At 64.9% G+C, this 56,834-nt stretch carries 55 protein-coding genes and 4 pseudogenes; 31 read left to right on the plus strand and 28 right to left on the minus strand.

Annotation, left to right across the window (positions count from 1 at the left end; genetic code table 11):
* Positions 1–87: 87 nt before the first annotated feature.
* The 3 genes from AB0M74_RS21890 to AB0M74_RS21900 are packed head-to-tail and all read right to left on the minus strand — an operon-like array spanning position 88 to position 2,235.
* The gene (locus AB0M74_RS21890) at positions 88–870 is read right to left on the minus strand and encodes a crotonase/enoyl-CoA hydratase family protein (protein ID WP_366528111.1); all 783 of its coding nucleotides are present in this window, start codon (positions 868–870) and stop codon (positions 88–90) included.
* A 44-nt stretch (positions 871–914) separates the two neighbouring features.
* Positions 915–1,595: an enoyl-CoA hydratase-related protein gene (locus tag AB0M74_RS21895; RefSeq protein WP_366528112.1), complete on the minus strand. Its 681-nt coding sequence runs from the start codon at positions 1,593–1,595 to the stop codon at positions 915–917.
* Between the two features lie 34 nt (positions 1,596–1,629).
* Positions 1,630–2,235 carry a helix-turn-helix domain-containing protein gene (locus tag AB0M74_RS21900; RefSeq protein ID WP_366528113.1) on the minus strand — a complete coding sequence of 202 codons (606 nt, stop codon included), beginning with the start codon at positions 2,233–2,235 and terminating at the stop codon, positions 1,630–1,632.
* 237 nt (positions 2,236–2,472) lie between these two features.
* On the opposite strand from AB0M74_RS21900, the gene AB0M74_RS21905 reads away from it, so the two are divergent.
* Entirely contained in the window at positions 2,473–3,021 is a 549-nt protein-coding gene (locus AB0M74_RS21905) for a TetR/AcrR family transcriptional regulator (protein ID WP_366528114.1), read from the plus strand.
* A gap of 4 nt (positions 3,022–3,025) precedes the next feature.
* On the opposite strand, the gene AB0M74_RS21910 is transcribed toward AB0M74_RS21905, so the two are convergent.
* Positions 3,026–4,888, minus strand: a complete 1,863-nt coding sequence (locus AB0M74_RS21910; RefSeq protein ID WP_366528115.1) for a Na+/H+ antiporter — start codon at positions 4,886–4,888, stop codon at positions 3,026–3,028.
* A gap of 141 nt (positions 4,889–5,029) precedes the next feature.
* Here AB0M74_RS21910 and AB0M74_RS21915 point away from each other — a divergent pair, with 141 nt between their 5' ends.
* From AB0M74_RS21915 to AB0M74_RS21925, 3 genes are all read left to right on the plus strand, one after another.
* Positions 5,030–5,920 (plus strand): alpha/beta hydrolase, encoded by an 891-nt coding sequence (locus AB0M74_RS21915; protein WP_366528116.1) that lies wholly within the window; start codon positions 5,030–5,032, stop codon positions 5,918–5,920.
* 1,305 nt (positions 5,921–7,225) lie between these two features.
* Complete coding sequence (locus AB0M74_RS21920) at positions 7,226–7,582, plus strand: VOC family protein (protein WP_366528117.1); 357 nt, start codon at positions 7,226–7,228, stop codon at positions 7,580–7,582.
* An 85-nt stretch (positions 7,583–7,667) separates the two neighbouring features.
* Positions 7,668–8,276, plus strand: a complete 609-nt coding sequence (locus AB0M74_RS21925; RefSeq protein WP_366528118.1) for a glyoxalase — start codon at positions 7,668–7,670, stop codon at positions 8,274–8,276.
* Between the two features lie 146 nt (positions 8,277–8,422).
* Here AB0M74_RS21925 and AB0M74_RS21930 read toward each other — a convergent pair whose 3' ends face one another.
* The 3 genes from AB0M74_RS21930 to AB0M74_RS21940 all read right to left on the minus strand — a co-directional run bounded on the left by AB0M74_RS21930 (position 8,423) and on the right by AB0M74_RS21940 (position 12,435).
* On the minus strand, positions 8,423–10,120 hold the full coding sequence (locus tag AB0M74_RS21930; RefSeq protein ID WP_366528119.1) for a GMC family oxidoreductase: 1,698 nt from the start codon (positions 10,118–10,120) through the stop codon (positions 8,423–8,425).
* Between the two features lie 194 nt (positions 10,121–10,314).
* On the minus strand, positions 10,315–11,196 hold the full coding sequence (locus AB0M74_RS21935; RefSeq protein WP_366528120.1) for an SGNH/GDSL hydrolase family protein: 882 nt from the start codon (positions 11,194–11,196) through the stop codon (positions 10,315–10,317).
* 243 nt (positions 11,197–11,439) lie between these two features.
* Positions 11,440–12,435 (minus strand): YafY family protein, encoded by a 996-nt coding sequence (locus tag AB0M74_RS21940; protein WP_366528121.1) that lies wholly within the window; start codon positions 12,433–12,435, stop codon positions 11,440–11,442.
* A gap of 62 nt (positions 12,436–12,497) precedes the next feature.
* Here AB0M74_RS21940 and AB0M74_RS21945 point away from each other — a divergent pair.
* Positions 12,498–13,055 (plus strand): annotated as a pseudogene (locus AB0M74_RS21945) (DinB family protein); the annotation flags it as partial.
* A gap of 24 nt (positions 13,056–13,079) precedes the next feature.
* On the plus strand, positions 13,080–13,472 hold the full coding sequence (locus AB0M74_RS21950) for a RidA family protein (protein WP_366528198.1): 393 nt from the start codon (positions 13,080–13,082) through the stop codon (positions 13,470–13,472).
* 214 nt (positions 13,473–13,686) lie between these two features.
* Here the strand turns inward: AB0M74_RS21950 and AB0M74_RS21955 are convergent, their stop codons facing one another.
* On the minus strand, positions 13,687–14,319 hold the full coding sequence (locus AB0M74_RS21955) for a hypothetical protein (protein WP_366528122.1): 633 nt from the start codon (positions 14,317–14,319) through the stop codon (positions 13,687–13,689).
* Positions 14,320–15,008: 689 nt separating this feature from the next.
* Here AB0M74_RS21955 and AB0M74_RS21960 point away from each other — a divergent pair.
* The 3 genes from AB0M74_RS21960 to AB0M74_RS21970 all read left to right on the plus strand — a co-directional run bounded on the left by AB0M74_RS21960 (position 15,009) and on the right by AB0M74_RS21970 (position 17,106).
* Positions 15,009–15,536, plus strand: a complete 528-nt coding sequence (locus tag AB0M74_RS21960; RefSeq protein ID WP_366528123.1) for a GNAT family N-acetyltransferase — start codon at positions 15,009–15,011, stop codon at positions 15,534–15,536.
* A 406-nt stretch (positions 15,537–15,942) separates the two neighbouring features.
* On the plus strand, positions 15,943–16,317 hold the full coding sequence (locus AB0M74_RS21965) for a DUF4913 domain-containing protein (protein ID WP_366528124.1): 375 nt from the start codon (positions 15,943–15,945) through the stop codon (positions 16,315–16,317).
* Positions 16,318–16,389: 72 nt separating this feature from the next.
* The gene (locus tag AB0M74_RS21970; protein WP_366528125.1) at positions 16,390–17,106 is read left to right on the plus strand and encodes a metal-dependent hydrolase; all 717 of its coding nucleotides are present in this window, start codon (positions 16,390–16,392) and stop codon (positions 17,104–17,106) included.
* Between the two features lie 476 nt (positions 17,107–17,582).
* Here the strand turns inward: AB0M74_RS21970 and AB0M74_RS21975 are convergent, their stop codons facing one another.
* Complete coding sequence (locus AB0M74_RS21975) at positions 17,583–17,969, minus strand: MerR family transcriptional regulator (RefSeq protein ID WP_366528126.1); 387 nt, start codon at positions 17,967–17,969, stop codon at positions 17,583–17,585.
* A gap of 50 nt (positions 17,970–18,019) precedes the next feature.
* On the opposite strand from AB0M74_RS21975, the gene AB0M74_RS21980 reads away from it, so the two are divergent.
* Together AB0M74_RS21980 and AB0M74_RS21985 are read left to right on the plus strand one after the other, a co-directional pair.
* Positions 18,020–18,925, plus strand: a complete 906-nt coding sequence (locus AB0M74_RS21980) for an NAD(P)-binding domain-containing protein (RefSeq protein WP_366528127.1) — start codon at positions 18,020–18,022, stop codon at positions 18,923–18,925.
* A 272-nt stretch (positions 18,926–19,197) separates the two neighbouring features.
* Positions 19,198–20,184 carry an SMP-30/gluconolactonase/LRE family protein gene (locus AB0M74_RS21985; RefSeq protein ID WP_366528128.1) on the plus strand — a complete coding sequence of 329 codons (987 nt, stop codon included), beginning with the start codon at positions 19,198–19,200 and terminating at the stop codon, positions 20,182–20,184.
* A 111-nt stretch (positions 20,185–20,295) separates the two neighbouring features.
* Here AB0M74_RS21985 and AB0M74_RS21990 read toward each other — a convergent pair whose 3' ends face one another.
* Complete coding sequence (locus AB0M74_RS21990; protein WP_366528129.1) at positions 20,296–21,390, minus strand: hypothetical protein; 1,095 nt, start codon at positions 21,388–21,390, stop codon at positions 20,296–20,298.
* A 95-nt stretch (positions 21,391–21,485) separates the two neighbouring features.
* On the opposite strand from AB0M74_RS21990, the gene AB0M74_RS21995 reads away from it, so the two are divergent.
* Positions 21,486–22,283 carry a DUF2470 domain-containing protein gene (locus AB0M74_RS21995; protein ID WP_366528130.1) on the plus strand — a complete coding sequence of 266 codons (798 nt, stop codon included), beginning with the start codon at positions 21,486–21,488 and terminating at the stop codon, positions 22,281–22,283.
* Between the two features lie 55 nt (positions 22,284–22,338).
* On the opposite strand, the gene AB0M74_RS22000 is transcribed toward AB0M74_RS21995, so the two are convergent.
* Positions 22,339–22,710 carry an MmcQ/YjbR family DNA-binding protein gene (locus AB0M74_RS22000; protein WP_366528131.1) on the minus strand — a complete coding sequence of 124 codons (372 nt, stop codon included), beginning with the start codon at positions 22,708–22,710 and terminating at the stop codon, positions 22,339–22,341.
* A gap of 271 nt (positions 22,711–22,981) precedes the next feature.
* Between AB0M74_RS22000 and AB0M74_RS22005 the strand changes: the two genes are divergently transcribed.
* Together AB0M74_RS22005 and AB0M74_RS22010 are read left to right on the plus strand one after the other, a co-directional pair.
* Positions 22,982–23,983, plus strand: a complete 1,002-nt coding sequence (locus tag AB0M74_RS22005; RefSeq protein WP_366528132.1) for a hypothetical protein — start codon at positions 22,982–22,984, stop codon at positions 23,981–23,983.
* Between the two features lie 338 nt (positions 23,984–24,321).
* Entirely contained in the window at positions 24,322–24,966 is a 645-nt protein-coding gene (locus AB0M74_RS22010) for an SRPBCC family protein (RefSeq protein ID WP_366528133.1), read from the plus strand.
* Positions 24,967–25,271: 305 nt separating this feature from the next.
* On the opposite strand, the pseudogene AB0M74_RS22015 reads toward AB0M74_RS22010, so the two are convergent.
* A pseudogene (locus AB0M74_RS22015) lies at positions 25,272–25,367 on the minus strand (pyridoxamine 5'-phosphate oxidase family protein); the annotation flags it as partial.
* A gap of 2 nt (positions 25,368–25,369) precedes the next feature.
* On the opposite strand from AB0M74_RS22015, the gene AB0M74_RS22020 reads away from it, so the two are divergent.
* The 4 genes and pseudogenes from AB0M74_RS22020 (at position 25,370) to AB0M74_RS22035 (ending at position 27,816) form a co-directional block, all read left to right on the plus strand.
* A complete protein-coding gene (locus AB0M74_RS22020) occupies positions 25,370–25,528 on the plus strand; it encodes a hypothetical protein (RefSeq protein WP_366528134.1) in 159 nt (52 codons plus the stop codon).
* Positions 25,529–25,634: 106 nt separating this feature from the next.
* Positions 25,635–26,504 carry a universal stress protein gene (locus AB0M74_RS22025; protein ID WP_366528135.1) on the plus strand — a complete coding sequence of 290 codons (870 nt, stop codon included), beginning with the start codon at positions 25,635–25,637 and terminating at the stop codon, positions 26,502–26,504.
* Positions 26,396–26,677 (plus strand): annotated as a pseudogene (locus tag AB0M74_RS22030) (universal stress protein); the annotation flags it as partial. The gene AB0M74_RS22025 and the pseudogene AB0M74_RS22030, both read left to right, overlap by 109 nt.
* Positions 26,678–27,165: 488 nt before the next feature.
* Positions 27,166–27,816, plus strand: coding sequence for a hypothetical protein (locus AB0M74_RS22035; protein WP_366528136.1), 651 nt, complete (start codon positions 27,166–27,168; stop codon positions 27,814–27,816).
* Between the two features lie 248 nt (positions 27,817–28,064).
* Here the strand turns inward: AB0M74_RS22035 and AB0M74_RS22040 are convergent, their stop codons facing one another.
* Entirely contained in the window at positions 28,065–28,571 is a 507-nt protein-coding gene (locus AB0M74_RS22040; protein ID WP_366528137.1) for a DoxX family protein, read from the minus strand.
* A 199-nt stretch (positions 28,572–28,770) separates the two neighbouring features.
* Here AB0M74_RS22040 and AB0M74_RS22045 point away from each other — a divergent pair.
* A pseudogene (locus AB0M74_RS22045) lies at positions 28,771–29,187 on the plus strand (CBS domain-containing protein); the annotation flags it as partial.
* Between the two features lie 74 nt (positions 29,188–29,261).
* On the opposite strand, the gene AB0M74_RS22050 reads toward AB0M74_RS22045, so the two are convergent.
* Positions 29,262–30,752, minus strand: a complete 1,491-nt coding sequence (locus AB0M74_RS22050) for a glyceraldehyde-3-phosphate dehydrogenase (protein WP_366528138.1) — start codon at positions 30,750–30,752, stop codon at positions 29,262–29,264.
* Positions 30,753–31,391: 639 nt separating this feature from the next.
* Here AB0M74_RS22050 and AB0M74_RS22055 point away from each other — a divergent pair.
* Positions 31,392–31,874, plus strand: a complete 483-nt coding sequence (locus AB0M74_RS22055; protein WP_366528139.1) for a hypothetical protein — start codon at positions 31,392–31,394, stop codon at positions 31,872–31,874.
* A 327-nt stretch (positions 31,875–32,201) separates the two neighbouring features.
* Here AB0M74_RS22055 and AB0M74_RS22060 read toward each other — a convergent pair whose 3' ends face one another.
* Together AB0M74_RS22060 and AB0M74_RS22065 are read right to left on the minus strand one after the other, a co-directional pair.
* Positions 32,202–32,702 (minus strand): tetratricopeptide repeat protein, encoded by a 501-nt coding sequence (locus tag AB0M74_RS22060; protein ID WP_366528140.1) that lies wholly within the window; start codon positions 32,700–32,702, stop codon positions 32,202–32,204.
* A gap of 270 nt (positions 32,703–32,972) precedes the next feature.
* Positions 32,973–33,677 carry a TetR family transcriptional regulator gene (locus tag AB0M74_RS22065; protein ID WP_366528141.1) on the minus strand — a complete coding sequence of 235 codons (705 nt, stop codon included), beginning with the start codon at positions 33,675–33,677 and terminating at the stop codon, positions 32,973–32,975.
* Between the two features lie 60 nt (positions 33,678–33,737).
* On the opposite strand from AB0M74_RS22065, the gene AB0M74_RS22070 reads away from it, so the two are divergent.
* Entirely contained in the window at positions 33,738–34,259 is a 522-nt protein-coding gene (locus AB0M74_RS22070; protein WP_366528142.1) for a VOC family protein, read from the plus strand.
* Between the two features lie 201 nt (positions 34,260–34,460).
* Positions 34,461–35,336: a TIGR03619 family F420-dependent LLM class oxidoreductase gene (locus tag AB0M74_RS22075; protein WP_366528143.1), complete on the plus strand. Its 876-nt coding sequence runs from the start codon at positions 34,461–34,463 to the stop codon at positions 35,334–35,336.
* 340 nt (positions 35,337–35,676) lie between these two features.
* Here the strand turns inward: AB0M74_RS22075 and AB0M74_RS22080 are convergent, their stop codons facing one another.
* Positions 35,677–36,522 carry a fructosamine kinase family protein gene (locus tag AB0M74_RS22080; protein ID WP_366528144.1) on the minus strand — a complete coding sequence of 282 codons (846 nt, stop codon included), beginning with the start codon at positions 36,520–36,522 and terminating at the stop codon, positions 35,677–35,679.
* Positions 36,519–37,298: a helix-turn-helix transcriptional regulator gene (locus AB0M74_RS22085; protein WP_366528145.1), complete on the minus strand. Its 780-nt coding sequence runs from the start codon at positions 37,296–37,298 to the stop codon at positions 36,519–36,521. Before AB0M74_RS22085 ends, AB0M74_RS22080 begins: the two co-directional genes overlap by 4 nt.
* 325 nt (positions 37,299–37,623) lie before the next feature.
* Between AB0M74_RS22085 and AB0M74_RS22090 the strand changes: the two genes are divergently transcribed.
* Positions 37,624–37,941: a hypothetical protein gene (locus AB0M74_RS22090; RefSeq protein WP_366528146.1), complete on the plus strand. Its 318-nt coding sequence runs from the start codon at positions 37,624–37,626 to the stop codon at positions 37,939–37,941.
* A 330-nt stretch (positions 37,942–38,271) separates the two neighbouring features.
* On the opposite strand, the gene AB0M74_RS22095 is transcribed toward AB0M74_RS22090, so the two are convergent.
* Positions 38,272–38,835, minus strand: coding sequence for a type 1 glutamine amidotransferase domain-containing protein (locus AB0M74_RS22095; RefSeq protein ID WP_366528147.1), 564 nt, complete (start codon positions 38,833–38,835; stop codon positions 38,272–38,274).
* A 552-nt stretch (positions 38,836–39,387) separates the two neighbouring features.
* On the opposite strand from AB0M74_RS22095, the gene AB0M74_RS22100 reads away from it, so the two are divergent.
* A complete protein-coding gene (locus tag AB0M74_RS22100; protein ID WP_366528148.1) occupies positions 39,388–40,908 on the plus strand; it encodes a catalase in 1,521 nt (506 codons plus the stop codon).
* A 4-nt stretch (positions 40,909–40,912) separates the two neighbouring features.
* On the opposite strand, the gene AB0M74_RS22105 is transcribed toward AB0M74_RS22100, so the two are convergent.
* From AB0M74_RS22105 to AB0M74_RS22135, 7 genes are all read right to left on the minus strand, one after another.
* Positions 40,913–42,355 carry an AMP-binding protein gene (locus AB0M74_RS22105; RefSeq protein WP_366528149.1) on the minus strand — a complete coding sequence of 481 codons (1,443 nt, stop codon included), beginning with the start codon at positions 42,353–42,355 and terminating at the stop codon, positions 40,913–40,915.
* Positions 42,348–42,950 (minus strand): energy-coupling factor transporter transmembrane protein EcfT, encoded by a 603-nt coding sequence (locus AB0M74_RS22110; RefSeq protein ID WP_366528150.1) that lies wholly within the window; start codon positions 42,948–42,950, stop codon positions 42,348–42,350. The genes AB0M74_RS22105 and AB0M74_RS22110 overlap by 8 nt, the downstream gene beginning before the upstream one ends.
* Complete coding sequence (locus AB0M74_RS22115) at positions 42,947–43,627, minus strand: ABC transporter ATP-binding protein (protein WP_366528151.1); 681 nt, start codon at positions 43,625–43,627, stop codon at positions 42,947–42,949. Before AB0M74_RS22115 ends, AB0M74_RS22110 begins: the two co-directional genes overlap by 4 nt.
* A 64-nt stretch (positions 43,628–43,691) precedes the next feature.
* Entirely contained in the window at positions 43,692–44,819 is a 1,128-nt protein-coding gene (locus AB0M74_RS22120) for a thiolase family protein (RefSeq protein ID WP_366528152.1), read from the minus strand.
* On the minus strand, positions 44,816–45,937 hold the full coding sequence (locus tag AB0M74_RS22125) for an AMP-binding protein (RefSeq protein ID WP_366528153.1): 1,122 nt from the start codon (positions 45,935–45,937) through the stop codon (positions 44,816–44,818). Before AB0M74_RS22125 ends, AB0M74_RS22120 begins: the two co-directional genes overlap by 4 nt.
* On the minus strand, positions 45,930–46,514 hold the full coding sequence (locus AB0M74_RS22130; protein ID WP_366528154.1) for a biotin transporter BioY: 585 nt from the start codon (positions 46,512–46,514) through the stop codon (positions 45,930–45,932). Before AB0M74_RS22130 ends, AB0M74_RS22125 begins: the two co-directional genes overlap by 8 nt.
* 1,018 nt (positions 46,515–47,532) lie before the next feature.
* Positions 47,533–47,670 carry a hypothetical protein gene (locus tag AB0M74_RS22135; protein ID WP_366528155.1) on the minus strand — a complete coding sequence of 46 codons (138 nt, stop codon included), beginning with the start codon at positions 47,668–47,670 and terminating at the stop codon, positions 47,533–47,535.
* 191 nt (positions 47,671–47,861) lie between these two features.
* On the opposite strand from AB0M74_RS22135, the gene AB0M74_RS22140 reads away from it, so the two are divergent.
* The 4 genes from AB0M74_RS22140 (at position 47,862) to AB0M74_RS22155 (ending at position 52,018) form a co-directional block, all read left to right on the plus strand.
* Entirely contained in the window at positions 47,862–48,344 is a 483-nt protein-coding gene (locus AB0M74_RS22140) for a TrkA C-terminal domain-containing protein (protein WP_366528156.1), read from the plus strand.
* A 3-nt stretch (positions 48,345–48,347) separates the two neighbouring features.
* On the plus strand, positions 48,348–49,553 hold the full coding sequence (locus AB0M74_RS22145) for a cation:proton antiporter (RefSeq protein WP_366528157.1): 1,206 nt from the start codon (positions 48,348–48,350) through the stop codon (positions 49,551–49,553).
* Between the two features lie 616 nt (positions 49,554–50,169).
* Entirely contained in the window at positions 50,170–51,084 is a 915-nt protein-coding gene (locus AB0M74_RS22150) for an STAS domain-containing protein (protein WP_366528158.1), read from the plus strand.
* Between the two features lie 145 nt (positions 51,085–51,229).
* Complete coding sequence (locus AB0M74_RS22155) at positions 51,230–52,018, plus strand: M15 family metallopeptidase (protein ID WP_366528159.1); 789 nt, start codon at positions 51,230–51,232, stop codon at positions 52,016–52,018.
* A 468-nt stretch (positions 52,019–52,486) separates the two neighbouring features.
* Here the strand turns inward: AB0M74_RS22155 and AB0M74_RS22160 are convergent, their stop codons facing one another.
* Entirely contained in the window at positions 52,487–53,002 is a 516-nt protein-coding gene (locus tag AB0M74_RS22160; RefSeq protein WP_366528160.1) for a MarR family transcriptional regulator, read from the minus strand.
* A 230-nt stretch (positions 53,003–53,232) separates the two neighbouring features.
* Entirely contained in the window at positions 53,233–53,610 is a 378-nt protein-coding gene (locus AB0M74_RS22165) for a hypothetical protein (RefSeq protein ID WP_366528161.1), read from the minus strand.
* A gap of 378 nt (positions 53,611–53,988) precedes the next feature.
* On the opposite strand from AB0M74_RS22165, the gene AB0M74_RS22170 reads away from it, so the two are divergent.
* The 3 genes from AB0M74_RS22170 (at position 53,989) to AB0M74_RS22180 (ending at position 56,657) form a co-directional block, all read left to right on the plus strand.
* Positions 53,989–54,786 (plus strand): SAM-dependent methyltransferase, encoded by a 798-nt coding sequence (locus AB0M74_RS22170; RefSeq protein ID WP_366528162.1) that lies wholly within the window; start codon positions 53,989–53,991, stop codon positions 54,784–54,786.
* A gap of 113 nt (positions 54,787–54,899) precedes the next feature.
* Positions 54,900–55,304 (plus strand): BlaI/MecI/CopY family transcriptional regulator, encoded by a 405-nt coding sequence (locus AB0M74_RS22175; protein WP_366528163.1) that lies wholly within the window; start codon positions 54,900–54,902, stop codon positions 55,302–55,304.
* A gap of 390 nt (positions 55,305–55,694) precedes the next feature.
* A complete protein-coding gene (locus AB0M74_RS22180) occupies positions 55,695–56,657 on the plus strand; it encodes a M56 family metallopeptidase (protein WP_366528164.1) in 963 nt (320 codons plus the stop codon).
* Positions 56,658–56,834: the final 177 nt, after the last annotated feature.

Below are 56,834 nucleotides of genomic sequence, written 5' to 3' on the forward strand. Positions count from 1 at the left end.
TCGCCTGGGCTGCGGCCGACGCCGGACCACGGCCCCGACCTCAGCCGGCATGGTCGATCGGACAGGCCCCGCCCGCGGCGGGACGCGTCATTCGCCGCGCCACTGCGGCGGACGCTTCTCGACGAAGGCACGGGGGCCCTCCGTGGCATCTTTGCTGCGGGACACCCCCATCGCCTCCTGCATGCTCATCTCCCAGACGGGGGTATCCCACTCGGAGCCGAAGTCGTTGACGCGGTGAATGATTCGTTTCGAGGCACGTACCGCGAGCGGCGCGTTGGCGGCGATGGTCTCGGCGAGCGCGAGGGCGGTGGGCAGCACCTGTTCGGCGGGGACGACACGGTTGACCAGACCCCAGGTGGCGGCCGCGGCGGCGTCGACGGGGGTACCGGTCAGCGCCATTTCCAGCGCGATCTTGGGTGGGATCTGTCGCGGCAGCCGCAACAGTCCACCCGCGGCGGCGATGAGGCCACGCTTGACCTCGGGCAGTCCGAGAGTGGCGTCCCGGCTCATCACGGCCAGGTCGCTGGCCAGCACGATTTCGGTGCCGCCGCCCAGGGCGAAGCCGTTGACGGCGGCGATGAGAGGTTTGTCGATGAAATGCTGGACGAGTCCGGCGAATCCGTATTCGGGGTGCTCGGGGTCACCGATCCCGTTGCCGCGGGCGAGTTCTGTGAGATCCGCGCCCGCGCAGAACGCCCGGCCCGCGCCGGTGATGATGCCGACCCGCAACTGCGGGTCGGCGGCCAGTTCCTCGAGGGCCGCGCCGACGGCGACCGACAGTGCGGCGTTCACCGCGTTCATCGCCTCGGGCCTGTTCAGAGTGATGACGGCGATGTGGCCCTGGCGTTGCAGGGTGGCGGCCTCGCTCACGACGGTCTCCTCGAATGGTGCGCGCTGGATCAGCTGAGGGAAACCTACTCCGACAACGGAATCGTCGAGGGCGCCTCGGCGGTCAGTGCGGTGAGCGCACCGGCGAACATGGTGTTCTTGATGGCGCCGAGGGTCCCGGAGTCCTTGCCGCCCAAGGGGGCCAGCAGTTCCACTGCTGCGGCGGTCACCGCGCCCTCGGCCGCGGTCGCATCGACGATGTCGTGGGCTCGGGCGTCTACACCGCCGAAGCGGCGCCCGGTGGTCATCGAGGCGATGGCCGACTTCGGGGGGATTTTGGCCTGGATGAGTGCGGCCATGCCCGGGGTGAACGGGATGCGGATGTCGACCTCGGGGAAACAGAAGTAGCCGCGGTCGGCGCGCATCACGCGGTAGTCGTGGGCGATGGCCAGCATGGCACCCGCACCGAAGGCGTGTCCTGGCAGTGCGGCGGCGGTCGGGATGGGCAGGGTCAGCACGCGCGCGAACAGTGCCTGCACCCGCCCGATATACCACTGGGTGCGGGCACCGTTGGCGATCAGCCAGTCCAGATCGAGGCCGTTGGAATAGAACTTGCCGCCGGCGGTGGTCACCAGACCTTGTGCCCCCTCGGCCAGCGCGGTGTCGAGGTGTGCCTCGACGGCGTCGAGGAAGTCGGGGGAGAAGCGGTTCTCGTCGCTGCCGAGGTCGAGGACGGCGATCTTGTCGTGGTAGCCGAGAGTGGGCATCGTGATTCCTTTCGAGGGGACTTCGGGAAACGGGTCAGTGCGGGCCCACGTCCACGACCGCGCGCACTGCGGCGCGCAACTGCCGGCGGGCACGGGGATCGGTGAGCTGGTCACGGCGCAGCAGGATGGCAGTGGGCAGGTCGACCAGACAGGTGGTGATCACCTCGACCGCGCGGGCATCGCCGCGATCCCACAGGGCACGTGCCAGGCGGATCATCAACTCCACCAGGGTCCGGTCGGTGCCAGCCAGTTCGGCGGCGAGCGCTTCGGGTATCTGCTCGCCGAGTAGTTCGTCGCGAGATACCAGGTGCAGCAACCGCGCGGATTCGGGGAAGTGTTCGGCGAAGAGCACCGGGGTCTCGGCCGCGGCGAGCACCGCTTCGATCGCCGCAGACTGCGTTGCGGCGAGATGGGTGTCGACCAGTTCGGTCTGCATGGCCAGAAACCGGTGCGCGGCGCGTAACCAGCTGCGCCCGAGCAGGTCCACGCGCGAGCCGAAGGTGTGATAGATCGCGCCGTTGGACACTCCGGTCGCCGCGGCGACCGCGCGGATGGTGACCGCCGCCGGGCCCGATTGCACGGCCAGCGATTGTGCGGCATCGAGCACGAGGTCGGGGTCGTGGGTCCGCGGGCGAGGCATACCGGTCACTATAACAGAGCAATTGCTCTGTTATAGATCGCGCGGATCCTCCCCGACAGCGTCTCCGGCGACGAAGCCCCTGTTACGCACTGCCACTTCATGTTTCGGCCAGTCACGGACACTTTCCGGTGTTGAAAGTCCCGCATCGGAGATTTCGTTACGCTCGCACGAGCCGGCAATACAATGCGGTACTGTTCGGTCCTCCCCGCCTTGCCCGAACGACAGAACGGCACACCGATGTCACGCGTGGTCACCAAGGAGCAGTACTTCGACACCGCTCTGGAGGTGCTCGCCGAACTCGGGTTCAAAGGCCTCAACATCGGTGTGCTGTGCCGCCGTCTCGGAGTCACCAGTGGCTCGTTCTACCACCACTTCGGCAGCTGGCAAGGCTTCGTCGACGTGCTACTCGAGCACTGGGAGAACCGCCAAGTGCTCATCCTGCGCACATTGAGGTTCAACCAGGGCAACCCCGACGACGACATCCGCGCCATGTCCGACCTCGCCTCGGGCCTGCACCACGCCGCCGAGGCCGCGATCCGCGCCTGGGCCGCCAACGACGAATCGGTCAACCTCGCACTCAAGCGGGTCGACGAGTCCCGCCGCCGCACCGTGCACAAGGCCATCAAAGGCGTAGTAGGCGCCGACGACACCGCCGCAGTGGTCACCTCGCTGGGCATGGCCATGCTGATCGGCTACCAGCAGATCGCCGCGAGCGGCGAGGACGTGTCACTGGACAAGCTGCTCACCGAATACGCCCGGCTGATCTACTCCCACGCCCGCCGCTGACCACTCAGCCCAGTAGCTCGTCCACATAGCACCAACGCCACGCCTCACCCGGCTCCACACTGCGCATCACCGGATGCGCGGTCGCCGCGAAATGCTTGCTGGCGTGGTTTCCGACCGAGGAATCACAGCACGCGATGTGCCCACACGCCAGACACATCCGCAGATGCACCCACATCAGACCCTCGGCCAGACACTCCTGGCATTCGTCGGGTACACCCGGCTCGAGCACCAGCGGCGCGTCACGCAGATGCTCGCAATTGTCGGCCGCGCCGGGCAGGGCGAGAAGTTCGACGACGTTTTCTTCCTCGGTTTCGTCGTATCGGTCGATAATCGACTCTTCCAAATCGAGCCTGGCCAGCACATGCTGCAGGATCACGTAGTCCAGGGCGCCCGAATCCCGCACCCGCAGTACCGTTTCCCGTTCCGCACGCAACATCTCCAGGCGCAGCCGCCGGTACTCCGCGGTCGGGGTCGCCTGCTCGGATTCCGCGCGCCCCAGCCGCTCCCACGCCGCGTTGGTCTTCCACGCGACCCGATCACGCAACGACTCGACAACCCCGGGCGGAGTGTCGGGGGTGATCCGGCGTTCGAGCTCCGCCAAACCCGCGGCGGTGGCCTGCTGCAACAGATTCGCCTTCTGCAAGGCATCCTCCGCACGACTGGGTCCACGCAGATGCAGCCACCGCACCAGCAACGGCAGCGAGGTGCCCTGCACCAGCAGCGTGCCCGCGACGACGATGACCGCCAACAGTTTCAACACCGGCAGCTGCGGGGTCTCCTCGGGCAGCAACAACACCGCCGCGAGGGTGACCACACCGCGCATCCCCGCCCACGACACCACCGTCGCATGACTGAGCGGCACATCCGATCCGGCGCGTTTGATCCGATGGAACAGCAGCGCCCACGGATACATCCACAACGGTCGCGCCAGCATCACTGCCGCCAGCACCGCCGCCGCAGCGATGAGCAGCTGGCCGTGGTCGAGCCCACTGCTCCACGCCCCCTCGAGGATCGCCCGCATCTGCAGACCCACGATCAAGAACACCGAGCTCTCCAGAATGAACTGGATGGTCCGCCAATTGGTGCGCTCGGCGATGCGCGAGGCCGCGCTCTGCCACACCGGCGCGCCGTGCCCGAGGATCATCCCGCAGGTGACCACCGCGATCACCCCCGAGGCGTGGATGCCCTCGGCGGGCAGATAGGCGATGAACGGCGCGAGAAACGACAACGAGGTGTCCAGCACGGGGTCGGTGATCCGGCGACGCAGCATAGCCAGCACATACGCCACCGCGATCCCCACCGCGGCACCGCCGCCCGCGGCGAGCAAAAAGTCGCCGCCCGCCTTCCACACCGTCACCGTGCCCGCCGACGCCGCGATCGCGGTGCGCACCGCCACCAGCGCGGTCGCATCATTGAACATCGACTCGTCCTCGAGGACGGTCACGATCCGCCGCGGCATCCCGATCCGGCGCGCCACCGCGGTCGCCGCGACCGCATCCGGTGGCGCCACCACCGCACCCAGGGCCACCGCGACCGCGAAGGGCACCGGCAACAGCCACCACACCACCGCGGCCACAATGAAGGTGCTGAACAACACCAGACCCACCGACAGCGACGCTATAGTGCGCGCGTTGGCCCGGAAATCCACCAGTGAGGTCCGAATCGCCGCAGTGTACAGCAGCGGTGGCAGTAATCCCAACAAAATGATCTCCGGATCCGGATGGACCTCCGGGACGAACGGCAGATACGACGCCGCGACCCCGGCAAGCGTCAGTACCAGCGGTTCGGAGATTCCGAACCGCCGCGCCAAAGCCGCCAGCGACACCGCCGACGCGACGAGAACAACGAGGCCGAACGCGACATCCACTGTGGCATTCTCGCAGAGCAAACGACCGGCGCGAACCGACCGCACAGTACATGACATGAACTCTGATGGCGGTTCGGCGGAATCGCTGTGGCGCCCGCGTTCGCGCGCAATGCTTGTCGACACAAAATGGAGGAGGTTGATATGGAGGAGTTTGCGCTCTGGCGAGCCAGCGGACGGCGCCACACCCACCGCGGTCACCAGATCTTCTGGCGCGACGGCGGAGCAGGTGCGGACGGCACGCTGCTGTGTATCCACGGATTTCCCACCGCATCCTGGGACTGGCACGCGGTATGGCCGGGGCTGTCCGCGCGATTCGCGCGCGTGATCGCACCGGACATGATCGGATTCGGCTGGTCGGCGAAACCGCTCAACTACCGCTACGCAATCGCCGATCAGGCCGACCTGCACGAGAACCTGCTGCGCGAGCAGGGCATCGGGCGAGTCCACATCCTCGCCCACGACTACGGCGACACCGTCGCCCAGGAGTTGCTGGCCCGCGACAACCACCGCCGCGCCGAGGGCGACGACTCGCTGGTGATCGAATCGGTGTGCCTGCTCAACGGTGGACTGTTCCCGGAAACCCATCGAGCCCGCATGATCCAGCGGCTACTGGCCGGCCCGCTCGGCCCGCTGATCGGCATTCTCGGCAGCGAGCGCACCTTCGCGCGCAGCCTCGCGGCCGTCTTCGGCCCCCGCACCAAACCCAGCGAGGAGCAGATGCGCCAGTTCTGGCTGTTGTGGTGCAGCAAGCACGGCAAACGCAACGGCCACAAGCTCATTCGCTACATGAGCGAACGCAGAGCCAACCGGGCCCGCTGGGTCGGCGCCCTACAGCAGACCACGGTGCCACTTCGACTGATCGATGGCCTACGCGACCCGGTCTCCGGCGCGCACATGGTGGCACGCTACCGCGAACTCGTCCCCGACCCCGATGTCGTCGAACTTCCCGACGTCGGTCACTACCCGCAGCTGGAAGCCCCCGACGACACCCTCGCTGCCGTCCTCGACTTCCACAGCACGCGCGTGAAATAACGCCACCACCCGCCTGCGAGTGCGGCAGCGGCACGCCCGATAGACAGCGAACCCACCGCCCGCCCGCGCACCTCCAGTGCGCGGGCGGCCCATGATCGACGGGGCCATTGGCGAACCCTGTCGGCGATCAGTAGTGCGCTCGCGGCTGAACACACGTCGGCGGGTTGGTGTTCATGTTCAGCACGGTCCACGACGGGCACTTCATATGTTGTTGTGGTAGCCCGCCCGCGCACACGTAGTAGGCGTTGGAGTCGTTAGGGTCCCGAACGTATTGGACGCCGCCGAATGCGCCCCCGAGGTCGGGACAAGTGATGGCAATGAGGTCGATGCCGGTATGAGTTGAGGCCGCCTGCCGGGTTTCGGCTTCGGCCGGACCACTGGCGGCAACTGTGACCGCAACGTTGTCCGCTTGCGCGGAGTACCGAGCTGTCGCGGCTGCGGTTCCAGCTGCGAGGAGCACCGACAATGCCGCAGCTCCAACGCATGTCGCCGCAGCTCCATGGATACCTTTCATCATAAAAACCTACGATTCTGAGCGAGACCCGACCCGGGATATGTATCGCGTCGCGTCACAAGGACTCGGTTTCCGATCAGCTATGGAAGGTTGCCGGCGAAGCACCCGTACTGCCGAGGTTTCGCCGTCCGTGGGACTGCAAACCTTCGCCCCCGTGTACGACAACAGCGTCCATACATCACCTCCACTCAGCACTCTCCGCCCCGATGGGCACGCACTCGCGCGTACTGAACTACCTGTCTTGGTTCACACGACGTACCTGCAGAAGAATCGCGGCAGGCAGGCAGCGGTGCCACCGGGGCGCGGACAGCCGCGCTGAAACGCCAGCGTGCGTGCGAACCCGGTCGACAGCATCGAGGCTCTCGCTCCAACGAATCCAAGGCCGTACCGAGCTTGCCTCACCGCGGAGTCGACCGCACCGGATCGCCCCATAGGCGATCATCGCGCGGAGCTACCCGGCGCCCTCCCGACAGATCTCCTCGACCGGCACCGCCACCGGAAGCTTTGTGCGCAACGACTTGTGCACACCGGAGCGACGGTCCACGCCCCAGACCTGATCGCAAGGTACTTCGGGCCCATGTTCCGGTAATCGGAGTGCGGCCACACCGCCGGCGGCGTCGGTCACGGGTACAGATCCGCCCCAGCACGGGCACCTGCCGTAGGCGATCCGTGCCCCTATCAGTGGGCGGTTCCGTGGTCGCCACGGATGTGGGTCGGCCGCGCCGCACGAGAAGCTGTAAGCACGTCCGGTTCACCTCGACAGACCGACACCCACGACTTCAGGAGTGATCATGACCAGCTCGCCCACCCAGGGAATCAAGACCGTGCTGCATCCCGTGTCCGACCTGGCAACAGCCAAAGCGGTCTACGCCGCCCTGCTCGGCGTAGCGCCGCAGACCGACTCCTCCTACTACGTCGGCTTCGAGGCCGAGGGCCAGCACATCGGACTGGTGCCCAGCGGTGGACCGCAGAGTTCGACCGCACCGGTGTCCTACTGGCACGTGCCCGACATCGAGGCGAAGCTGACCGAGCTGACCGCCGCGGGAGCCACCGTGGAAGAGCCCGCGCACGACGTCGGTGGCGGCCGCCTGGTGGCCACGGTGACCGACACCGATGGCAATGTCCTCGGGCTGATTCAGGACCGATGAGTACCGACCCCACTGCCGTATTCGGCGTCATCACAACCCCGAGCATCGGCTCGGACAACCACACCACCTCACCGAAGGAACTGCCATGACCTCCCTCGCACCCGTCACCCTCGAAGTGTCCGACCCCGAGGCCGCCGAGGCCATTTACGCCGCCGCCTTCGGGTTGGGTGACAAGGTGAGGTTCCGCGCCTCGCAGACACCCACGACCGGCTTCCGTGGCTTCATCATGTCGCTCGTGGTATCCCAGCCGAGCACCGTCGACAGCCTCATCGGCACCGCGCTCGATGCCGGCTTCACCACACTGAAGCCGGCCAAGAAGAGCTTCTGGGGCTACGGCGGCGTCATCCAGGCCCCGGACGGCACGATCTGGAAGGTTACGACGTCGCAGAAGAAAGACACCGGCCCGGCCACCCGCGAGGTCGACGACGTCGTGCTGCTGCTGGGAGTCGAGGACGTCAAGGCGACCAAGCAGTTCTACGTCGACCGCGGCGTCGCCGTGGCCAAGAGCTTCGGCAGCAAGTACGTCGAGTTCGCGACCCCCGGGTCGTCGGTCAAGCTCGCACTCTACGGGCGCCGTGCCGCCGCCAAGGATGCCGGCGTCTCACCGGACGGCACCGGATCCCACCGGATCGTCATCGGCAGCAACGCCGGAACCTTCACCGACCCCAACGGATTCGCCTGGGAGATGGTCTGACACCTCGCCCGCCCGCCACGCCGAGAGATCCGTCTACCTCGGGTTCGACATCGAGCCGACACCACACGACGCCTGCCACGTCTGCCCACGCCGATACCACCGGTGCGGGCAGACGTGGGAGTGCACGCTCCACACTCGCACGCGCGCTAGATCGGGGTGATCGACAGACGCAACGCGCCGGGGGCGGCGGCGGGCACCACCGGGTTCTTCGGTGCGAGCGCATCGATCCGGCGGTACCGCGCACCCAACGGCGGACGCTGATCGGCCTCACCCTTGTTGGGCCACAACGACATTGCCCGCTCCGCCTGCGCGGTGATCGTCAGCGACGGATTCACCCCGAGATTCGCCGAGATCGTCGAACCATCCACGATGTGCAAACCCGCATATCCGTACAAGCGGTGGTACGGGTCCACGACACCGGTCTCGGGAGAGTCCCCTATCGCGCAGCCGCCGATAAAGTGACCGGTGATCGGGATATTCACCATTTCGGTCCAGGAACCCTGCGCGATGCCGCCGATCTTCTCCGCCACCCGACGGGCAACATCATTGCCTTCCGGAATCCACGCCGGGGGAGCCGCACCGGCCCCCGGTTTGGTGGTCATCCGCCTACCGAACAGGCCACGCTTGTTGTAGGTGATGATCGAGTTGTCCACATTCTGCATGACCAACAGACCGATCATCCGTTCCGACCACCGCCGCGGATTGTGCAGCGTCACCAGGTCACGTCGCCGGCGCACCAATTCACGCAAACCCAGCACCCAACGACGCTTACCGTCCTGGCCATCGACCAACACCGTGGTCAGCAACCCCATGAAATTGCTGCCCTTGCCGTACCGCACCGGCTCGATGTGGGTGTATTCGTTGGGATGGATCGAGGACGTGATCGCGACCCCCTTGGTGAAATCCGAATCCTTGTCGAGTGAACGTGCCGCCAGCACCGCCTCGGAATTGGTGCGCGCCAGATGCCCCAGTCGCGGTGAGACATTCGGTAACACCCCGCGATCCTTCAACCGGTGCAACAACTGTTGGGTGCCGAGCGCCGCCGCGGAGAACACCACCTCATCGGCGGTGAAGGTCTGCTTCGCCTTACGCACCCACCGCCCCGTCCGCACCGTGTCCACCGCATATCCGCCACCGGGCAACGGGCGCACCGTCACCGCCGTCGTCAACGGATGCACGGTGGCACCGGCCAGCTCCGCCAAATACAGGTAATTCTTGACCAGGGTGTTCTTCGCGCCGTGCCGACACCCGGTCATGCACTCACCGCAATGCGTGCACGTCCGCCGCTGCGGACCCACGCCACCGAAGAACGGATCGGCTACCGCCGCACCCGGGCGAGTGCCCTTGTCGGCGAACAACACTCCCACCGGCGTACGCCGATAGGTCTGCGCGATCCCCATATCCTCGGCGACCGCCTGAATCACCCGATCCGACGGTGTCGTCGCCGGATTCGTCGTCACCCCCAGCATCCGCTTCGCCTGGTCGTAATGCGGCGCCAACTCCGACTTCCAGTCGGTGATATGCGACCACTGCCTATCGCGATAGAACGTCTCCGGCGCCTCGTACAAGGTGTTCGCGTACACCAGCGACCCGCCTCCGACACCTGAACCGCTCATGACGAACGTGTCCTTCAGCAACGTCAACCGCTGAATACCGAAGCAGCCCAGCTTCGGAGCCCACAGATACTCCTTCACATGCCACGAGTTCTTCGCGAACTCCGCATCCGTGAAACGACGTCCGCTCTCCAGCACACCCACCCGGTAACCCTTCTCGGTCAACCGCAGCGCCGAGACACTGCCACCGAATCCCGAACCGATCACCAGTACGTCGTAGTGCGTCCCCATGTGCGCGCCTTACCTTCCGGCCCGAATCAACACCGAGATTCGTGTTCGGCCTGTACATGAGCGAGACGGTGTAGTCATACCGACAACGGTAGGCATCGGAAAACATCGGGAGAGAGAGCCGGACGGCCATTGAATCGATATTTTCGGCCATCCGCGGACGCGAGTTCCGCAGCGGCACGTGACCGCCGACCGCGCTACCGCCCAACCGCGGCAAGCACACTGCGCGCCTGATGGTCAGCGCCGAGTTGGTTCGGATGGAACGGCACCGCCGGACCCACCGGGTCGCTACTGAACGGCACCAAACCCTCCGCCCACCGCACACCCGCAGGCTGACACGCATCATGCCCGTCACTGGCGGCATAGGTATCGACCAACTCGACACCGGTCGCCGCGACCGCGCGCGCAACCATCGCATTCAGCTCGACCAGCTTGCGACCCACCCACCGCGCGTCACCATCGGAAATCGGGATCGCCGGAAAACACCCGCCCTCGGTGCCGACACCCTTGAAATAGTTCAACACCAACACCCGCGCATGCGGTGCCCGCGCCCGAATGCCCTCGATCGTCGCGACCACCTTCGGCTCCGCCGACGCGATATTCGCCGACATCCGATCCACCCCGTCGACGACAAAAGAATCCAGGCACGGCGTCGCACCGGCATCGAGAGTCGGACACCCCTGGACGGCCGCGGCCAAACCCGCGTCGTTGCCGCCGATCAACAGCGTCACCAAATCCGTCGAAGGGGTGAGCCGATCGAACTGCGGGGGATTGAGCCCCTTCTGACTTCCCGCCATATCGACTGTCTGCGCGCCACCACAGGACGCATCCCGGAACACCGCGACCGCCAACGCCGCAGCGACCTGCTTGGCGTAGCTGCCCCGGCTCTGCACACACCTCAGTGGGACGAACTCCTCGGTCACCAACCCCGGATTCAGGGTCGCATCCGCCGCCCACGAATCACCCAGCGCCACATACTCCTCGAATCGCGGCGGCGTCGCGGACGCAGATTCCGAAACGACGGGCAACGTCACGCAGACAGCCGCGCACGCGATCAACACCCGAGACACCTTCTTCATGAACCCTCCACAAGTGACCCGCCATTGCGAGTCGAATAAACTGGACGCACGTCCAATATAGGTGAAATACCACCCCAACAGCGACTTTACCGACCGACCCCACTGAACACAGCCCAGTAATCCCACAGCCGCGAACACCCTCCATGCCCCAAAGCAACTGCCGGTCACGCGAACATCAGTGCCACAGAGCAGATTCCAGGACACAGCGCTTCACAGCGCAAGCACTCCACCGCGCCGGCACGATCACGACTCCACATCCGGCACCGGTGAGACCGTCGCACCAGCCGCCAGCAGTCGCTGCGCCAGCACATGACAACGCCTTCCCAACTCCGGCGGATCGAGCACCTCGAAATCGTGCCCCAGCAGCAGCACGTGCATCAGCACGGCATCGAGTCTTTCAGCACCACTGAGCACCTCGCACACCTCACTCCCTCGCCGGCGCACGACGGCCGCCGACGCCGGAATCTGCGCGCGAACCGTCTCGGCCGACGCATGCACGAGAAAACGCGCCTGCTGTGCATAGACCCGACTCGTCACACCCTCCTGCACATACGACGCCGCGTCCGGCACCACACGCGGGCGGAAGCGCCAGGTCCGCGCAGACACATCGGTCATCCGATCGACACGGAAGCTGCGCCAGTCATCACGATCGAGGTCGTAGGCAAGCAGATACCAGCGCCGATCGGAAGCGACCAAGCGGTAGGGCTCCACCCGCCGACGTCGCACCTCACCCCCGGACGGATAGTCGAACCCGGCCTCGACCTCGTCACGGCACGATCTGGCCAGCGTCATGAGCATCTCAGGATCGACCGGCGTGCGGCCTCCACCGAAAGACTCCACCGAACCGGAGAGCGCACGCACCTCGTGCCGCAATCGGAGGGGCAACACCCGGTCGAGCTTCGTCAGCGCCCGCAGTGCCGCATCGCCGGCGCCGGCGACCGCACCACCCGCACCGACCAACAGGGAGACCGCGGTGACGATCGCCTCCTCATCATCGAGAAGCAGCGGCGGCAGATCCTGCCCCGGCCCCAGCCGGTAGCCGCCGCCGACACCCTGGCCGGCATGCACCGGAAACCCGAGCGCGCGCAACCGTTCGACATCGCGCCGTACCGTACGCGGCGTGACTCCGAGCCGATCGGCGAGCTCAGGGCCGGTCCACACCGGACGCTGCTGCAGCAACCCGAGCAGAGTGAGCACCCGCTCCGTCGTACCCCGCTCGGCACCGCTCGCCACATCCACATCACCCACCCTGCCAGAAATAGCGGACCGAATCTGTCCGCCAAGGGTGCCAGAGTGGTCCCATGGACACAGACGAACTCGACTGGAACCGGACACTACGCGAGCAATGGGAATTCCACTGGACCCATCAGCTCCGCGCCCGGCTCGACGGCCTCACCGACGACGAATACTTCTGGTCGCCGACGCCGGACGCCTGGAGTGTGCGGCCGCGCGGCACCTCGACCGCGCCCATGCAGGTCGGCGCCGGGGACTTCACCATCGACTACGCCTTTCCTCAGCCGGTCCCCGCACCGTTCACCACGATCGCCTGGCGACTCGGTCACGTCATCGTCGGCGTGCTCGCCGCACGCAACGCCGCGCACTTCGGTGCGCCCACAGCGTCGTACGAGACCTGGGACTACGCCGGCAACGCGGCCACCGCACTCGACCAACTCCAGGCCCAGCTCGACCTCTGGCTGGCAGGAGTGCGCGACCTCAGCGAAGCCGAACTCCGCGTCCCGGTCGGCGCGAAGGAACCCTTCCCCGAGGTGCCGATGGCCGATCTGGTGCTGCACATCCACCGCGAGCTGATCCACCACCTGTCCGAGGTCTGCCTGCTGCGCGACCTCTACCTGCATACGAAACCCAGCACCTCGGAGAAGAGCATGACCACACAGACGACACACCTCGACCCCGAAGAGCTCCACCACAACCCCGCGTTCACACAGGGGGTGATCGCACCCACCGCCCGAACGCTCTACGTCGGTGGCCAGCTCGGCACCGACAACACCGGAACACTGCTCGACGGTATCGAAGCGCAAACCACGCAGGCAATGCGAAACGTGTTGACGGTGCTCGCCGCTGCGGAAACCGGTCCCGAGCACGTCGTCAAACTCAACATTTACCTCGTCGACGGGGTCGACGCACAGGTGGGATACGCGGCATCGCAATCAGTCTGGGGCAATCACCGCACAGCCATCACGGTCGTATCCACCGCAGGACACGCTCGCCCGGGCGCGCTCGTGGAGATCGACGCAGTAGCGATCATCCCCGAATAGGGCGAACCCGCGGATCGAGGTTGCATTGGCGCGACGCGGCGCACGGCCGAGGCCATGCAATCGAACGTTGAGAGCAAAGTGTCACAGTGACGTTTTTCGGTAGGGTCAGCGCACCTGACGGGGGGAGGGGATGAGAAGCAAACCCTTGCCTTCCAAGACAATTCGAGCACGCTCCGCGGTGCGCATGCCTCCAGCAGGACACCGCGGAGCGCCGTCATGCCGCAGCGACAACCACCGCAGGCTCGCTCGCATGGTCCACGCGAAATCCCGGCAGGAACCGATCGACATACGGAATCATCACCTGAATCAGCGGCCCGATGCCGAACGCGTACACCAGCGTTCCGATGCCGAGACTGCCACCCAACACCCAACCGATGGCCAACGCCGACACCTCGATCCCGGTTCGCACCAATCGCACCGACCACCCGGTCCGCCGAACCAGGCCAGTCATCAGGCCATCCCGCGGACCCGGACCCATACCCGCACCGATGTACAGCACCGTCGCGACGGCATTCAACACCACAGCCGCAGCCATCGCCGCCACCCGCAGCGGAATCGAATCCCACTCCGGCAGCATCCACAGCCCGACATCCACCGAGACCCCGATGACCACAACATTGCTCACCGTCCCCACACCGGGCCACTGCCGCAACGGAATCCACGCCAGCAGCACAACCACCCCGGTGAGCGCCGTCACCGCCCCGAAGCTGATCGGCACATGCGCCGCAACGCCCTGATGGAACACATCCCACGGATCCAACCCGAGGCCGGCACGAATCATCACCGCCATCGACAGCCCGTATAACCACAACCCGACAGAGAGCGCTACCAAACGCCGAACCAACATGCTCCCAGCATCCCGTCAACTGGACTCTATAGACAGATCCACTTGACAATCACTGGACCTTCATCATGCCAGATACCCGCTTGCACGCAAGGCCACATTGGAGTCGCGAGCACAACTGGACTCCGCCACCACGCCCTAAAGCGTCACAGTGACGTTTTAGGACAAAGAGGGGCTCGTCGCCGAGAGTCGGTCACAGATCCGAATCATGAGCGATGCCAATATTTCTCCGCCAAAAGTCTGATTTGGCCGGAATATTTACATCAGCAGAAACAGAAGTAAGGGGACCAAACGGCACACGCCCAAGCGTAAAGAAGCCAGCAACGAGACAGGCCGAGAGCCGAACCTGACCGACAGACCCGCGAAACATACTGCGCAACAGTGACATCCAGCAAATCAGCCCACCTCCGCGCGCCCCGATTATAACGCCGATAATCAACATTATGTTAAGTCGATGGTGTGGCGGGACTCCCCTCGGTATCGCGGCGAGGTTCTCCCGTGGGCTCGACGAAGCGTGGCGCCAGCCAGGTTGCCACACGCCACACCCCACATCGGGTTTGCACAGCGCATCGGACGAATCAGCTGACACTTCCCGCTTGCGATCCCTGCGCCGAACTCGCAGCACAACCACGGGCTCGATACGCTGCCGGGAGCACGTCCACACAGTCAGACACCCTGGAGTTTCGATAGGCATGGTCGTCATAAGGCCGAGAACCATCCACGACCTGCCAGATTGCATCGTCGCCCTGCGCGAAGTCCACGAGATCGACGGCTATCCAGCTGTTTGGCCCGAGGACCCGGCCGGCTGGCTGGCCCCCTCCAAATTCGTAGCGACACTCGTCGCGGAAATCGATGGCGCCGTCGTCGGCCAAGTCGGCCTGGGCGACAGTGCAATTCCCGCCGCGGTTCAGCGCATGCTCCCGAACACGCAACTGATCTCGGTGATCCGCCTCTACGTCGCGCCTCCCAGCCGTGGGCACGGCGTCGGCATGCGGCTTCTCGATGCTGCCGCCGCGACAGCCGAAGCGCTGCAACGCAAACCGGTACTCAACGTCGAGACGGGCGCTGCCGCGGCGATTGCCCTCTATGAACGCACCGGATGGATGCGAGTCCACAGTCAACCGGACGGCTGGACGACCCCCGACGGACGAGCCGCGTTCCTGCACCACTATGTCGGTCCGTCACCAGACCGCCGGCCCCAACAAGCGCCGGGCAGTTAGCGCTCCTCCAAGACACACGGTCCCGGCCCCATCGCACATGGTCGCCGAGACAGCCGTTGCAGCCGTGGACTTCTGTCAAGCAAACGGGTTCACTGCGGCATCTTGGGGGTGAGATGGATCCAGGCGTTGAACACTTCACCTGCAGCTCGACCCCGAAGTGGCTGCCCACACTCCCCCATTCACCCCGCGCCGCGAACCCCAGCGGTCCGCAATGGCGATCGTTTGTTCTCTGAGCATGCCGAGATAACCACTCCGGTCGAGCGGGTCGTGAATTCGAACTCACAACCCTGACCGACATCAACAGAGATCGGCCGCTGTCCGACGTGGCCGGAACGGTATGAAAACAGCCGATTTTCGTCGCTACCCTCGTAGGTGGCTGGATCTAACCACAGGTTACGGGGGACGAATGAGTGCAGAGCAGAGGCCGGCCTTGTTCGGCTCCGTTGTCGAGTTCGTCGAGGGTTATTTGACGCTGGTCTATCGGCGTGACATCGACACTCACGCGTGGTGCCCGGAATGGTGGCAGCACGCCGAGGCCGTGGTACGCCTGGATGCGCTCTGGAGAGCATGGGAACACCACCGACTCAGGGAGAACACCGGACTCTCGATGTGGTTTCTCGACCATGCCGATCCTCACATGGGTGTCCTATTCAGCCTCGACGGTCCGTTCAGCGGCTGCTCGGTCCGCATCGGCCACTCCGCCAAGGTACCTCCCCTGTCACTAAAAGCACCGCCGCTCCCGGACTTGTTCCGATCCCCGACGCTCACCCGGGACGACTAGCAGCAGAACACATTTCACCGCCCCCCACCAGCGCTTATCTGAAACGCCCTGTGGTCAACTAACCTTCATGCGGTGCTAGGACATTCTCATGCGACCAGTGGCGCGTTCGCCTGGTCGATAGCGGCCGCGACGTTGCCCGTATCAGCGATGACGTACCCCGTATTGACAAGTGCGGACGTGCATCTCGGCCCCGTCGACATACTGTTGGGTGCCTTTCTGACGGCGGGCGCCGCGCTCCTTCCCGACGCAGACCACCCCAACGGCACCATCGCCCATGTGCTCGGACCGATTTCGTACTACCTGTGCCGGTTCATTTCGTGGATTTCGGGCGGGCACCGCCATGCCACGCATTCGTTCGCGTTCGTCATCGCTGTGGCATACGGGACTTGGGCAGGCGAACACTGGCTCGGGCGATATTTCACCCTCGCACTCGTCTTTTTCCTGTTGGCCCTCGCGGTACGCGCACTACATATCTGCCCCTCCGGCGACAGCGTCAAAGCATGGGGCACGGTGGTGATCCTCGCCGCCGCGGGCACCTTCGCCATGGACCACTGGATCACCGACAAACCGGTCTGGCTACCGTTCTCCGTCGGTCTGGGCGCACTCGCCCACCTCGTGGGCGACTGCCTCACAGACCGCGGCTGCCGTCTCTTCTGGCCCTTCCCGCTGCGCACCCGTGTGCCGATCATCGACCGCACCGGCAACAAGGTCGAAACCTGGGTCGTGTCGCCCTTGTTCACCCTCGGCGCTCTCGCACTGCTCTGGCACGTCTTCACCACCAGCCCCTAACCGCCACCGGTGTGGTGACTGTCTTGCGTGGGAGACCTGTTGGTGTCCCACGCAAGACAGCGCCTGCCGGCACAGCCTGCTCGTCTCCCGCAGGCTCCCCGGCCGTACCAACAACGCTGACCCTCGCTGGCTCTTTGCGAGTTTTGATGATGACGTTACGGGTATGAGTAACAACAGAATCGAGACTGTATGCAAAGATATGCATAGGCCGATATTGACATGTATCTCTCGACAAACCAGGGTCGGGTCGACGGGTGCTTCGCTACCAGGCACCCCTCCCATACAACGAACTTCGAACTCGGCAACGACCGCTCTCCCGCCAGTAGACGAGCCCCTCTCCATCGCCCCTCCCCCAATCGCTCCTCTAGCGGACGGCGTGCGGTAGAGCGGCGGAGGACTCATGCAGCGAAACCACTCGGCGTGATCAATCGATATGCCGTCCCCGCATTGGCTGATTGATTCATGACACCAGTCGATCACGGCGCCGAATCGCACACCGCGTAGGTCGCAGATGCCCGTTCGGTCGCGCTGAGGTAGCTGCGCAGCGCCTGACGGGATCGGGTGAGTGCGTCGATGCGCTCATCGAGTCCGCGAAGGCGTGCCCGGAGTACGTCGAGCAACTCGGTGCATGGCGCGATGTCAGGGCCGGTGCCGGTCGCACAGGGCAGCAGGAGACCGATGTCCTCGGTCGAGAGGCCCGCTTCGAGCAGCCCCCGGATCTGGGTGACGGTCAGAATGGCTTCCTCGGCATACTCGCGGTATCCGTTGGCGCCACGGTCGGGCTCGAGTAAACCTTGGGATTCGTAGTAGCGCAACAGATGTGTGCCGACTCCGGTGCGGCGGCTCAGTTCCCCGATCAACACCGTCGCTCCTCCTTGACCTTCATACGGATATGAAGGTTGATGATACCGACATGACCGATCAATCGACGCCCCACTCCGACGCCGGCCACGCGCCGGTCACTGTCATCGGCCTCGGGCTCATGGGCCGAGCCCTTGCTGAAGCGTTCCTGGCAGATGGACACCCGACCACTGTGTGGAATCGCTCGGCCACCAAGGCCGAACCGCTCGTCGCTCGCGGCGCGACCCTGGCAAGCTCGGTCCGCGAAGCCGTCGCGGCAAGCCCGCTTGTGGTCATCTGCGTCACCGACTACGAAGCGGCGCGCGATTTGCTCGACCCGTTGGGGGATGCGCTCACCGACCGGGTTCTGGTGAACCTGACCTCGGGCACCTCCACCCAGGCCCGGGAAACCGCCGAGTGGGCGACCGCGCGAGGCGCGTCCTACCTCGATGGCGTAATCCTGGCGATCCCCCCTGCCATCGGTACCGCAGACGCCGTTCTGCTCTACAGCGGTCCACAGTCGGCATTCGACCACCACGAGGCGACCCTACGGAGCCTCGGCGCGAACACCACCTACCTCGGCGGCGATCACGGTTTGTCCTCCCTGTACGACATGGCGATGCTGAGCATGATGTGGAGCGTTCTGAACGGATTCCTGCACGCTGCCGCTCTGCTCGGTACGGCACAGGTCGATGCGGCAACGGTCGCGCCGTTCCTGAACCAAGGGATCGACACCATGACCGAGTGGATCACCGCCTACGCGGACCAGATCGACGCAGGCAAGTTCCCTGCCGAGGACTCCACCATCGATACCCATCTGGCTTCGATGGAGCACCTCGTCCAAGAGAGCGAAACCCTCGGGGTCAATGCCGACCTACCCAGGTTCGTCAAGATGCTGGCCGACCGGGCGGTAGCCCAGGGTCGCGGCGGCGAAGGCTACGCAGCGATGATCGAACAGTTCAGAAAGCCATCGGCCTGAGAACCACATCGTTCGCCATGACGGTGGACCGCGGGTACGGCACCACGAGTGGTGAGAAGGGTCGCCGACCGAATCCCTATCGCGGACGTAGCAGGGCGGACCAGTCCCCTGTCCTTGCTACGTCCGGCGGAGCCGGACGGTCAGTGACTTTACAAGCGTCATTAACATGGTTAGATGCGCATATCTACGTATGGTGATGTGTTCGGAAGATTCGTTTCGGTCGGAATGAGGAGCCTCACGGGCTAACCTGGGGCATGTTTGCTGGTTCGACGATGCAACCCCACCGCTGGACGCCGCCGCAGGCGCTCCCCCGCGCTCGCGAAACGCGCAGCGCCACACCGCTCCCCCCGGTTTCCCGGCTGGAGGTGCCGAGCACAGGCCCCGAGGATGTGGTGCTCGCGCCGGATGGGCGGGTGCTCGCCGGTGTCGATGATGGGTCGATACTCAGCATCGACCCATCCGACGGAGACGTGCGACGGCTCGCGAACACCGGCGGCAGACCGTTGGGGCTGCATGCCGACGCCGACGGATCGATACTGATCTGCGATTCGACGCGGGGACTGCTGCGCCTGGATCCCGATGGTGGCCTCGAAGTTCTCGTCGACGAGGTCGGCGGCGAGCCACTCCTGTTTGCCAGCAACGTCGTTCGTGATGACGACGGTACGATCTATTTTTCGTCATCGTCGCGCCGCTATCGCCTCGATCAGTGGATGGGCGACATATTGGAGCATTCCGGCACCGGCAGGCTGCTGCGCCGCGATCGGTCGGGTGCGGTCGAAACGCTGCTGGATGGACTGCAATTCGCCAATGGGGTCGTCCTGTCCCCCGATCGTTCGTGTGTGGTGGTTGCCGAGACCGGCGCATACCGTGTGTCGCGCTATTGGCTCAACGGGCCGAAGGCCGGCACGCATGATTATCTCGTCGAGAACTTGCCGGGTTTTCCCGACAACATGGGTCTCGGTAGTGACGGACTCGTCTGGATCACTCTCCCTTCTCCTCGAGATCCCCTGCTCGACCGGCTACTTCCGCTGCCGGGCGTGCTGCGGCAGATCGTGTGGACACTGCCGGCATGGTTGCAGCCGAAACCGAAGAAGACCATCTGGGTGATGGCCGTGGACTTCGACGGCACTGTCGTTCACGATCTTCAGGTCGAAGGCACCAATTTCTCGATGGTCACCGGCGTTGTCGAGCACGAGGGGAATCTCTATCTGGGGAGTCTCACCGAGTCCGCGGTCGGCGTGACACGGGTTCCATCCTGACTGGGGCATGATCGGCATCGGACCGACCGGGTAGCTGTTGCTGTGCCCGGGCACTCTCAGGTTCATCGCACAGGGTGTGCGGATGTTCCGTGAGGGTGTCCGGGCCCGTAGTCAGAACAGTTGTTCGGGGTGGGCGTCGGCTTCGTTGCGGACGTCGGCGGCGAATCGGGCTTCGATATCGTCGGTGTCGCCGGAGCTGTGGGCTGTGTACAGCAGCAGGCAGCCGCGGATGCCGTCGAGGAGGTCTTCGAGGAGGTCGAGGGCGGGGCGGACCGGGTCCAGGCGGCTGATACGGAATTCGGCGAGCAGGGCTTCGCGGGTGTCGCTGTCGAGGTCGAATTTGCGGGCCTGTTCTTCGATTTCGGCCACTCGGCTGACGACGGCCCATGGTGCGGGCACGTGTCCTTCCGAGACGGACACCGCCTCGGCGATCAGATCGACGACGATGTCGGTGGGGGTCTCGCCTTCGCCGAGGCGTTCGAGCACCATGGTGGGGGTCTCTACCTGCAGCGCTTCGATGTCGTCGGCTTCGACGACGACATCGACGGTCGGTATGCCTGCCAGTTCGCCCGCGACTTCCGCGGCGGCATCGAGCCAGTGTGCGGCAGCGACTGCGGCGGAGGCGGGGTCGAGTTCGGTGAACAGTTCGATGGAGCCGAGTGGGTCGGCGCGCAGCAGTTCGTCGGCGGCTTGGACTTGGGCAGGTGAGACGTCGGGTCGCGACAGCTCGACTGCTTGACGTGCGCGTCCGGTGAGGTCGCCGAGTTCGGCGGATTCGATGGCGGCTTGTTCGGTGATGACTTCGGCGAGGATGGTGTTTCGGAGTTCGAGGTCGTCGATGCTGTGCAGGGTGCGGCCGACGCGGTGTGCGGATTCGACGACGCCGCTGTAGGAGACGAGCAGGCCGTGGTCGGTGGGCAGGTTCGGGGTGCGGATTGCCGCGTCAACTTCTTTGAAGTTTCTGCGTTCCTCGGCGCGGCGCCAGGCTTCGCTATTAGGGATGTCGGGATCGCCTGCGGCGCTGGCCGGGTGTGTGTAGGTGCGCCATTGGAACCGGGACAGGGTGGTCAGATTCGATGCCAAACTGGTTGCCTGGTCTGAGCTTATCGGGGGCAGTGCGGCCACCGTCGCCGCGAGATCGCCGCGTCCGGTCGCCCAGATGGCGACTAGTGCGTTGCGGTCTGCGTCGATTGCATATCGGGTCACATCAGCAAGTCTTGCTGATTCGGCGTGGTTGCGCGCGCGCAATCCTGTCCATCCCGCTGCGGTGACAGGTGTTTCTCCATGGCACGCTGGGGTGTATGACTCTCGATCACGGTGATCCCGGCGACGCGCCTTCGGTTCCGCAGCCGACCGCGCCGGTGGTGAATTCCGCGCGTCCGTCTGCGGCAGAGGAGGCCAGAACTGTTGCGGCGGTGACGAATACGGGGACGTTGGCGAGCCTGAGTGCGGATGGTTCGCCGTGGGCTTCGTTCATCACCTATGGCCTGTTGGATGGTCAGCCGGTGTTGTGTGTGTCGAGGATGGCGGAGCACGGCCGTAATCTGGCCGCGGATGCGCGGGCCAGCATTGCGGTGGTGGAGCCGAATCCGCCTGCCGATCCGTTGGCGGGGGCGCGGGTCACTCTCGCGGGGGTTGTCGAGCGGCCGGTGGGTGCGGAGGCCGAGGCGGCGCGGCAGGTGCATCTGGCAGCGGTGCCTGCGGCGAAGTATTACATCGACTACAGCGATTTTGCGGTGTGGGTGTTGCGGGTGCAGCGGATTCGGTGGGTCGGTGGGTATGGGCGGATGGATTCGGCGACGGCCGAGCAGTATGCCGCTGCGGCGCCGGATCCGGTGATACCGGTTGCCGCTGCGGCGATTACGCATCTCAACGATGATCATGCCGATGCGTTGCTGTCGATGGCCCGAGCACTGGGCGGGTATCCGGATTCGACGGCGGCCAGTTGTGAGCGTGCCGATCGGTACGGGTTGGATCTGCGGGTTGTGACGCCGCGTGGGGTGGCGCGTACGCGGGTGGGTTATGCGGCGCCGTTGGATTCCATCGGTGGGTTGCGGGCGGCGACGGTCGAGTTGGCGCGGCGGTCTCGCGAGGGTTGAGCGCGGCGGTCGACGCCTGTGGTGGGCTGCAATGCGAGGAGTGTCCGTGGTGGCTTCATCGGGTCTGCGGGTGGGGTGTCGACTGTGCCCAGTCGGGGACTTCGGCGACCAGCTCTTCGGGGGCGGATAGCCGCCAGGCTTCGAAGACCAGTTCGGACAGCTCGTCGGCTTCGATGCCTGCCAGGCAGACAACTACCCAGCCGAATCCGCCTGTGGTGAACTGTACTTCGAAGACTTCGGGCCTTTCGGACACCAATGCCAGCTGTTCGGACAGGGTCTGCTTCAGGCCGACGGTTTCGGTCCGTGGCCAGTAGTAGCCGAAGCGCTTGCCGCGGACACTGAAGGTGGTGTACTTCTCGCCTTTGGCGCGTTGCACGTCGACGAGCGCGTCGATGATTCGGAAGAATTCTTTGTTGTGTACCGCCACCGCGGACCCCCTTACCCAGAGTCCGCCGCAGCGGCCTTGACCGACGTCGCACCGATCGGGAGGCAGGCGATCGCGTAGGCGCGGCGCAGCACGGTGATCGGCATGTACCAACTCAACCACATCCTTTGGTACGGACGGACCGCTCGCTGCTGCTGAACCCGTGAAGGGCATCATCGGTGCCTGCAGTCACCCGGCACGAGTGACCATCGACCTGTCGCCACGGGCGAAAGGCCCATATTTCGTGGCGGCCTGCCGGACGACACTCGACATCATGACCACAAGCCACAGTTCTCCCGTAACCTCCGTGCCGGATCATCGGACGATCCTGGCGGCGATCCAGCTCGCCTGCCGAGCACCCTCGGTACACAACACACAGCCATGGCGGTGGCTGTTCGACGGCACACGACTGCATTTGTACGCCGATATCGATAGGTGCCTGACCTCGGCCGACCCGAACGCGCGGCAGTTGGTGATCAGTTGTGGCGCGGCACTCCATCATGCTCGGACTGCGTTCGCCGCGCACGGCTGGCACACCGATACCGACCGTATGCCCGACCCGGCTCAGCCCTGGTATCTAGCTACCATCGAATTCCGCCCGTGGCCGGACCCGCCCCCTGGTATCGCCGAGCGAGCACGCGCCATCGACCATCGACACACCGACCGGCTGCCGATGCTCGAGCCGCATGGTTTCGCGCGGATCCTGCCGGAATTGCGGATGCTGACTTCACCGCACGACGTCGAACTCGATGTGCTCGATGATGATGCCAGGCAACGGATTGCCGCCGCCTCGGATCATTCGGCGGCGACCCGTCGGTACGACATGATGTATCAAACAGAGTTGCACTGGTGGGCCGGTCATCGTGACATGCCGGAGGGTATTCCGCCGAACGCGCTGCCGTCGGATGCCGAATCCGCCCATGTCGACGTCGCGCGCGCGTTCCCCTCGATGGCGCATTCGACCCGCCGGGCCGCCCTCGACGACCGCTCGCGACTGGTGGTGCTCAGCTCGGCGAGCGAATCAACACTGGCGTGGCTGCACACCGGTGAGGCGTTGTCGGCCGTGCTGTTGGCCTGCACCGCAGCCGGACTGGCAACCTGCGCGCTCACCCACATCACCGAACTGCCGACCGGTCGGACAACGATCGCGGGCTTCCTCCCCCACCCGACACTGCCTCAGGTCGTGATCCGCGTGGGCTCGTCGCCCGACGACACCGAACCTCCGCCGACCCCGCGCCGCGCAGTCATCGAGGTCTACACCGAGCGTCGAACGTAGCGCGTCAGCCCGCTGGAGGACGAAGGACGCTCGGACCAGGGGCGACCGATACAGCCGGGCAATGTTCTGAGGCGCTGGACCGCGTAGCGAACGACTACGGCGTGGTGACCTTCGACAGGGACGGGGTGGTGACCGATACCGCCGCCGAACAGCTTCGCGTGGCTCGAGTGTCGACAGCGTTGCTCACTGTGAGTAGTCGAGTCCCTGCCGCTGTTGTCAAGTCCCTGCCGCTGTTGCGGAGGTCGCCCCGGTGCTTTCGCGACCATGCGACGAAGGTCGTTGCCCTTGCTGTCGAAGTGCCCTGGGCCTGAACCATGATTCGGCGGAACGTATCGAGCATGAAAACAACGACGGCGTGTGCGATCGGGCTCGCGACATATGTGGCGGGGCTCGTGGTCGGCTACCAGGGGGTCGCGCGCCGATGGTGCCTGAACTGGGGCGCGACCAGCGACGAGGTGGCGCGAACCATGCCAGGTGACGAATTGCTCACCGAACCGGATATCGTCGCTACTCGGGCGATCACCATTGGCGCCGAGCCAGAGCGGGTATGGCCGTGGCTGGTCCAACTCGGACCCGGTCGTGGCGGTGCGTATACCTATGACTGGATCGAGAACCTGCTCGGTCTCGACATGCACAGCGCGAACACTGTTCTCCCCGAGTTCCAGGGCCTCTCCGTTGGAGACGGTTTTGCACTCGGCGCAAAGGGGCCGCATATGCGTGTGGCGGTCCTCGATCCCGAACGGACATTGGTGTTCGCCTCCGATGACGGCCACTGGGTGTGGGCATTCGGGCTCTACGCCGGGACGAATGGTGTTCGGCTGGTCAGCCGCAACCGCATCGCGACCTCCGATGCCGCTGTGCCCACTCTTCTGTTCAACCGGCTGATCATGGAACCGGGCAGCTGGGTGATGGAACGGAAGATGCTGCTCGGTATCAAGGAGCGGGCCGAAGGTCTGGAGAAGTTCTCGGCGATGTCCCGGTGAGAGAACGGCGGGAGTGTCCTCAATCGGTGAGCCGGTTCGTGTCGGCGATCGCGCCGAGCCGGGATTGCTCGCGCTCCGGTCGCTGCGACTCGATGTGGCGAAGTTGCGGCGTGGATCTTTCGTAGTTGTGCGAATGCCAGTCTGGGTCAGCGACAGGTGTCGGTGCACGTAGTCCTCGGGTGATGAGCTCTCGCTCCAGCGTATTTCGCGTTGCGTCGGGTCCCGCCCTGATGCTTATGTCTGCCTGTCGTTCTCGATGAGTCCGGTGACGATGCTCGGCGCAAGTCGGACAGCCGATCCGAGCCGAGCCGAGTGTGAACGATGATGATCCAGTCGTCGACGACCGCATGGTTGACCGGACGTATTGCCGGTCGAGCATTGCGACTGAACACGATGCGGCCGAATGGTGACCGATGACCTCACGCAGTTGAGCGGGTCGGCGAACCTGGCGACACGAGCTGAGCTGTCCGGTGGCAGCTTCAGTGTGGCGAAGGGCGAAGAAGGCGGCACCGTGGTGCGCTGGTCGGCGCCGCTGCCCTGGTCGGCATCGCCGAGCACATGAGCGGTCTTTGAGCCCTGCGGTTCATGACCAACGACAGGCGTGCCGGACCGCCTCGAATTCCTAACCTACGGATAACCGAAACGGCGGAGCCTGAAGGGACGTTGCCATGACCGCACAGCACAACGACGATCCGCACCGACTGGCGCCGGCGGCGGTCGTGGTCGGCATCGACGGGTCGGAGGCCGCCGACCTCGCCGTCCGCTGGGCCGCCGAAACCGCATCGCAACGACACCGCCGACTGCGCATCGTGCGGGCCCTCGACCTCACCGCGGCCGCGGCGGTCTTCGGCGCATACGACGTCATCGAGCCGCCCGTACTGGATGCTATTCGCCGACTCGGCGCCGACCAGGTGTTCGCGGCCCGCAGGCTCGCCCTCGAGGTCGATCCGGATCTGGACGTGGAAACCGAAGTCTCCGAGGCGAATCCGGCGAGGCTGCTGATCGATCGGTCCAGGACGGCACATCTGCTCGTGATAGGCGCGGCCGGTGAGGGTGGCACACTCAGCCATCTCGGTTCTACTTTGCTTGCGGTAGCCGCACACGGCCACGGCGCCGTTGTGGTGGTCCGCGATACCGGGACCGAGCAGCAGACCCGACTAACCGGCCCGGTCATGGTCGGCGTCGATGGCAGCCAGGTGTCCGACGCAGCAGCCGCGGCCGCGTTCGCCGAAGCGAGCGAGCGCGGAACCCAGTTGGTCGCCGTCCACGCCTGGAACGATCTGTATGTCGACCGAATCACCGGGACCCACTACACCATTCCGGACCGCGATGCGCAGGCCGCCGGAGAGGCGATCATCGCAGAACAGCTCGCCGGCTGGCAGGAGAAATATCTGTCGCGGTGCGTGCGGTACTTACCTGGTCGGAATTCAACCGCTACATCCCGCGCGCCGACATGCAGAAAGAGGCCGAGGAGCTGCTGTCGGAATGCCTGGCGGGCCGCGCGGAGAACTACCCCGACGTGGAGGTGCAGCGGGTAGTCGCTGAGGACCGGCCCGCCAAGCGGCTGCTCACGGAAGCCGGAACGGCCCAACTCATCGTCGTGGGCAGCCACGGCCGTGGTGGCTTCGCCGGTATGACCCTCGGCTCGGTCAGCCAGGCCGTCTTGCACGGCGCGGACTGTGCGGTCATTGTCGTCCGACCACACGGCTGACGCGTTCGGTCGTGATCATCGCTGGTGCGGTGGTCACGACCGGCCGGTCCTTACTCAGGTCCGGTCTTCCGGCGACGCAACGACCGTCAGAGCGCCGGTCTCCCCCGCACGAGCGAAATGTCGTATGCGTGGCCGAATTCGGAAAGGGTGAAGCGGTGTGTGACAACCGCATCGGGAGGCAACCGGCAGCCTTGCACGAGTGCAATCAGCGTTGGTGTGGAGTAGAGGTATCCACCGATCCGGTCGTGAACGTGAGGTTTCTGATCCAGACGCGCGCGAGCTGCAGGGGCGCTGGCGCGCTGATGTCGGCGAACGACCACCGGGCCGATCGAGATCGACAGCGAGTTCGAATGTTTCGGGAATGCCGACGGGTTCTGTGGTCATGTCGTCGCCCAACTCATCGGTCATCGCGGCAAGCAGAGCGCGCACGTCCGAACTCGATCACGTTGGGCGAACGCCCGGCGAAAGACCGAGGCTAGGCTGCCGGCATGAGCACGGCGCAGCCCGACAACCGTCCCGGTCGACAGGAGAAGCGACGCCTCCTGTCACAACTCGCCTGGAACCTGTTGCTTGCCTGCACGGTTGCGTCTTGTCTGGGCGCACTCCTCCGGGCAAGCGTCCCGGACAGCACCGAGTCGTTGCTGTTGTGGTTTTTCCTGATCAGCGCGTCGTTCGGGTTGTTCTGCGTAATCATCGGCTATCTGACCCGGGTAGTCGTCACCAGGCGGCTTCGAGTACCCGAGCTCGGTCCCCTGCTGGCGCCTGCGCTGGTGGTGGCGTTCACGGTGGCTGCGTGGAGCACAGACCTCCCGATCACTGTGCGCTGGCACTTCTCGTCGCACAGCTTCGATGATGCCGCGCGGCAGGTGCGCGACGGTGTCGATCCGCGGACGTTCGAAGGGCACCGGCTCGGGCTCTACCGCATCGACAGTACGGACCGCTACGCCTGGGGGATCTACTTCAGGACCAGCCCCATGACGGGCAACTGCTCGAGCGGGGGCGGAGGATTTGCCGAGCTCACCGGCGCCTCTCGCGCGTCTGACGCGTTCCACCATCTGAATGGTGCCTGGTATTGGTTCTGCTTCGACAGTGCTGGGGAACTGACAGTGCCAGACCATCCCATAGGGGGAGGACGCTGACCGTTCTCCACGGCGCCTTGTTCCAGCCGCGGTCCCACCACGTCCAGTTCCTCGATGGTGAGAGCGGCTTCCCCGATCCGTCCGCAGCCACTCGATCCTCGGTCTTGGCTGTTCACAGTGCTTGGTTCACCGCCTACAGATTCACGCCTGGAGATTGCCTGGGCTCCGATGACCTACCACCAGCGGTGCGCAGCCCCAGAACTGCGGCGAAGATAACGGCCGTTGTTGCAGCGCGTCGGTGCGGATGGTCATCTCACGCCTCTTCGGTCTGCGCTGTGCGTTGTAGAGGGTGTGGGGTTGAGGCGGGCGTCGAGAGACCAGGCGCCCGCGCCGACGACGAGCAGGAACAGGCTTCCGCACAGCTGTGCGAGATCGGTTCGGGATTCGTGGATGAAGGCCCACCAGCCGGATTTTCCGGTGAACAAAGGGGCGTCACCCCAGAGGATCGGTAGTTTGGTGATCAGCAGCGCACCTACCATGTCGACGAACATCGGAACGGCGGCGAGGCGGGTGAACAAGCCGGCGAGTAGGAGTGCGCCGCACACGATTTCGAAGATCCCATCCAGTGGTCCGAAGACACCCGGGGCGGGGATACCGGCCTTGTCGAACCGTCCCGTGCCCAGAGCGTCCGGATAGAGGAACTTCTGGATCCCTTCGAACAAGAACACCGCACCGACATAGAGGCGGATCAGGATTACCGAGGCGGGGGCGGTGGTCGAGGTCAGTCGGGCCCACCAGGTGTCGAGCTGTGACACGTGAATACCCTTTCTGATCGTGTAGTGCCTGGTGCTCGTCGTTTGCAAGGCCCTCGCCGAACGAAATCATGATGTCCGCCCCGAGGCCCTGTCAACGGAGAAGATGCCCGTTCTGGGAGGACCTTCGCCTCTGGGCGCGCGGTGCGACTCGGACAAATGATGATCGTGCCAGCGAATGACCACGACAGGAAGGGTCATCATGACCACAGCGCAAACCATCATGCATCCCGATGTGGCATGCATCGGGATACGGGACACCATGGACACTGCGGCACAGCGCATGCGCCAATTGGATGTCGGCGCGCTGCCGATCTGCGACGGCGAAGGCCACCCGGTCGGTATCGTGACCGACCGCGACATCATCGTCAAGGTCATCGGTATCGGAGGGAACCCGAAGTCGACCACCGCGGGTGAAATGGCCCAAGGAGATGACCAGTTGCACACCGTGGATGTCGGCGCCGATATCGACGACGCGCTGGCCCTCATGGAACGGCATCAGGTCCGCCGACTCCCCGTCACCGAAGACGGCAAGCTCGTCGGCATCATCACCGAGGCCGACCTGGCGCGGCGGCTGCCCGAACAGACCATCGGCGAATTCGTCGAAGCGGTGTGCGCCCAGCACCTGCCGATGTCCGCAAACGAAGCTCCGCACCCTAGGCGGCGGTCCCCTGGATCGGACTCGGCGGCGAATTACCGCGCGTCGGTCGCAGTCGGCACGCGAGTGTCGGCGGCGCGGTCCAACTGTGCACCGACCTGCGGGTAGGTCGGATACTCGATGCCCGAGATGTACTGCACCGTCCGCACCACCTGGCACGAGTAACCGAATTCGTTGTCGTACCAGACATACAGAATCGCGGTGTCGCCCTCGACGATCGTGGCATTGGCATCGATGATCGATGCTGCGCGCGATCCGATGAAATCGCTGGAAACCACGTCCGTGGCGGCGGTGTAATCGAGGTTTCGACTCAACGGCCCGGCGAGTGAAACCTGACGCAGATAGGCGAGCACATCGTTCTTCGTCGTCTCCCGCTCGAGCTGCAGGTTCAGAATCGCGACCGATACGTCGGGAGTGGGAACTCGAATCGAGTTGCCGGTGATCTTGGCCTTGAAATCCGGCATCGCCTTCGCGACAGCGGACGCGGCACCGGTTTCGGTGAGCACGAGATTGAACGGCGCGGATCGACCGCGACGGTCCGCCTTGTGATAGTTGTCCAGTAGATTCTGGTCGTTGGTGAACGAGTGAACCGTCTCCACATGACCACGGGTGATGCCGTACTCGTCGTCCATGGCCTTGAGCGGCGGAACGATCGCGTTGGTCGTGCACGAGGCGCACGAGAAGATCTGTTGCGTCAGGTCCAGGCTACGGTGGTTGACGCCGTGCACGATATTCGGAATGTCGCCTTTACCGGGTGCGGTGAGAACGACCTTGGCGATACCCGGGCGCAAATGCTGAGACAATCCGTCGCGATCACGCCACCTACCGGTGTTGTCGATCAGGATCGCGTCCTCGAGCCCATACTCGGTGTAGTCGATCGTCGTCGGATCATCGCTGTAGATGAACTTGATCACGTTCCCATTCGCGGTGATCGTGTCATTGTCGGTATCGACTTTGATAGTGCCGTTGAAGTGGCCGTGCACCGAATCCCTGCGCAGCAACGACGCACGCTTGGCCAGATCGTCCTCGCCCCCCTTGCGCACAACCACGGCACGCAGGTTCAGACCGTTGCCGGATCCGACCTTCTCGATCAGCAGGCGAGTGACCAGACGACCGATGCGGCCGAAACCATAGAGGACAACATCCCTGGGTCCCTGTGACCGAGCCTTGTTGCCGCTGATCACGTCAGCCAGGGCCGCTGTGGTGAACTCGCGGATCGACAGTCCGCGATCGTCGGCGTGATAGGTCATGACCAGCTGACCGAGATCGATCTTGCATGGTCCCAGATCCAGCTCGCTGAGCACCTGCAGGAAGGGCAGGGTCTCGTCCACCGACAACTCTTCACCCCCGATCTGCCTCGCGAAGCGATGCGTCCGCAGGATGCTGATCACCGACTTGTTCACCAGCGACCGGCTGTGCAGCAGGATCGTCACGCCCTTTCCCCGATACAACGTGCCGATGATGGGAATCATCACCTCCGCGGCGGCTTCCTGAGCGTTCCAGCGGTCAAGTTGTTCGGTAGTCAACACAGGTCCTCGGGTTTCCTCGATTTGTTCGCTACACCGATGCTAATGAAGGCCGCGATATCACCGCGGCCGGATACCCACTCGTGAGATCGCCAGATGGTGATGCCGACCAGGCACCAAGGCACCGAGCGGTTCGCGAAGGACCGCACTATCGACGAACCTCTTTCGGGGTCGACTCCTCAGCGTGTCGTGCGGACCCCGAATGGCAAAATTTACTCCCGCCCAAATCAATTTGAGCAGTACGACATTCACGGGACCCCGCTTGGCCGGTTCACCGGATGTGCGGGCCGGTGCTCCGGGTACGAGCAATCGAGGCTGGTCGCCGGCACTCATCGGGCGGAGGTGGGCGCCGTGCGCCTCAGCGTCGGCGCACTCCGGCCTCGTCTTCGACGACGCATGCGACCTCGGGTGCTGCGCCGACCCGGCATACGGATTCATCCCAGAGTCCGGGCGGGTCGGTGCCGTGAATATCGCACCTCGGGTTGTTTACTTGGCAGGATGTGCGCTCACGGCGCCCGTCGAATGCACAGGCAGCACCGTGAATACGGCGGTCGGCAACGCCGATCCGGCGATCATGTCATCGATCGTTATCGCGTCGTCGACATCGATGAAGGCCAAAATCGACTGTGAGGAGGGCTAGTGACGAACAATGTGGTTCGCCGGGCTGTCGGCGTGGGCACCAAACTGAGTGTCGCCGGTGCAGTTTTCAGTGCGTTGACGCTAGGGCAGCAGGCCGTCGCCCGCGCCGCGGAGACGGCCACCTTCCAGCTCCCGCTGGTGAAGATATCCCAATCATGGGGTATTCCCACGCAATTCATTATCTACTTGACAGCGACCGTCGGTGACGAACCCGGAGTCACCACGTTCGGTGTCGCCAATCCCGGACCGTTCGGCGGCAACAGCATTCTCGACTCCCATGCCCGGATCTGGTGGTCGAACCTGACGACCGGAGCAGCCGGGATGGTCGACGTGGCAGATCGGGAAACGGCGCAGCAGCCCTGCGACTGCGCGCCGAGGCCGGTACCGGTGTTCACCGGAGCAGGCCGGATCGTCGCCCTCGCGACCGCAGGCGGTCTCGCTATCAATATTTCCTCGGGGTTCGGTACATTCACGGCTCTGTGAACCGGCCATCTCCGACACGCAGCTCCGAAATCGCGGCCGTAGCCGCTGTCGTGGGCGTCGCCGACGGCGGGCTCGGTTCCTTCGAGCAATATGGTTGTGGCACATCGCATCTCCCGTCATCGACTCGAAAGGACGGCGTCTGATGATGGACCGCGTACGCGCTCCCGCAGCGACAACCACGGTGGTGGATCAACCTGGTCGAGGACAAGTTCCGGGAGAGCCAACGATGAGAACCCGCATATCCCTCGTCAGGTAGCCGAGTACCTTGGCACCCTGCATGCCGGATAGCCGCACCCTGCTCACACAGCAGGCCCAAGTCGGTTGCGGCTAAGGCGAATCCCATGGTCCGGCCGAGTCATTGTCGTCGAGGCCGGATCTCGAACGGCGGTGCGCGTCGCGCAACTGGTGCTCGGCCTTGATGGACATCGGATGATCCGAACCGAGGGCGCGCAGGCAGCTGGCATGGGTTGCCATGTACCAGTACAGCGCTTCGTCCTGCTGCCCCGACGCCCAGCACGTATCGGCGAGTGCCAGCTGGGCCCCGAGTGTGCGCGCATCCTCCGCACCGAATGCGGCGATGCATTGACCGACTTCCCACCGACATTGGGCCACATCTGGATTCGGTGTCGGCGCGCGCTCCCCCGCCGCCGTGCGCACGCCCAGCCGGTTGCCGAACCGCCACGCGATGACCCCAACGCCCCCGGCTGCCGCATAGGCACGCCAGTGGCCATTATCGGCAAACCACGATCCGACCACGAAGATCGCGCAGTACGCGGCCACCCCTGCCCCAACCCTGCTACCCCAGAACCACAACGCCGACCTATGCATTGGTCTCCTTCACGACGGGCAATCGGTGTGTACTACGGCATCTGTTCGTAGCCGAAGAGGCACATGATTGGTGCCCGCACCGACGTACCGCCGCGCTAGCGGCTCCCACCCCGACCGTCGCGGACCGCGACGGGCTTCGAGTCGATCTGCACCGCACTCACCGAACGTGGCGTCGAATCCACCCCATCAACCGATGACGCCCACCGCGTCGGGACTGCCACGCCCCGAGCAGTGATGTGACGGCGAATGGGAGCCGCCGATCCCGCGGGTTCACGCGGAGAACATCGGAGTCTGTACGTGAGAAAGGTTCGGCTGCGTGGGTGCGGGGTCAGCGAGATCGGTTGCGGCCGAGGGGGCCGAATCGCGAACGGGGACCGTGAGCATGGCGACGATCATGTCGATGATTTCGGTGGTGTCCTGCTCCGAGTTCGCGGTGCGGACCCCGGACTCCACAGCACGTTCGTAGTCGGCGAAGAGGGCGAACATGACCGTTGCCATCGTTTCCAGGCGTTGGCGGCGGCGGCGCGGTGGCAGTTGCGGGAGTGCGGCGTCCAGGCGGGCGGCGATGATGCGGACCGCGGCCCGGTCTGCGCCTGCGAGGCGGCGAGCATCGGCGATCACGGGATGGGCGCGGAGGACTTCGAGGAAGCGGCCGTAATGGGTGACGCCTGCGGTGCCGACCAATTCGAGGATCGGTGCGGCGAGCATGGCGACGAGGGTGTGGACTTCGTGCGCGGTGCCGTCGGCCTCGTGTTCGGCCAGCAGGCGCATCCTGCGGTCCTCGAGCCAGTTCATCCTGCGCTCGACGATGGCTTCGATGAGGCCGGTGCGTGAGTCGAAGTAGTAGTGGACCGCAGAGTTGTTGCGCTGGCCTGCCGCTGCGGCGATGTCGCGCAGTGGGACCTCGACGCCACGTTCGGCGATGAGTCGTTCCCCGGCGTCGAGCAGTGCCGCGCGCGAATCGTCGATGTGCATACTAGAACTGTACTAAATACAAGTATTGACGATGTTAAGCATGAGTGATTAATTAACAGTGTGAGAAGTCCCGAGGGCCGCATCGCGCGCGGACCGATATTCCAGCTGTGCTGGGTGGTCCGGGACATGGCGAGCGCGCAGCGGGAGTTCACCGAACGCTATGGGGTGGCGCCCTGGCTCACTATCCCGGACGTGCACTTCGGGCCGTCGACCACCGAATTGCGCGGCGCACCTGCCGATTACACGATCACCGTGGCGTTGGGTTATGCAGGCGGGCAGCAACTGGAGCTGATCGAGCCGAGGAGCGGGGTGAGCCTGTACTCCGAGCATCTCGACCGCATCGGGCCCGGTCTGCATCATGTCGCCTGGGTTCCCGAGGACTTCGACGCCGCGCTGGCCGAGGCGAGGGCGTGCGGGTCCGACATCCTGGCCCGAGGCGCATTCGAGGGGGTCGGGATGGAGTTCGCCTACCTCGACGGCGGCGCATCCGGCTCCCACGTCGAGCTGATGCGGCTGTCGGCGGAGATGCGCGCGATGTTCGACGACCTTATCCCTGAAGGATATTCGAACCCATGGACCTAGACGACGATACTCACCCCGATCGGGCTGCGTGCGGCCGGTTCCTGCGCGTCGAATATCGCGCAGGACAGCTCAGGCTATTCCCGTGGCCCCTGCGTGGGGCGCAGGTTCCTATTTCGGCCGCCGCACAGGCGTTCACGCCGCGCGCACCGCAGGCCCGACCGGGCACTACCCACCACACCTCCGCACCGAAGGATGTCTGATATGCGATTCACCTACGCCGAGACGATGGTCGACCCCACCTATTACGTGCCCCTGGCCCGAGCGGCCGAGGAGGCCGGGTATACGACGATGGTCGTCGCCGACAGTGTCGCGTACCCGAAGGATTCCGACGCCAAGTACCCCTACACTCCCGACGGGAGCCGGGAGTTCTTGGAGAACAAGCCGTTCGTCGAGGCATTCGTGGTGACCGCCGCGATGGCCGCGGTAACGACTACGCTGCGGTTCACGCCATTCGTGCTGAAGCTGCCCATCCGGCCACCCGTGCTCGTCGCCAAACAGGCCGCCTCCATCGCTGCGCTCAGTGGTGACCGGCTCGGTCTCGGCGTCGGAATCAGCCCGTGGCCCGACGATTTCGACATGATGGGGGTACCGTTCGAGCATCGCGGAGCGCGGATGGACGAGTGCATCGATATCGTGCGCGGGCTCACTGCGGGCGGCTACTTCGAGTTTCACGGCAAGTTCTACGACATCGCGCCGATCAAGATCAATCCGGTGCCCGGCGCGCCGCTGCCCATCCTCATCGGCGGGCACAGCGAGCCGGCGTTGCGGCGTGCGGCGCAACGCGGCGACGGCTGGATGCACGCCGGCGGTGACCCCGCCGAGCTGGATCGTCTGCTGGACCGATTGACCGTGCTGCGCGCCGAATACGGCACCCGCGAAGACTTCGAGGTGCATGTCATCTCGCTGGACGGGTTCACTGTCGACGGTGTGAAACGGCTGGAGGACAAGGGTGTCACCGATGTCATCGTCGGCTTCCGCTACCCGTATACGACCGAGGTCGACACCGAGCCGCTGGACACCAAGATCGCCAACCTGTCCCGGTTCGCGGAAAAGGTGATCGCGCGAACCAACCAGTGAGCGACGCGAGCGAAAGGGAGGAACAGTCGGTGGGAGGAAGATTCGGCAGCGCCGAGCTCGAGCAGCGCTCGCCCGCTACCGCCGGGTCTCGTGGGCCGTTGCTCGGCAGCCGATGACTGGTCGCCCTTCACGGCACACACCGCAATGCCGCAGTGCCTGCACATTCCGGTCTTGCGGACGATACATTCGATCAGATCGAAGGTGCCGCAACGGCCTTCCCTCGGCGCGCTCGTTCGGCCCGACTCGTCGCCGCGGTACCCGTGATGAGGATTCGGTCGACTACAGGACCTCGGGCAACGAGCAGCAGCGTGCACCGAATGTCACCACGCATCCGGTGCACTCATATCGCGAGTATCGCGGTAGCGGCGGCGATGGTTCGGTCTCGATAGCCTGCACCGAACAGCACCATGTGTACGAGGAGTGGATGCAGTTGATGCAACGGGATTCGGACCCGCCAGTCCTCGGCAAGCGGATGGGTTTCCTGGTATGCGGCGTGGATTCGGTCCAGGTGCGGGGCGCCGAACAGAGCCAGCATCGCCAGATCGGTTTCGCGGTGACCGCCGTGGGCGGCGGGGTCGATGAGGATTGCCCCGTCGGTGGTCCAGCGGATGTTGCCCGACCAGAGGTCACCGTGGATGCGGCTGGGTGGTTCCCGCGGGCCCGCGAAGCCGTCGATATTCTCGATGACGTGTTCCAGGATGCGGGTTCCGTCGGGACCCAGATGCGCGGCAGCACGCGGGAGGTAGGGGGCGAGACGGCGCTCGGCATACCACTGGGACCACGGGCCGTTGCTTGTCGTGTTGTCCAGCGGCAGATCAGCGATCCAACCGGACCAGGGCGCTCCGAACGATCCCGGTGACTGCGTGTGCAGCGCGGCGAGTTGGCGGCCGAATCGCTCGGCAGTGATAGCGGTGGCGGGCCCTTCCGGCAACCACGGCAGCACCAGCATTCGGTCATCGACGGCCAGCACCTCCGGCACGAGTCCCGGCGCCGCGACGCCGAGCCAGCGCAGGCCCTCCGCTTCGGCACTGAGTATCCGCGCCCCATCGACGGCGATCTTCGCGAAAACGTCGCGACCGTCGGCCAACAACGCGCGATGCAACGTCCAGGAATGGCTCGCCCCGAGGCCGGTCGTCGCCCGAACCGCAACACCGAGCAGCTCACTCAGATCCGCGGCGACGCTCACAGGTACGCCGAGGTCAGCAGTTTCTTCGTGTCAGGGTCGGCCGGATAGAACGACTCGATGGCCAGTTCGGCGACGGTGACGTTCATGGGGGTGCCGAAGACGGTTGTCGCACTGATGAACGACAGCTCGTGATTGTCGTGGCGCAGCCGCAGCGCAACCACCACCTGGTCCGGCTCCGGCATCGACAGTTCGATCTCACCACCGGGGTATCCGCGCAATTCCTCGAGCAGTTCGATCAGTTCCGGCGCGCCGGTGACCTCGATCCGACGCGTCAACCGCTCGAAAAGGTGGCCGCGCCATTCGGCGAGATTGACGATCCGGCTTGCCATGCCATCGGGGTGCAGACTCAGGCGCAGAGCGTTGGGCTGCGCGGTGAGCAACGCCGGGTCGATGCCTTCGAGCATCAGAGCGATACCGGCGTTGGCATCGACCATGTTCCAGTTCTGATCGATCGCCAGCGCCGGAAACGGTTCGAGCCCCGCCAGCATCTGACGGATCGCCTCGCGTACCGGCGCCATCGCGGGCGTGTCGAGGGCCGGTTCGCCGTACACCGGGGCGTATCCCGCCGCCAGTAGCAGGCGATTGCGTTCACGCAGCGGAACCTCCAGCTGTTCGCACAGGTGCACGAGCATGGTGCGGCTGGGCGTAGCACGGCCGGTTTCGATGAAACTGAGGTGCCGAGTAGAGGTCTCAGCACGCCCCGCCAGTTCCAGCTGACTGAGCCTGCGCTCGAGGCGCCAATGTCGCAACAGGTCGCCAGCGGTCTGGGTAGTCACCTCCCGAATCCTACGAACTCACGGTCCAACCCGCCATTACCTCTGGGGTAATCGACGCGGGTAGCGTCGGCAGGTAACCGCCGTGACCGACCGAAGCGACACCGACCGGTGACCACAACCACACAGAGACAACGTGGCTCGGGCCGGTCACCCTGGGCTCCGGCCCGAAGTTCTGGCCGTCGGATGCGAGCGCCGTCCGCCTCGCTCTGAAGTCCGACGAGGTGTACGACGGTGTCGCACACCAGGTGTCATACACCAGGTGTCGTACACCAGGTGTCGTACGCCTCTGCTAGCGTCCCGCCTCGCACACCTTCGAGAGGAAAACATGATCAAGTCTTCGTCCGTCGTCGCCGCGCTTGCCATCTCTGTGGGCACGCTCATCGCGCTACCCACGACACCCGCACACGCCAAGTCTCTGAGTTGCGCCAAGGCCATCGAGCTGATCAACATCGCCATCGACACGACCGGCGGCACCATGGACGAGGCAACCGCAACCGCGCTGTCCGGCAGGCTCAGCGGTCTGGCCGAGATGGCGCAGGGCGCCGAACGGGATGCCATCGCGGCCTACGCCGGCGCCCTGATCGATGGTGAGGTCGCCGACCTCGGGCCCTTCACTGATGAACTCAACCGCGCCTGCGCCTGACCGCGCCTATCGGCTACGCGAAGAATCCCCTGTCGGTAACGGCGTCGCCGAGGGGTCGGCAGGGGATTCGCGCAGCCATCGAGACGTCGACCGCCGGCAACGTCCTCCGGATACAGCACAAGCTCCCTCCTTGCTCACCCCCGCCGGCTCGCCGTATACCCCCGGGCGCCGAACACGGCGGTGTCGTTTTCTTTGTCGTTCGACCACAGCAATGGCGAATTACGAACGGCCCTGCGCCGCCGCCGACCGCGCCGCTGCCATAGACACCCCGATTCCGAACAGCTCATGTTCCGTTTCTCATCGAGCGAGCACCCGTTCCTCTCGCGCCGGCTAAAACGCTGCCAGCAGTTCGGTGCCGATCGCATCGCAGAAGTCCGCAATATCGCCCGGGTTGCGAGAGGTGATCAATGTCCAGCCGTACTCCGGTGATCGAACCACCGGCCGATCGGTCCACAGACCATCGGCGTTGATCACGTCGGTGCGCAGTGAGTGATACGACGTCAGAGACTTTCCTTGGAGCAGGTCGGCCTCGACGAGCAGCCACGGGCCGTGGCAGATGGCGGCGATGGGTTTACCTTCGGCGGCGAACTTTTTGGCCAGCTCGACAGCGCCGTCGGCGACCCGAAGTTTGTCTACGTTGACGGTGCCACCCGGAACAACCAGGACGTCGAAATCGTCGGCGTCGACATTGTCGAGCGTCGTATCGGGACGAACGACCACATCATTGTCGACATCGTGCTGGAACGTCTGGATGTCATCGAGTTTCGGCGCCGCGTGCACCACAGTGGCTCCGCGTTCCCGCAACCAGCCGAGCGGCACCAACAGTTCGTCCCGTTCGACACCGGTGTTCGAGGTAATGAACAGGACGCGTGCCCCGGTCAGTTGACCTGACATGGTGACCTCCTCGCGGTTCGGTTACCTTCGGCCTACCCGAGGCATGGCAGCCCAAACGATCGGCGCGAGTCGGATCGGTAGCTCGCGGCGAGTCCGGACGGATAGGACCCCGGTTCCTTGATGCGACGTGACGCGCGGGCGCGCCTGCGGCTTTCTGCCGCCGACCGCACGAGTTCGCGTTAGTTTGGTGGTGCGACACCTGGGAAGACGGTCGGTAGAACCTACAGAAGGGTTTCGCCATAACGATCGCCGAGGACTCGTCACCACACACCGCGCAACGGTCGCGGCGTGCGGTGGCAGGTCTCCGCGCTACCGGTCGCAATCCTCGACAAACGCCCGCACCGCACCCCGCGTTCGTCTCCGATCTCGTTGGCAGACGACTCGGTCGCGTGTGGTCCTCGGCGATCGACACAGTGCTATCCGTTGGGAGCCATAGGGCTTTGCCGCGGTGTTTCGAGGCAACCGAGCCGGCGGCCCGGTCCGAGGCAAGGACTGCACCCGATCCCCGCCACCCGATCTGCCGACGACCTGCCTGCTACCTGGAGGAGTGAGATGTCCGAGCAGAACTACACCACCGACGACGCCGGTATTCCGCAGCCGAGCGACGAGCATTCCCTCACCGTCGGCCCGGACGGCCCGATCCTGCTGAACGATGCTTACCTCATCGAGAAGATGGCTGCCTTCAACCGCGAACGGGTGCCGGAACGGCAACCGCACGCCAAGGGTGGTGGCGCTTTCGGCACATTCGAAGTCACCCACGATGTCAGCGCCTACACCAAGGCGGATGTGTTCCAGCCGGGGAAGAAAACCGAGATGCTGGCCCGGTTCTCCACCGTCGCCGGCGAACGCGGCAGCCCCGACACCTGGCGTGACCCGCGCGGGTTCGCCCTCAAGTTCTATACCGAGCAGGGCAATTTCGACATGGTCGGCAACAACACGCCGGTGTTCTTCGTGAAGGATCCGATGAAGTTCCAGGACTTCATCCGCTCGCAGAAACGCCGCGCCGACAACAACCTGCGTGACCACGATATGCAGTGGGACTTCTGGACGCTGTCGCCGGAATCCGCGCACCAGGTGACCTGGCTGATGGGTGACCGCGGCATCCCGCGCACCTGGCGTCATATGAACGGCTACTCCAGCCACACCTACCTGTGGGCCAACGCCGCGGGTGACAGGTTCTGGGTCAAGTACCACTTCAAGACCGATCAGGGCATCGAGTTCTTCACCCAGGACGAGGGTGATCAGATGGCCTCGATGGACACCGACTATCACATCCGTGACCTGTGGGAGGCGATCGAGGGCGGCAACTATCCCAGCTGGACGCTGCATATGCAGATCATGCCGTTCGAGGAGGCGAAGACCTACCGATTCAACCCCTTCGACCTCACCAAGGTCTGGCCGCACGCCGACTATCCGCTGATCGAGGTCGGCACGATGACCTTGCATCGCAATCCGATCGACTACCACACCGAGATCGAGCAGGCCGCCTTCGAACCGAGCAGTGCCGTGCCGGGCACCGGGCCGAGCCCGGACAAGATGCTGCTGGGCCGATGGTTCTCCTATCCGGACGCACATCGCCACCGTATCGGCGCCAATTACAAACTGCTGCCCGTCAATTCACCGCATGCGACCACCACGCGGTCGTATTCGAAAGACGGGGCGATGCGCTATACGAACGTGAGTGACCCCGTCTACGTGCCCAACTCCAAGGGTGGCCCGCACGCCGATCCCGTGGTCTCGGGCCCATCCATCGGGTGGCACAGTGACGGCGAAATGGTCCGTACCGCATACACATTGCGCCGCGACGACGACGATTGGGGCCAAGCGGGCACGCTGGTCCGCGACGTTCTCGACGATGCCGCCCGCCAGCGGCTGGTCGACAATATCGTCGGGCATCTGCTCAATGGTGTCTGTGCACCCGTGCTGTCCAGGGCGTTCGAGTACTGGCGCAATGTCGACAAGGATCTGGGCGACCGCATCGAGACGGGCGTGCAAGCCGAACAGGACGAGCTCGACCCGAAGGCCGCGAAACAGGCCGATCCGGCCCGCTCCTCGGCCCAGCACAAGGCGTAATGCACTATCGACGAATAGTGGTGGCAGATTTGACGTTTCCGGTGCCGGCGGGGGCTCTGGCTTCGTTTCGGCGATGAGTAGCGAGGATGGCAGACAGCGCCTGACGGTCGAGTTTTCCGCGCGCAGTGCGTGGCAGGCTGTCGAGAATCAGGAGCTGGATCGGCATGCTCGGACTGGGCAGGGTCGCGCGTAGGTGCCGCCAGATTTCGCCGTTGCTCGGCGCACCGTCGTGCAACACGATCGCGGCGGCGGGTGCTTCACCCATTCGGGCGTCGGGCACTGCGAGGCAGGCGGCCTCCGCGATGCCGGGTAACGCGGTGAGTGCTGCTTCGATGGCTGCGGGTTCTACATTGAGGCCCGCGCGGATCAGCGTGTCGGTATTGCGGCCGAACAGGTGCAGGTGGTTGCCGACCACGCGGCCTCGGTCGCCCACCGACATCCAACCGTCGACCGGTCCGTTCACCACACCGTTGTCGGTGAGGTAGCCGTCGAACAGCATGTCGCTGCGCACGAATACCAACTCGTCACGAATCTGTGCCTCGACTCCCTCGAACAGTCGACCCGCGGACGTCTCCTCGTCGGCCCCGAGTCCTCGATCGAAGGACACGAAGCTCAATTCGGAGGCGCCGTAGAAATGCACGAGCGATGCGTTCGGGACGATCTCCTGCAACGCAAGACGTCCCGTGCGCGGCCACCGGGCCGCCGAGGACAGCACCTCACGGACGGTCTCGACCGGATCGATGCCCGATCGCACCACGTCCCAGGCGATCGTGGGCACCGCATAGAGGTGTGTGGCCCCGTCGGGAAGCGACTGCGTCACCGGCCGCAGGTCCACTGTCACGCCGCGGGTGAGGGCATGCAGGGCGCCGTAGAGAAAATGCGTGTGGTCGAGGACGCCGGGCACCGCGACGCGATCGCCGCGACCGATATCGAAAGTGTTGTCGGAGCGATCGAGGGTGGTGGCCCACGAATGTTGGTTGCGTACGAACAACTTCGGTTCGCCGGTGGTGCCGGAGGTGATGCCGACCAGCAGTTCGTCCTCGGGGTGCGCACGGCAGACCGGGCCGTCGGATTCCAGTGCCGACGCCGTCTGCAGATGCCCCTCGAAGCCCAGTCGGCGCAACCGCCGGTGTTGTTGCGGCGCGGCGACGACCGCACCGGGCTTCGCGAGCTCGAGCACTCGGGCCAGTTGGTTCGCCAGCAGGTGCCGGTGCAGCAGCACCACGCTCACACCCGCGTGCATAGCCGCCGCCACCACCACGAGCGATTCGATATCCGAGGTGGGCAGGACCGCAACCCGGTTCATGCCGTCGAGCCCGGCGGCGGTGCGGGTAACCCGCGACCAGAACGCCCGATAATCGATACTGGCGCGGGCGGCGAGGATCGCCGTCGATTCCGGATGCTCGCCCACTCGCCGCACGATGCGCTCGGCCAACAATTCAGTCATCGTCGACGCCCCTGGCGGCGAGCGCGTCGCCCATCGCGTCCGCGGTGCGCAGCGCGCGCACCAGCACCGGCGTGACCAGTGCCGTCATCGACCACTGCAACCCGCGAGCGCGCCTGGCCTCGGCGACGTCGTGCACGATCTCGGTCAGCAGCGGAACACACCGGATGGCCAGCGCCAGCAACAGCCCGATCCGATCGGGATCGACACCGACCTTGCGCAGCGGCCCGAGCGCGCGCGTCACGGCGTCCAGCATGTCGGTAACCCGAGTGGTGAGCGTGACCAGTGCCGCGAGTGCCACCGAGATCAGCAACACACCGCACACGACAACCGCCCGCGCAGGCGAGGTGATCAGTACCTGGAACACGGCGATGATCAGCAGCATCCACACCATCGGACGCAGTTGGGCCACAACGACTTTCCACGGCACCGCGGCCATCGCGAACAATCCCGCCACCAGCGCCCCCACCACTGCCACAGCCAGCGGGCTACCTACGAATACCGTGGCCGTCACGATCGACGCGATCAGCAGCACCAGTTTCGATCCGGCAGACATCCGGTGCAGCAGCGAGTCACCGGGGAGATACACACCGATCATCCGACCGATGCCCGGTATGCGGGTACCGCGTCGCTGGGGATCCCGTCGAACGATACGGCGCCGTCATCGATGACGATCACACGTTCGAAGCTCTCCAGCAGCGACAGCTGGTGCGTCACAACGATCACCTGCTGGTCCACGGCGTCGAGCGCGTCGGCCACCACACGGGCGTTGCGCAGATCAAGCAGGGTGGTCGGCTCATCGGCGATGATCACCTCCGGTCGACGGATGAGAACCGCGCCGATGGCCAGCAGCTGCTTCTGACCGCCGGACAACAGGTGCGAGGGATGCTCGGCGTGCTGCGCCAGCCCGAACCGGGTCAGCATCTCCTCGACGCGCGCGGCGACCTCCTGCTTGCTCAACCCCGTCCGGCGTAGCGAGAACGCGAGATCCTCCGAGACGGTGGGCATCACGATCTGGGTATCGGGGTCGGTGAACACGAACCCGACCTTGCGGCGCACCTGCGCGCCTTTTCTTGCCGCGTCGACACCGTCGACGGTGACAGTGCCGGAGGTCGGCCGCAACAGCCCGTTGATCATGCGCGCCAAGGTCGACTTGCCGGAACCGTTGGATCCGATAATGCCGACGCGGCGCTCACGGATGCGCAAATCGATGTCGCGCAACACTTTTCGATCGCCGAATTGGTGGCTGACCGAATCGAAGACAATGTCACTCACGACTGCGCCTCACTACCGTTCGTGCGCCGGGTGCACCGCAACCCGGCTGGTTCGCTGAACTCGCTCACGACACCCGCTCCACAAGCATCGCGATGCCCTGCCCGCCGCCGATGGCACACGCAGCCAGCCCGAGCGTGGGGCCACCCTCGCGCAGCATCTGACTTGCCAACCGCACCAGCAAGATAGCTCCGGAGGCACCCCACGGATGACCCATCGCGATAGCACCGCCCTGCGGACAGATCGTGGATTCGTCCAAACCCAATTCATCCGACACCGCTAACACCACCGACGCGAACGCCTCGGTGATCTCGATGACGCCGAGATCCTTGGTATCGAAGCCGGTGCGCCGCAGCAGTTTCCGAATGGCGGGCACCGGTCCGAGACCGGGCAACGCTGGATCCGATCCTGCCACCGCCGACCCGAGTATCCGCAACGCGGGCACCCCGGCGGCCAGCGACGCACTGGTGACCGCGAGCATTGCGGCGCCGTCGGAGATACCACACGAGTTACCCGCTGTCGCCGTGCCATCGACGCCGAAACTGGGGCGCAGTCGCGCCAGCCTGGCCTCGGTCATCCCCCGGCGGATGCGTTCGTCGCGGTGCACGTCGCCGATGGGCACGATCTCCGCGGAGAAGTCGGCCGCGGCGGCGAGGGTGTGAGAACGCGCGGCATAGGCATCCTGCCGCTGCCTGCTGATGCCACGCACACGCGCGAGATTGTCGGCGGCCGCACCCATGTCGGGATCGGAGAAGCCTGGTGGCGCAAAGGGGGCGCGGGTGTAGCGCACCGGATCGGCGTCCGCGATCGGCGGCCAGAAGCGCCACGGCGCAGTGCTCGCGGATTCGACACCACCGGCCAGAATGAGCTCGTCCGCACCGCTGCGCACCCGCAACGCCGCCTGCATGACAGCATCCAGGCCCGAGCCGCACTGGCGATCGACCGTGACGCCGGGAACATGCACGCCGGCACCGGCATGCAGTGCCGCGATCCGCGCGGGGTCGCCGCCCGGCCCCAAGCAGTTGCCCAGGATGACATCGTCCACCTCGGCGTCGATGCCTGCGCCGCGCACCGTAGTCAGCACTTCGCGCAGGACCGGGGCAGCCAGATCGGTAACGGTCAGATCGGCGAACCCGTGCCCGGCGTTGCCGATCGGCGTCCGACGCGGCGCCACCAGAACGGGGACATGATTCATGTCAGCAAGTCCTTCAGCCGACCACGGGCGAGCTTGCCGCCTGCGGTCCGCGGCAGCGCGCGCAATACCACCCAGCGGCGCGGCATAGCCTCCTTCGTCAGCACTCGGCGGGCGCGCGAGCGGACCTCCTCGATGCCAGCGCCATCGAGTTGTACTGCGGCGGTGACGGTTTCACCGAACACCACGTGCGGCGATCCGATGACGGCCGCGGCGGTGACGCCGTCGAGCGTTTCCAGAATGCGCTCGACATCTTCGGCGACGACGGTAGTGCCACCGACGTTGATCGCGAACTCACCCCGGCCACGGACCGTGAGCTCGCGATTCTCGCCCAGCTCGGCAAGGTCGCCGACGCTGAACCATTCGGGGACACCGAGCACGCTGTAGGGAGAACGGACGTAGAGCAGTCCGCCGCGCACCTCGGCGTCGACGCCATCGAGCAGTCGAAGCGGCTCGGGAACCCGGCGCGCCGCGACGAGGGACACTTCCGCGGACCCGTAGTACTCGATGAGCGCGATACCCTCGGCCGCTGCCGCGGCGCCCTCATCCAGCGCGATGCCCGCGACGATCGCCGTGCGCAGCCGCGGAGCGGTGCGCACTATCTCCCGCAGCACGGCAGGGACCGCATGCGCGACCGTGGCCTGCGACGAATCGTCGGTGACGCACGCGCCGAGCCACAGCGCATGCAGCGCGCCGAACAGATGCATCGTCGCGTGCAGCGGGCCGGTGAGCAATACGCGATCAGTGGCCAGGATGCCGGTGATCGTGGTGAACGCGGGAAAACTGTCGAACCAGGATGCGGCGGTCCGCGCCAGTGGCCGTGGCTTTCCAGTGGAGCCCGACGTGGTCACCAGTAGAAATGCCGACGGCGGAATACTCGGGCGGTGCGGGCGGACGTCGGGGTTTTCGACGATCACCGGAATGCCTCGGCGTGCTGCGGCACAGACACAGATCAGCGCGTCCGCAACCGTGAGTCTCGACGCGTCGTAGACCGGCTCCCGCGGCCCGTGCCGGTCGATCCATCGATCGATCGCGGCGTCGAGCTGCGCATAGGTGTAGGTACGGCCGTCGATGTCGAGAGCGGGCGTGTCATCCGCGCCCCCGAGTTCGGGGCTACGCACGGATCAGACCGGGGTATGCGCGGTGCACCCCCTTGGCGACGACCGTCGCCACGACGACTTTGAGCAGGTCACCCGGAATGAATGCGAAGTTGGTGGTGATGGCGTGCCGGAAATCCAGATCGGTGCGCAGCAGCAGACCAACGGTGCCGAGGACGTAGAGGATCACAATCCCGCCGACAGCGTTGACGACCAGACCCAACACGATCGGGTACTTCGGCAGAATCCGGGCGGTGCACAAGCCGATGACCAGCGCCGCCGGGATCCAGCCGACAAGGTAACCGACACTCGGACCGGCCAGTGCCGTCAATCCGGTGCGGCCACCGGACAGCAGCGGCAACCCGATCATCGTCAGCGCGAGGAAGACCACCACTGCGGCTGTGCCCTTCCGCGCCCCGAGCACCGCACCGGCCAGAATGACACCGAGGGTCTGCACCGTGATCGGCACACCGCTGAATCCGACCGTGATGGCGCCGGGCAGGCCCAGCGCCGCGATCAACGCCGCGAACACGGCGATCTGCGCCATATCCCGCGCTGACATACCGACTCTCGACTTCCGAGGGCTCTCGACACCTGCCACGACGACATCCTTCGCTCTCAACTTGAACGACGTTCAAGATAGCAGGTGACCATGGCCGCGAGCCCGGCGACGCAGTCGGTCCGCACATCGACGACTCTTGTAGCCACGTGCTGGACGCGGCCATTCGGAATCGATCGGCCGCCACGCCGCCGTGGTCGTTGCCATCCCCGCTGTCGCTGCCCAGGCTTACCGCCTATGTCCGCCACCTGCCCGTCCTGCTCCTGGCCCTCGCCGATGCATGTGTCGACACACCGCTCGGTTCGCTACCTACGCTGCGTGTGCGGCCTATGGCTGGTCGCACACCGCGGTGGTGTGCATCTGGTCGCCGGGACCAGCAAGAAATCGGTGGCGTCCGAACACTTCGAGCTGATTCCGCTGCCGGAGGACTGATCCCTCAACGCTGGTGGGCCCCAACACTTCGCACCGCTCCCAACGGCGAGAAGGCCAGCCGCGAGATGCGACTACATCGCCGGAAAGGTGCCGACGGACGAAGTCGGCTACTTCGGCAACCGAATAACCGGAATCGCGGCATGAGGAGAGCGATTAGACGGGAGTTGCTCCACCGATGCCTGCGGATCCGCGTCGGACGCATTTGATAGCCACTTCGAAATAAGTTCCGGCGATGCAAGAGGCGAACGGGCACAATGCGGAAAGTGTCTGCGAATTCTCTGCGCGGGACATCACCCTCGACCAGTGTCTTGCCTCAGCACAAATCGCTACGATCCGATCGCCAGGTGAACGCTCCACAGTCCGCGATTCTAGGTCTGCGCCACAACCGTTCACGTGGTGTGGCCGGAGTCGGGGGCAGTCGACGTCAGGGGCGTCGGACATGCGGAACGTCGACCTCGCCACCGAGAACAGGGCTGGCGCGAGCCTGGAACATGTCGTCCACATTCTCGCACCTCGCCAATCCGCGACCTCAGCAATACCGTCGTGCCGTCGCGACCTCCGAGCATTTAGGCGAGCACGCTGCGTGTTCGATCCGGTCGAGCACCTGACCACCTTCGCGCGCGCAGGACTACGGGTTGGCATCGACGATGACGAAGATCCGGATCACGCCGCGGGCATCCATGGTGATGCCGTCACCGTTCACCTTCGCCCAGATCCCGCGGTGGGACAGGCGGACGTCCGAATGTCGAATGCGGTGTGGTGGCATGGCCGACGCTCCGCGACGATCAGCATCGAATTGTCCGGCGTCACGACCATGCCGTTCGGGAACGTAGGCCGAGGCTGCCCAGCCGCGAATGAGACTACGTTTCGCCTGCTGATAGCGTTCCGAGATACATCAAACGGACAAATCACCCATCCGATGAGTGCAGCCGCAACGAGCGACGCTACGCTCGTGGGGTGAACGTAGAGGTGACACCATTACCCGGAATCGGTGTACGCAAGGACTTTCCGATCAAGGGTGGGCACCGCAGGATCGGCGTCATTGATCGCAAAGACGGCACGATCGACCTCATTCTCAGCCGAGCCGACAACCCGGATGCTACCGACCAACTCCACCTGTCGGCGAACGAAGCCGCGGCATTGGCGAACCTGTTGGGCGCACCGCAATTGGTGGCGCGACTGCGTGCCGAGCATCGGGAGCTGGAAGGTGTCAACACGCGGCAGTTCCCGATCTCGCTCGGCTCTCCCTACGACGGGCGAATGCTCGGCGAAACCGAGATGCGCACGCGGACAAAAGCTTCTATCGTCGCAGTAATGCGCGCTGGCCAGGTCATCGCTTCGCCCGGCCCCGATTTCACCTTCGCCTCGGGCGATCAGCTCGTCATTGTCGGTACCGCGGAGGGCCTCGAGGCCGCCGCCGAGATCCTAAGCCACGGCTGATCCATGGTGTTCGAAGGAACCGCGCTCTCGCTGATCCAGCTGGGCGCGGTATTTTTTGGCCTCGGTCTCCTCGGTCGCCTTGCCGCACGCATCGGAATGTCACCGATTCCCCTGTATTTGATCGGCGGTCTGGTCTTCGGCAACGGCGGGTTCATCGCGCTGAGCAATGTCGACGAGTTCATACATCTCGCCAGCGAGATCGGCGTGGTGTTGTTGTTGCTGTTGCTCGGCCTGGAATACAGTGCGCCGGAATTGGTTACCGGAATGCGAAGATCCTGGCAGGCCGGGCTGCTCGATATCGCACTCAACGCAACGCCCGGCGTCGTGGTCGCCCTCGGTCTGGGGTGGGGCTTGACCGGAGCGATCGCGATGGCGGGGGTCACCTATATCTCCTCCTCGGGCATCGTCGCGAAAGTCTTGAACGACCTCGGTCGCCTCGGCAACCGTGAGACCCCGGTCATCCTGTCGATCCTGGTGTTCGAGGATCTCGTCATGGCCGGCTATCTGCCCGTGTTGACCGCCGTGCTCGCGGGTGCCGGATTCCTCGCCGGGCTGAAGACACTGTCCATCGCGCTGATCGCCGTCACCGTGGTACTGGTGGTCGCGCTGCGCTATGGCAAGTATGTCTCGGCGATCGTGGCCAGCGAAGACCGCGAGATCTTCCTGCTCAAACTGCTCGGCGCCGCGTTGCTTGTTGCCGGGTTCGCCTCCGCGGTACAGGTTTCCGCGGCTGTCGGCGCGTTCCTTCTCGGCATCGCTATCTCCGATTCGACCGCGCACAACGCCACCAAGATCCTCGAGCCGCTGCGCGACCTGTTCGCGGCGATGTTCTTCGTCCTCTTCGGTCTGACCACCGATCCGGCCAGCATCCCTCCGGTGTTAGGGTGGGCCTGCCTCTTAGTGGTGGTCACCACCACAACCAAGCTCGCGACCGGCTGGTGGGCCGCCCGGCAGGCAGGCGCCTCCCGCTACGGCCGGGCCCGCGCGGGCACCGCACTGGTGGCGCACGGCGAGTTCTCCATCGTGATCGCGGGACTGGCCGTCGCCGCGGGCGCGGTCCCCAGCGAGTTCGCCGCGATGGCAACGACATACGTACTGATCATGGCGGTGATCGGACCGATCGCCGCACGCGTGGTCGAGCCCATCCTCGATGCGGTTGCGCGACGCCCATCCCCGTCGCAGCCCGCTCCGGAACCACACGGTGAATGATCGCGCGCTTGCGCATTCCACGGTATTCTCGATCTCCTTGTCCCGTAGAGCAATTCAGCAGGGACAGGCGCCGTGTCCACTCGGACATTACTCGAGTTTCATCGACGTGATACGGCATCCTCGATAGGGTAAGACGGCAGAGCACTCGGCATCGGGCAGGCCGAGGTCGCGCAGCGTTATCTCCGCACACGTAGCAAGGGGCTATTCGTTCGAGGTACCGGATTGCGTTTTCGAACTGCGCAATTATCGCTCGATGTCGGATGCCGCCAGGATCGCAGCCAAGGCAGGCGACGCGCCGTCGATCATCGCGCCGTCGATCTATTCCACGTGGCAGAGGTCTCCGCGACATCTACGAACTCGTCGAGTACGGGCCGACCTCGATGAATCAGCAGCCGCTTCGCATCGTGCTCGTGCGCAGGCCGCAGGCGCGTGCGCGCCTTGTCACTCATATGATCGACAACAACAAGACCGGGCTACCCGACCTTTCCGGCGATGCCGGCGACCGGCGATTCGCTGGTCCTCGGTATAGGCTTTCGCCTGCCGCTCGGCAGCGGCCCGCGGGCGCCGGGGTGCGCCGGCGGTAATCGGGTGCAGGCCGCCCGAGTAGCGATCGGAGATGGTGTTGCCCAAGGTGTCGCTCAACGGAAGCATCGCGACGATCTCCACCGGATCCAGCGAAGGCTTGCTCTCCGAGCTGGTGGAGCACCTGCGACAGAACCGGACGGTCTTGCGCGAGGAATGGGCGCGCCGTATCACCGAAGCACAGCTGCTCACCGCGATGACACCCGATGAGATGTTCTCGGAAGCCACATCGGTGTACGACAACTATGTCGCGGTGCTGGAGACCGGTTCGGTGGAAGCGCTGCAGGACTACGCACGCGATCTGTCCGAACGCATCATTCCGCGTGGTGTGGAAACCGATGAGGTCCTCGGTATCGTGCTGTTGCTGCGCGATGTACTGGCGCGCTCGTTGTTCGAGAAATATCAGGGCGACTTCGATTTACTCAACCAGGTCCTCGACGCCTACGAACCGGCCGCCAACCGCATCGCCAACACCGTCGGCGTCTCCTTCGTCCAGGAACGCGAGCGCATTATCCGCCAGCAGCAGGAAGCCATCCGGGAGTTGTCGACTCCCGTGCTGCAGGTGCGTGAGCAGCTCCTGATCCTGCCGATCATCGGTGTGCTCGATGGGCAGCGCGCCCGTCAGCTGACCGAACAGCTGCTCAGCGCCATTCGGCACAATCGCGCCAAGGTTGTCGTCATCGATATCACCGGTGTACCGACGATCGACTCCACCGTCGCCAACCACCTTGTGCAGACGGTCGAAGCATCCGGGTTGATGGGCGCCAGCGTAATCATCACCGGTCTGTCCTCGGAGATTGCGTTGACCTTGGTGACGATCGGGTTGGACCTGTCGAAGATGAACGCCGTTGGCGACCTGCAGGGTGGCATCGAAGAAGCCGAACGCCTGCTCGGCTACGACGTCACCCGCAGTGGCGCCGGAGAACTTCTGCACCCAGGTGAGCGCTGAGCACGCCGCGCACTCGAGCAGGAATCGACAAATCCCCAATGTCGGCAATGCGCCCGCGCATCACGTCGGTGGTGGCCTACGGTGTCTGTCGACGCCGAGCACTCGTGAACGTGGTTGTCCCGAGCCGGAATCGCAAGGAGGAAACATGAGCTCCCGGTTGTTGCTGCGACGCCTCGGCACGCTGGCCGCGGCAGGCGTGCTGGCGGTGACGATCGCGGCATGTGAGGGCAGCCGTTCCGAAGCGCGGCAGGCAGGCGAGGAAGACTTCGTCTCGGTCGCCGAGCTGGATCCGACGATCCTCGTCGATGCTCGCTATTTCGGGCCGCACAATTTCCTCGGTACCCGCGTCGCGGGATATGAGGCACCCAAGTGTCTGCTGACCAAGCAGGCGGCATCGGCCCTCGCCCAGGTGCAGCAGGAATTGCGGCCGATGAATCTCACGCTCAAGACCTACGACTGCTACCGCCCGCAGCGTGCCGTCGACCATTTTGTCGCCTGGGCCCGCGATCTCGGCGACGTGAAGATGAAGGCCGAGTTCTATCCTGCGGTGGACAAGGCGAACCTGTTCCGGGACGGCTACATTGCCGAGAAGTCGGGCCATAGTCGAGGCAGCACACTGGACCTCGCCATTGTGGCGCTGCCTGCGCCCGAGGCCGAGCAGTATCACGAGGGTGATCCGCTGCGAGCGTGTTTCCGACCTGCGGATCAACGCTTCCGTGACGACATGCTCGATTTCGGCACCGGATACGACTGCTTCGATCCCGCGGCGCACACCGCGAACCCGACCGTCGGCGGCACTCAGCGTGCAGTGCGCACGCTGCTGACGAACCTGATGGACGAGCACGGGTTCAACAACCTCGCCGAGGAATGGTGGCATTTCACCCTGAGGGACGAACCGTTCCCACAGACCTACTTCGACTTCCCCGTCCGTTGAGACCGCCTGGGCTGCCCCCCTAGGGCAGCGGAGCCGTCGTCGTCTTCGAACGCTCCACGTATTCGTCGTTGATCAGGTGGTAGGCCTGACCCACGGCGCCTGTCCGGTGCGCATCGGGGCGCGAGCGACCTGGTCCGCGGTCGTCGCTGTGGCGAGCACCCGACGCATTTCTCCACCTACTGCGTGATATAGCAACCCCACCAAGAGCGAGCGCTCCGAATCCGGCCCGCGAAGACCCGTACTGTCCGGGTCGCCGATCTCCGCAGGATCTATGTGCAGAATCGCCAGCACGGCCCGCAACTGTGCGATCGTCACCATCGTGTAGCGCTCGCCATCCGTCGCAACGGCCCTCGGCCGCACCCTGGGACCTTGGCAAAAAGTGGGGTCCGAACCAAACCAGCGGACCGTTAACCTGCCAGTAGCCACAGCGCCGGTACGGCGAGCGCGTGCAGGCCAACTCGAGTCCCCTCAGCCTGCCGCTACCGCGACGATCGACCGGTTCCCGGCTCCGGCACGCACGGTGCCGACCCCACGCAGTGCACCGGCAAGATGGTCCGACAGCACCTCACACATGGCAGCCAGTTGGTCCTTGCGGTCGGAGTCGAGGGCGTCGAAAACCAGGCTGCGCACCGCGTTCAGATATTCCGGAGTCGCTTGGTCCACCTTCCGACAACCGTCCGCGGTGATGACGGCGTACACCCCGCGCGGTCCCACTGCGGCGCTGCGCACCGCCCAACCCCTGCGTTCCAGCTTGGACACCGCGTGGGACAACCGCGATGTCGAGGCGTTCGCCGCACAGGCCAGCTCGGTCATGCGCATCCGATGATCGGACTCTTCCGACAGCAGCGCCAGCACACGGTACTCGAAATGAGTGACTCCGAATTCGCGTTGCAGCAAACCATCCAGAACACTTGGCAGGCGTGTCGTCACCGTCACCATCGCCCGCCAAGCCCGCTCTTCGGTGTGGTCGAGCGCCGTCGCCATGAATTGCCCCCACTTTCAGCCAAGTGACATCGAGTCCCGTGTTCGGATGTGCACCGCGTCGACTATCCGACGCGACGACAAGTTTGCCGCATCTTCGCTGGATCCACGAAACCCTATACAAACGAGCGAGCACTGTCCATGGGCTGGACAGGTTCTGAGATGGGGTTGTCCACCGAGTGTGCCACGACCCCACCCCTTCGCATGGCGCGGTCGCCGACGCCGCGGCTTGTCTACCGCGCTTGCACATGACACGCCGGCGGGGCGTCGATCGGCCGGCCCGTCACGTCCTCCTGGACGATGTATGCCGGGCTCTGATCGACCTCGAAGCAGACGATTCGCCCATCGTCGGTGCAGCGCAGGTCGATGCCCGACAGCTCGAGACCGAGTCGGCGCACCAACCGAACGCATTGCTCGCCAACCCCATCCAGGATGGTCACGGGCAGCATGGTCACCTCGTCGGACCGGTCGAAGTGCCAATCAGTGGCCGCGCTACGGACACTCGTGTCGAGTACCTGGGTGTCGAGCACATGCACGCGCACATCGAGACCTGGCACGTATGCCTGGAACTGCGATCGCCTGCCCGTGTCAGTGAATTCCGAGGCGGCCATACACTCTTTCCTCTGCCCGGGTCAGCATCCCGACGCTGCCGACGCAGTGTTCGATTGCGACGTTCTATGCGCTGCCAACGGCGAACTATGCGCTGCCAACGGCGAACCGCCATCACTTGGTGGGTCCATGGACTCGACACCTACGATCGTGACCGTGACGATGGCATCACGTCCGGGTACTCGACCACTCGCATTCCGGACAACGTCTACTGGAGCAGGCATGAACCGACTGGTGTGCGCGCAGAGCGAGATCGCCCGTGCCACTCGGGAGTTCATCGACGCCGCGGAATTCTCGATTGAGCCGCGCCAACGCAGCCACCGTGGTTAGGTTCATCTGGGTGGGAATGGCTGTGACAAAGTTGTGCAGGAGGATGGACGATGACGCGTGCTGAGTCGGTGGGCCTCGACACGACCACACCGAGCATCGCGCGCGTCTACGACGCCCTGCTGGGCGGGACGGACAACTATCCCGCCGATATTGCGGTCGTCGAGCATCTTGCCGAGACCCTGCCGGAGATCCGTGAAGTCGCACAGGTGAATCGGGCCATGCTCGGTCGCGGCGTCCGCTACCTCGCGGGCACGGCAGGCATCACGCAGTTCCTCGATCTCGGCGCCGGGCTGCCCACCATGGAGAACACCCACCAGGTCGCGCAGGCGCTGCGACCGCACGCGACAGTCGCCTACGTCGATATCGATCCGATCGCGTTGGCACACGGTCGCGCGCTGGTGGAGAACAACGAAGGGACGGTGGTCGTGGCCGCCGACCTGCGCACCCCCACCGCAGTTCTCGACGATCCCGCGGTTCGGCAGACGATCGACTTCACCAGCCCGGTTGCTGTCATGCTCGTCGGCATCTTGCACCACCTCCACGACGATGAGGATCCAGCGGCAATCGTCGACAGCTATCTCAGTGCGGTGCCCTCGGGCAGCCATCTGTTCATTACCCACTTCTGTGACTCGGGCCCGGAGGCACGCGCGCTGGAAAAGTCGTTCTTGGAATTCCTCGGCACCGGCCGGTTCCGGACGCATGACGAGGTACTCCGCCTGTTCCGGGGTCTGGAACTGGTCGATCCGGGTCTCGTGTACGCGCCCGAATGGCGGCCTGCCGACGCGGACCCCGGCGAGCTGAGCATCACCCAGCGGCTGATGGTCGGCGGGATCGCGCGCAAACCCTGAGGCCCCGTGGCGTCGACGCGCGGATCATGGCGCCTGAAAGTACTATGTACGTACGCAGAAAGTAGTGCGCGACGGGATGCCGGTCCCACCACCGCCACTGCTGGAGGTGAACTATGCGCGTACGGAGATTCGGCGAGCTCGAAGCGGTCATCATGGACCGAGTGTGGGATCGCGACGAACCGACCACTGTCCGTGAAATTCTCGACGAGATCAGCGCCGAACGCGAGATCGCGTACACCACGGTGATGTCGACCATGGATAATTTGCACCGCAAAGGCTGCCTGGAGCGGGAACGCCTCGGCAAAGCGTATTGGTATCAACCCACACTGACCCGTGAGCAGTACAGTGCAAATCTGATGCACGAGGCCCTCCATGGCGGTGGCCGATCAGATCTGGTGCTGGCCTATTTCGTCGAGCAGATCGACGCCGAAGAGTCAGCGGGACTGCGTGCTGCGCTGCGACTTCGGCGCGATCCACTGCAGCCGAGACCTGCGGGAAGTCTGTCCGAGCAGCAGTGAACTTCTCCGGCGACGTCGAAGGTCGCCGGAGGACTCGCCGCAGCTTTCCACACATGGCAATGCGACTCGCACGACGCCCGCTGACGTCCAGACCGAACAGCCACTCCCGCACGCAATGACGCGTTCGGTTCAATAGCCCTCTGACACAACACCTTTCACAACAGACCGAGTTCGGGTACCCGGACGCGTCCGCTTCCTGGACAAGCCGATATTACGTATGTAGATAGTAGGTGTCCGCTAGGTTAAGTGCATTCGCGGTGTGCCGCACGGCTCGACGCCGATCGACAGGAGGAATGCCTTGATGCGTTTTCACGCATTCAAGACTTCGAAGCAGCGCAGCGCCGAGCTATGCGCCCGGATCCGACGGCCTGCCGCGCAGCGGGCCGCCGGATGAGCGAGGCGGTCTGCCTGATCCTCTCCAGCTTCGCCGTCGCCGTGCTGGCTCCGCGCCCCCTCGCGCGACTCACCCACCGCGGCATCGCGCCACAGTTCGAGTTGGTCGCGTGGCTGAGCGCGATCGGGTCGGTCATCGTTTCATGGACCGTGGTCCCGGTGATCGTCATCGCCTACGTGATCATTGATTTGGCCGAACCGGGCCGCCCGGTCCTCGACAGCTGTTACACCCAACTGCACGACGCCGCCACCGGGCATTACGGAGTCCTGGTGCAGGGCGGGTTCGTCGTACTAACGGGATTCGCCCTGTGCGCAGGAGTGGTACTGCTCATCCGCGTCGGACGGTGGTTTCTCCTGGCCCGCAGCACCACCCACGAGCACGCACGAATGGTTCGAATAGCCGGGCGGCACGACGCCGGATTGGATGCCATAGTGCTCGAGGTCGCCCAACCGGCCGCTTACAGCGTGGCAGGCAAACCACACACCGTCGTCGTCACGCGCGGCGCAATCGCCGCGCTCGACCAGTACCAGTTGCGTGCCGTATTGGAGCACGAGCGCGCCCACCTCGCTGGTCGGCACCACCTGTGGCTCGCACTGACGCGGGGGCTCGCGGCCAATCTCTCCCGGATCGAGCTGTTCACCGTCGGTGCGACCGAAGTCGCCCGACTTCTGGAGATGTGCGCAGACGACGCCGCCGCGCGCGTGCACGGCCGACCGGCCGTGTTGCGGGCCCTGCTCACCCTTTCCGGCATCCCCGAGGCCGCCTCTGCGGTGCTCGGCATGAACGGGGTGGACCTCCCCGCGCGTGTCGAGCGGCTGATCCCACCGATCGAGCCCCGGCCGGGAGTTCGTGCCCACCTCGCGCTGGGAACTGTTGTCGCGCTGGTCATTATCGGGCCGCTCGCGTCAGCGACGTTGGCCGCCATCGGCATTGCCGTCTCCGCCCCGCTGTTCGGCTGATCGCCGCCGTCGACACGGGGCCCTTGTGCACGGCAGCGTTTACGGGTTGCGCATTGCGCAAATGACATTCGAGCGGAGTGACCCCAGGCAGTGTCGATTGCCGATGACAGGATCCGGCCACTGAATGAACCTTTCTGATTACGCAATCTTGCGTATCGCGCAAGGTTCGATACCGTT

It is taken from the genome of Nocardia sp. NPDC051463 (assembly GCF_040681975.1).
Classification (GTDB): Bacteria; Actinomycetota; Actinomycetes; order Mycobacteriales; family Mycobacteriaceae; genus Nocardia.

What these genes read in the sequence shown, in the direction of transcription:
- AB0M74_RS21895 (WP_366528112.1), bottom strand. Translation starts at nt 1,595, where the DNA reads ATGCCCACTCTCGGCTACCACGACAAGATCGCCGTCCTCGACCTCGGC.
- AB0M74_RS21900 (WP_366528113.1), bottom strand. Translation starts at nt 2,235, where the DNA reads ATGCCTCGCCCGCGGACCCACGACCCCGACCTCGTGCTCGATGCCGCA.
- AB0M74_RS21905 (WP_366528114.1), top strand. Translation starts at nt 2,473, where the DNA reads ATGTCACGCGTGGTCACCAAGGAGCAGTACTTCGACACCGCTCTGGAG.
- AB0M74_RS21915 (WP_366528116.1), top strand. Translation starts at nt 5,030, where the DNA reads ATGGAGGAGTTTGCGCTCTGGCGAGCCAGCGGACGGCGCCACACCCAC.
- AB0M74_RS21920 (WP_366528117.1), top strand. Translation starts at nt 7,226, where the DNA reads ATGACCAGCTCGCCCACCCAGGGAATCAAGACCGTGCTGCATCCCGTG.
- AB0M74_RS21925 (WP_366528118.1), top strand. Translation starts at nt 7,668, where the DNA reads ATGACCTCCCTCGCACCCGTCACCCTCGAAGTGTCCGACCCCGAGGCC.
- AB0M74_RS21930 (WP_366528119.1), bottom strand. Translation starts at nt 10,120, where the DNA reads ATGGGGACGCACTACGACGTACTGGTGATCGGTTCGGGATTCGGTGGC.
- AB0M74_RS21935 (WP_366528120.1), bottom strand. Translation starts at nt 11,196, where the DNA reads ATGAAGAAGGTGTCTCGGGTGTTGATCGCGTGCGCGGCTGTCTGCGTG.
- AB0M74_RS21950 (WP_366528198.1), top strand. Translation starts at nt 13,080, where the DNA reads ATGACCACACAGACGACACACCTCGACCCCGAAGAGCTCCACCACAAC.
- AB0M74_RS21955 (WP_366528122.1), bottom strand. Translation starts at nt 14,319, where the DNA reads ATGTTGGTTCGGCGTTTGGTAGCGCTCTCTGTCGGGTTGTGGTTATAC.
- AB0M74_RS21960 (WP_366528123.1), top strand. Translation starts at nt 15,009, where the DNA reads ATGGTCGTCATAAGGCCGAGAACCATCCACGACCTGCCAGATTGCATC.
- AB0M74_RS21965 (WP_366528124.1), top strand. Translation starts at nt 15,943, where the DNA reads ATGAGTGCAGAGCAGAGGCCGGCCTTGTTCGGCTCCGTTGTCGAGTTC.
- AB0M74_RS21980 (WP_366528127.1), top strand. Translation starts at nt 18,020, where the DNA reads ATGACCGATCAATCGACGCCCCACTCCGACGCCGGCCACGCGCCGGTC.
- AB0M74_RS21985 (WP_366528128.1), top strand. Translation starts at nt 19,198, where the DNA reads ATGCAACCCCACCGCTGGACGCCGCCGCAGGCGCTCCCCCGCGCTCGC.
- AB0M74_RS21995 (WP_366528130.1), top strand. Translation starts at nt 21,486, where the DNA reads ATGACTCTCGATCACGGTGATCCCGGCGACGCGCCTTCGGTTCCGCAG.
- AB0M74_RS22005 (WP_366528132.1), top strand. Translation starts at nt 22,982, where the DNA reads ATGACCACAAGCCACAGTTCTCCCGTAACCTCCGTGCCGGATCATCGG.
- AB0M74_RS22010 (WP_366528133.1), top strand. Translation starts at nt 24,322, where the DNA reads ATGAAAACAACGACGGCGTGTGCGATCGGGCTCGCGACATATGTGGCG.
- AB0M74_RS22020 (WP_366528134.1), top strand. Translation starts at nt 25,370, where the DNA reads ATGGTGACCGATGACCTCACGCAGTTGAGCGGGTCGGCGAACCTGGCG.
- AB0M74_RS22025 (WP_366528135.1), top strand. Translation starts at nt 25,635, where the DNA reads ATGACCGCACAGCACAACGACGATCCGCACCGACTGGCGCCGGCGGCG.
- AB0M74_RS22035 (WP_366528136.1), top strand. Translation starts at nt 27,166, where the DNA reads ATGAGCACGGCGCAGCCCGACAACCGTCCCGGTCGACAGGAGAAGCGA.
- AB0M74_RS22060 (WP_366528140.1), bottom strand. Translation starts at nt 32,702, where the DNA reads ATGCATAGGTCGGCGTTGTGGTTCTGGGGTAGCAGGGTTGGGGCAGGG.
- AB0M74_RS22065 (WP_366528141.1), bottom strand. Translation starts at nt 33,677, where the DNA reads ATGCACATCGACGATTCGCGCGCGGCACTGCTCGACGCCGGGGAACGA.
- AB0M74_RS22075 (WP_366528143.1), top strand. Translation starts at nt 34,461, where the DNA reads ATGCGATTCACCTACGCCGAGACGATGGTCGACCCCACCTATTACGTG.
- AB0M74_RS22090 (WP_366528146.1), top strand. Translation starts at nt 37,624, where the DNA reads ATGATCAAGTCTTCGTCCGTCGTCGCCGCGCTTGCCATCTCTGTGGGC.
- AB0M74_RS22095 (WP_366528147.1), bottom strand. Translation starts at nt 38,835, where the DNA reads ATGTCAGGTCAACTGACCGGGGCACGCGTCCTGTTCATTACCTCGAAC.
- AB0M74_RS22100 (WP_366528148.1), top strand. Translation starts at nt 39,388, where the DNA reads ATGTCCGAGCAGAACTACACCACCGACGACGCCGGTATTCCGCAGCCG.
- AB0M74_RS22105 (WP_366528149.1), bottom strand. Translation starts at nt 42,355, where the DNA reads ATGACTGAATTGTTGGCCGAGCGCATCGTGCGGCGAGTGGGCGAGCAT.
- AB0M74_RS22110 (WP_366528150.1), bottom strand. Translation starts at nt 42,950, where the DNA reads ATGATCGGTGTGTATCTCCCCGGTGACTCGCTGCTGCACCGGATGTCT.
- AB0M74_RS22120 (WP_366528152.1), bottom strand. Translation starts at nt 44,819, where the DNA reads ATGAATCATGTCCCCGTTCTGGTGGCGCCGCGTCGGACGCCGATCGGC.
- AB0M74_RS22135 (WP_366528155.1), bottom strand. Translation starts at nt 47,670, where the DNA reads ATGCCACCACACCGCATTCGACATTCGGACGTCCGCCTGTCCCACCGC.
- AB0M74_RS22145 (WP_366528157.1), top strand. Translation starts at nt 48,348, where the DNA reads ATGGTGTTCGAAGGAACCGCGCTCTCGCTGATCCAGCTGGGCGCGGTA.
- AB0M74_RS22150 (WP_366528158.1), top strand. Translation starts at nt 50,170, where the DNA reads ATGGTGTTGCCCAAGGTGTCGCTCAACGGAAGCATCGCGACGATCTCC.
- AB0M74_RS22155 (WP_366528159.1), top strand. Translation starts at nt 51,230, where the DNA reads ATGAGCTCCCGGTTGTTGCTGCGACGCCTCGGCACGCTGGCCGCGGCA.
- AB0M74_RS22160 (WP_366528160.1), bottom strand. Translation starts at nt 53,002, where the DNA reads ATGGCGACGGCGCTCGACCACACCGAAGAGCGGGCTTGGCGGGCGATG.
- AB0M74_RS22165 (WP_366528161.1), bottom strand. Translation starts at nt 53,610, where the DNA reads ATGGCCGCCTCGGAATTCACTGACACGGGCAGGCGATCGCAGTTCCAG.
- AB0M74_RS22170 (WP_366528162.1), top strand. Translation starts at nt 53,989, where the DNA reads ATGACGCGTGCTGAGTCGGTGGGCCTCGACACGACCACACCGAGCATC.
- AB0M74_RS22175 (WP_366528163.1), top strand. Translation starts at nt 54,900, where the DNA reads ATGCGCGTACGGAGATTCGGCGAGCTCGAAGCGGTCATCATGGACCGA.
- AB0M74_RS22180 (WP_366528164.1), top strand. Translation starts at nt 55,695, where the DNA reads ATGAGCGAGGCGGTCTGCCTGATCCTCTCCAGCTTCGCCGTCGCCGTG.